The following is a 56,701-nucleotide window of genomic DNA, read 5'->3' on the forward strand; positions in this document are numbered from 1 at the left end:
CGACGCTGGGCGGCGGAAACATCGACATCAGGCATCTCGGTGTTGGATCAACCTTCTATTTGCCGGTCTTTGCCGAAGGCGCCCTGTTCTACGTCGGTGACCCCCACATGGCGATGGGAGACGGTGAGGCAGCGTTGACCGCGATGGAAGGATCGCTGCGCGGCACGTTCCGACTCAGCGTGTGTAAGAAGGATTCCGGTGACGCTCCATCGGTGGCTTTCGGATACCCGTTCGCTGAGACCGAGGAGGCCTGGATTCCGATCGGCCTGTCCGACCCCAACGGTTCGGTCGATGGGCAGAACAGTGACCTCAACGGCGCCATGCGGCGCGCGGTGGTCAACGCGCTCGACTTCCTCGAGCATGATCGCGGAATGGATCGAGCGACGGCCTACGCCTATCTTTCTGCCGCAGCCGATTTCACGGTCTCGCAGGTAGTCGATCGAACCGTGGGCGTCCACGGACAGATCGTCAAATCCCACTTCGAATAGCGGGAAAGGCGATCCGTGTTATCAGGACGGATCGTCGAAGAGGCTCTGTTGCAAGGGATCGGCAAACAAGCCCATCTGCTCAGGTTGCGGCTTTGCCGGCGTCTCGGTCCGAGAATTGGGCAGGACCACCAGTCGCAAAGCCCCGCGCAGACGGTCGACCATGAGTTCCCACCCGCCGACCTGATCCTCGTAGCCCGCCGCCTCTTCGGCGTCCCCGCGACTGTGGGCGTCCACAGCCTGACTACGCAGCTGAATCTGCCATTCGTTGCTGATGTGGAGGAGCTGAAGAATCAGATCGCGATCACGACCGCAGACATCGGCTACCGCGTCGAGATCCTCGGCCACATCCAGATCGAGGTGCAGCAGGGTCTCGAGTTCGGGAGGCAGGTCCTCGGCTGTCAGATCGGGCTGTAGAGAGGAGGAATCACCGCTCTTGTTCGCGAAGAAGAGGTCTCCGCCGACGCGTGCGGCGAACTCGTCGTCCACGGTACGCAGGAACGATGTCAGGGCGGCGCACGTATCGGTGAGTTGCTTGGGAACGAATGGTGAACCCGCCACCTCGAGGAACACCGACAGACGGTCGTCGATCAAGACGAACTTGATGCGCGACCACTTGCGGTTGAGATCGGCGATGACCTCGGCTGCACGGGTGCGGTTGCTGATGTCCTGAACGAGTGGGGAGAACAACTGCACGTCCATGGACTCGGAAAGCGGACCGACGAACATGACAGTCGAACCGACACGAATGGGTATGTCGCCGTCGCTGTCTCGCTCGGGAAGAGTGCCGAGCATGGGAAGCAAAGCGAGAGTGACCAACTCCTTGAGGTGGTCGATGTCGTTGGGCATGTAGGCCGCGGTGGGGTCGAGTGTCGGAAGTTCTGTCGACTCGACGACCGACGGATCGAAATCCGGAGTCTGCTCGTTGCCGGTGAGATCGCTGGATAGAAAAGCCGGGTGGTGCACACCGAACACATCACGGAATGCAGCGACAGTCATCGCTGCGAGCTGATCGGCCCAGTTCTGCGCCTTGTCGACGCAGAAGGCGGGGGAGTTGTTCGGATCCTCGAGATTCTCGGAAGGCGGATTCCAGCCGAGTGCGATCAACTTTTGTTCGTCGGCATCTTCGAGTCGATAGCGCGGATGAAGGAAGTCGTTGGAAGGAACCTCGCAGCGGACTGTGTTCTCGTCCCACACGAGGAACTGAACGCATGGCGCTGCGCCGTCAGCTGGATCGAAGTCGCCGGTGGACGATTCCACGGCAAGAACGTCGCCGTCGACCATGATGGAAATGTGATCGCCGAGGCGACGTTGAAATTCTGCCCACGCCCGGTCGACACTGACATCGAGATCGAAGCCCATTGCGCTCATCAGCCACCTCCTTCCGCAAAAGCTCAGACCTATACGGTATCGCGAGGCTCCGACAATGCTGCTGTCCTTTTCCGGTCGACCGGATTGCAGCGGACCACGAACCGTGACGACGAGGAAGGTAGTTGCAGGTAGATCGGTTATTCGAGAGCGGCGACTGAAGTGTGCCTGTAACCGCCGTCACGCCAGGCGGTGTGCGGGCGAAAGAGCGAGGGTTATCCGGCGAGAACGGGCGAGACCTCGACGACGGGCGGCGTGGATCCGGTCGTGACAACGGGGGTGGTGCTGGTCTTGGTGGTTGTGGCCGTCGCGGTCGGTGACGAGGTCGCGGTAGCCGACGCAGTTGTCGTGGATGAGACGGGTGTTGTCGTACTGGTGGCCGTCGTAGTCGAGGTGGCGGAGCTCGTGCTTGTCGCGGTCACCACAAGCGGCTGATTACGAGGAGCAGTCGTCTCGTCGGCGATTCGCCAGGTCGGCGTCGGCGGGATGACAACCGTGGGGACTGCAACCGAGCTGTAGAACGCGGCCGGTTCGATCCCGGCGACGGACTCCACGGAAACCGACGAGACCAGAGTGGGAGGCTTCACCACAGGGCCGCCGGCACCGAATGCGCCGGCTGCTCCGCCGAAAACGAGGCCTGATGTCAGAGAAAGAGCGGCCACTGCGACAGCGCCGATCATGACTGTTCTGTCTTTCATGCACACCTGTCCTTCGGGAGCAGTACGGAAGTACTGTAGGCGAAAAGATGCCGCAATGGAGTATCAGGGTCTGCTGGGCGGGACGCGAATCTGTGTGGCGTAGAACACAAAAGGCCCTGGGTGCCGACGCGGACGTCGGCACCCAGGGCCAGGTCAAGCAGTGAATCAGGCGGGGATCGTCAGTACCTGACCGGCGTTGATGAGATCCGGGTTCGGGATGCCGTTTGCATCCGCGATGCGCTGGTACTGGTTGCCGTCACCGTAGAAACGCTCTGCGATCGCCCACAGGGTGTCGCCGCTTTCGACGGTGTAGCTCTGCGCTGCCGGAGCGGCGGGGGCAGGCTCGGGCTCGGGTGCCGGAGCGGGCTCCGGGGCAGCCTCGGCGGCCGGCGCTGCGATTGCAGTGTCCGACGACCACAGAGCATTTCCGCCGGCGGACAGAACGACGTTGCGATCGTCTTGAACCGAGAGGGAGGCACCGTCGTTCCCTGCGGTCTGCGATGCCCACACGGCGTCGGAGTCCTTGTAGATGACGAAGTTTCCGTCAGCCTGCACCTCGGCGCGGTTGGCGCCGGATCCGTTGGTGCCTGCGGCCCAAACAGCCTGTCCGCCCTCGGACAGAACCAGGTTGCCGTCGTCCTGCAAGGTGAGGGTGTATGCGCCGTTGTCGGACTTGAGTTCCTGGCCGACTCCGAGGCTCTGACCTGACTGCAGTGTGCTCACGCTGTCCCTTTCCAAATCTGTTGCGATGACTGTGCCTCCACGATTCCGCTTTACCGTCCAGTTACCTTCTGGCCGTTGGTCTCGTAGGCGACCGAGTGTACGTTACCGAAGAGTACAGAGAATTGTGCAGCGTTGACGGATTGCGTGTCGAGCGTTCGGATCTTGCTGATATTAAGGCGTTTTGGGCGAACGCGCCGCGACATCCTACGCGAAGTTGCACCGTTGCGATGCACTTTCTCTTGAACGGCAGGTGAAATCGGCGCGCTCTCAGCGCATTGTCAGTAACCGCTAGGGGTGTAGCGACTTGCGAGTCTCGTCGTGGAGTACGGCAAGCAGCTCACGCTCGACGTCGGCGAACTCGGGTGAGGTGATCATGTCCAGTTCGCGTGGCCTCGGCAAGGGAACGTCGACGACGCACCTGACCGTTGCCGGCCTCGCCGACAGAACGACCACGCGATCGGACAGATAGATCGCTTCACGAATATCGTGGGTGATCATCAGCACGGTCCACCGGTACTGCTGCCACACGTCTTGTAGCCAGGCCTGCATCTCGGTGCGGGTCAACGAGTCCAGTGCGCCGAACGGCTCGTCGAGCAGCAGGACAGGTTTGCCCTGAACAACGGTGCGCAGCATCGCCGCTCGCTGGCGCATGCCGCCGGACAGCTGTGACGGCCGGGCGTCCTCGAATCCGGACAGTCCGAACGCCGGGAACAACTCGCGAGCGCGCTCGCGTGCTTCCTTCTTGCCGACTCCCTGCACTTCCAAACCGAGGGCCGTGTTGTCCAATACCGAACGCCAAGGGAACAGAAGATCTTTCTGCGGCATGTACGCGGTATGCACCTCGGTGGCTGGTTCGGATTCCGTTGCGCGCGTGCCCACACGGACCGAACCCGCGGTCGGGGATTCGAGCCCGGCCAGGACGTTGAAGATCGTGCTCTTGCCGCAGCCGCTCGGCCCGATCACCGACACGAATTCGCCCGCGTCGGCGCCAAAGGACACCGAATCGAGCACGAGACGCGATTCTCCGGCCGTGTCGAACCTCTTGGTCAGGTCCTGGATTTCGACCATTGCATCCTCGACCATCGGGTCAGTCATGTCCGCGACCTTTCGTTCATCGCCCATGGTGCAACGATGCGCTCGATGGCGAACGTCAGCAAGTACAGCGTGACGCTGATCAACGCGGTCACAAGTACGGCCGCCAACACCAGGTCGGTGCGGAAGGAGTTCTTCTGGGTGCTCATGTAGATACCCAAACCGGAAGTAGCGCCGACGTATTCGGAGAACACCGCACCCACGACCGCATACGTGATGCCGATGCGCAGGGCAGTGAAGAATCGCGGAATTGCCGAAGGAAGGCGAACGTATCGGAACTCCTGCCAGCGAGTGCTGCCCATACTGCGCAGGAGAGCGCCCGCTTCCCGGTCGGCTGCGGCAAATCCCTCGATGAGTCCGATGGTCATGGGGAAGAACGTCGCAAGGGCGATCACCAACACCTTCGGCAACAGCCCGAAGCCGAACCAGATGATCATCAGCGGCGCGATGGCGATGATCGGCAGCGTCTGCGAGACGACGAAAAGTGGTACCAGCGCGCGTGACAACCACGGCGAAAAGTCCACGACCACGGCAAGAATCCAGGCCAACACCAATGAAACAGTGAAGCCGACCAACGTGACCTGCAATGTCGACCAGGCGTGGCCGGAGATGATCTCGCGGTTGTCCCACCCCTGGGACAGAACGCGCCCCGGAGACGGAAGTACTTGCGGCCGAATCCCACTGATCTCGACGTAGATCTGCCACGCCGCCACGAGGAGCACCACCACGGCGAGCGCGGGAAGCGCCCGCCGCATGGTCGAGACCAACCGTCCGCTCACGTCAGGACGCGTCGAGATACTCATTGGTGAAGTACTCCGACCAGTCCGGCTTCTGGGTCAACGGCTTCCCGTCGGGTCCGGCGAGCAATCCGTTCTCGAAGAGGAATCCCGAGTAGCCCGACCAGGTTTCGAGATTCTGGGCGCCCACAACGCCGTTGGCGTCTTTCATGTAGTCGGCGGCGAGCATCCGCTGACTCTCACGCACGAGGTCTTCGTCGGTGAATGCTCCGGGGTTCGCGTCGATGAGATCCTGCGCGGCCTGGTCCGGGTTGTCGGCAGCAGTCTGATATCCGCGTTGAACGGCTTTGACGAACTTGCGTGCCTCGTCGGGATGGTCCTTCAACCACTGCTGGTTGCCGTTGATCACGATCGAATATGCATCGGGGAAGCCGTAATCGGTGTACTGGAAGTACCGCATCGGAGTTCCGTTTCGCTCCGCTTCGAGGCCTTCCCAAGCAAAGTAGGAGACGGTGAAGTCTGCCTGGCCCGAGTACACGGCTTCGTACGCGGAAGTTCCGAGCGTGACCGTCGTGAAGTTCCCGGTCCCGCCGTCGTTGCGGATGATCTGCTGCAGCGTTTCGACTTCGCCGGGATCACCGAACCCGGCGTACGTCTTCCCGTCGAGATCACGTGGGCGCGTGATGTCCGCACGATCCGCCTTCACGCCGATGCCGGTGGCGCGGTGCTGAAGTGGCGCGATGACGGACGTCGTGGCGGCGCCGGCTGCACGGGCGAACGTGGCCTGACTCTGTGTGCTGATGCCGAACTCCGCATTGCCGGCATCGACCAGGGTGTCGGGCGAGGTGTTGTTGTACGGCAGGATCGAGACGTCCAGGCCGGCGTCCTCGAAGTAGCCCTCTTGGAGTGCTACGTACAAACCGGTGTGGTTCGTGTTCGGTGTCCAGTCGAGTGCGAACCGAATGGTCCCGTCGGAAGAGCCGGTGTCAGAGGCGCATCCGGTCAGAACTGTGAACGCGGCTGCGATCGCGGCAGACGTGGCAAGCGTGCGGCGCAGCGCCGCAAACGACATCACGACGCCGGCCAAGGCTGCTGGTGGAGTGCGGAATCCCAGAACATCAGCTCATAGCGGCTGGCGATGCGGAATGCTTCACTCATCGCCTCACGCTCTGTCTCGGTGGCAGCTTCGGCCGCAGCATCGACCAGTACGCGGGCCTGCGCCACCGACTCGTGGAATTCGGGTGCGTCGTAGGTCGTGACCCACTGTGCGTACGGATGCGACGGATCGGCGTCGAGTACCTCGCGCGCTGAAGCGGCAAGATCGCGGCCGACCTCGGCGTAGATCCAGAAGCAGGGGAGTACTGCCGCTGCGGAGACCGGGTAAGGCGCAGTTGCTGCAGTCGCCGTCAGATACGAGACGTATCCCAGGCAGGCCTGCGAATGCTCGAGCCTTCCCGATCCCGCTGGAAGAATTCCACCGGTGAGAAGTCCGTCGTGAAGCGCAGATTCCACTGTCGCTGCCGTGGACGCGGAATTCGACCAGAAGCCCGCGGACTGCGGATCCGGGGCATGGGCCGCGACCAGGGACAACGCTTTCGAATACCCCTCGAGATAAAGCTTGTCCTGCTCGATGTACGTGCGGAACGCGTCGAGAGGCAATGTTCCGTCGCCGAGGCGGCGGAGGAACTCCAGTGAGTCGATCGACTCGCGGAGGGCCTTCGTCTCGGCCCAGAGTCGATCTGTGAACCGATCCGTCGACGGCGCTGTGGCCACCGAGTTTTCGGCAGAATTGTATGCAGGCTGCGTAGTAGCCATGACATCCCTTCGTCAGCATTACCTGATCAGGTTCCCGGGTGTGTTCTCAGCCCCGCCCATGCGGAGCACCCCGTGTCAGAACTAGGCGACCTTAACACCGAGGGGTTGCGTACTCGGCGCACACCCGTCCGAGATTGGTAGGTTTGGTCTTGATTGCCACACGCGCGGGTCGGGAGGGGATTCAGACATGGAGACCGACGTTCGACCAAATCTCGGCGAGGACGGAACTCTGGTGATCCGGGCGCGAGGCGGAGAAGCCCGCGGGTATCCGGATGGCGGTGTATTCGCGTGGAAGGGCATGCCCTACGCAGCGGCGCCGGTGGGTGAGCGGAGGTTCCGAGCGCCACAACCCGCACAGCCGTGGGACGGGGTGCGCGACTGTCGTGAGTTCGGGCCGATCGCGCCGCAAGGCCAGAGTCCGGCGGTTCCGATCGATCGGGCCTTCAAAATCGACGAGGACTGCCTGTCGATCAACGTCTGGGCCCCGCGACCCGACGCCACGCCGCGACCGGTGATGGTGTGGATTCACGGCGGCGCCTACTGCCTCGGATCCGCCGCCCAAACGATCTACGATGGCCGTCATCTGGCTGAAACCGGTGACGTCGTTCTCGTCTCCTTCAACTATCGCGTCGGCGCACTCGGGTTCCTGGACTTGTCTGCATTTTCCACCGCGGATACCGTTTTCGAGTCGAACTGTGGTCTGCGAGACCAGATTGCGGCACTCGAATGGGTTCGAGACAACATCGACGCCTTCGGTGGTGACCCGAGTGCGGTGACCGTGTTCGGGGAGTCCTCCGGCGCAGGATCCATCACGACGCTCATGACCTGTCCGAGCGCCGAAGGTCTGTTCCATCGTGCGATTGCCCAGAGTCCGCCCGCGACCTCCGTCTACGGGGCCGAGCGCGCCAAGACCGTGGCGGAGCGGTTTCTCGAACTGCTCTCGATCGACCCCGAAGACGCAGGCGATCTGTTGACCACAGATCTGGAACTGCTCGTCAAGGCAAGCGATGATTTGGTCAACGAAATTCCGACCCGGATTCCGGGAACTTTGGCGATGGCACCCGTTGTCGATCGCGATCTGGTGCCGCACTACCCGGTTGCGGCTTTCCAGAAGGGTTACGCGCACCGAATCCCACTGATCATCGGTTCCAACAAGGACGAGGCGTCGATCTTCAAGTTCATGAAGTCTCCGCTGATGCCGGTGAGTGCGCAGTCCGTCGAGGCAATGCTCCAATTACTGGCCGACGATCACCCCGACATCTCGGCGACTAAACTTGCCGAGATCATGTCGGCTTACCCTGACCATGCGAAACCGAGTGGTGCGCTGGCGCTTTCACGGGACGCGGCGTTTCGCATGCCGACCCTGTGGATCGCCGACGCGCACTGCAGGCATTCCCCTACGTGGGTCTACCGCTTCGATCACGCGACGCCGATGCTCAAGGCGGCGCGGATCGGCGCGGGCCACGCGACCGAATTACCTTATGTATTCGGCAATTTCGGAACCCTGAACGTCGACCCCACGTTCTGGCTCGGCGGACGGAAGGCTGCGATGGAGGTGGCCGGCCGTATCCAACGGCGATGGTTGGCCTTCGCCAGGCATGCCGTGCCGGCGGCCCTCGACGGCTCGAAGCACTGGGCGCCGTACGAGGAAGAGAAGCGGTCGACGCTGTTGATCGACTCCGCCGACACCCTCGTCAGCGACCCCGATCACGGACTGCGCGTCGCCTGGGGCAACGACGTGATGGGGTTCAACTGACGTCGGTCGAGTGCCGCGGACGATCGAGTTCGCGAAGCACCGGTAGGGAGGCACATACTGCGGCGATCAGGATGATCGGAATCGACAGGGCCACAAAGGTCGACGCGATTCCGAGTTGATCGAGCAGCGGGCCGACCGCGAGGTAGCCGAGCGGGCCGGCGGCGTAGGCCGTCGACGTCATGACACCGACGACGCGTCCGCGCATGTGCTCCGGGCTGTGCGTCTGCATGGCGTAGTTGGCGATCGGGCCGACTGGTCCGTAGACGAGGCCCTGCAGTCCGGCAAGTACGAGGATCACCCACAGCGGAGGTAGGAGCGCCATGGCCAGCATCGCTATGCCGAGAACGGCGACGGCAAAAATCATGATCAGCCGCCGGGACATGATCGGCGCCAGTGGGGCGTAGGCGAGAGAGCCGATGATGCCGCCGATCGCCAAGGCCATCAACACCGATCCGAGTTGGGCCGGTTGATCCAACTCTGTGAAGTACACCGGGAACACGACACTCTCCACAGGCATGTAGAGCGCGACGACTGCCATGTCGATCAGCGCCAGGGTGCGCAGCAGTTTGTTGTTCCAGACGAACCGAAGACCGTCGAGTGTGCCGTGCCAGATCGATTTCGGACGGTGTTCGTGTTCGGGCACTCCGGCGCCGGGAAGCCGGATGAAGGCGACCACGACTATCGAGAACACAAAACCTGCCGCCGTGACCCAGAGCGTGTTCACCGCTCCGATCGTTGCGATGAGGACACCGCCGATGCCAGGGCCGATCAGATACGCGACGTTGAAGTTGGCCTCGTACACACTGTTGGTTCGATCGAGCTTCCACTTGGCGGTCCGAGTCGCTGCAGGCAGCATGGACTCCCTCGCCGCCATTCCGGCGGGGTCGAACACGGCGCCGAGTGCGGCCAACGCCGCGATCACCGGGATCGTCAAGCCCGCGGTGGCCGCGATGATCGGAATCGCTGCAACGGACATCGCAGAGAGAGCGTCGGAAATCATCGACGTTCGACGGCGTCCGAACTTGTCGACGAATGTCCCCGAAAACAGGCTCGACACGAGTAGCGGAATGGCTGCTGCGCCGGCAACTATCGCCGCGTCGGTAGCCTTACCGGTTCGTTCGAGAACCAGCCAGGGGAGCACGACGATGGCGATACCGTTGCCGATCGCCGAGAACAGCGTCGCGAGATTGACCAGTACGAGAGGAAGATAGCTGGGGATAACTACGTCCGTGGACGCAGGTGGACGCCGATCTGCTGAGGCGACCACGTTCTTTCCTTCCCCGAGATGGTGCCGCCCAGGATTTCGACGACGGCACCATCGACGCTAGCAGCGGGGTCTGCAGGTTCGCGACTGGTTTTTCGCCGGCCGTTCTCGTTCGGTTATGCCTGGTAGACGGGGTTCTCCGCAACAAACTTCTCGACGTACGAGCACGTCGGAAGGATCTTCAATCCCTCGTTCCGGGTCTGATCGAGCGCTTCACGCACCACGATGGCGGCAAGCCCGCGCCCACGAAACTGCGGATAGGTCACCGTGTGGTGGAAATCACGGACGCCGGAATGGTCCGAGTACTCGGCGAAACCGGCGAGTTCGCCGTCGACTCGGATCTCGAAACGCGTTTCCGCGGGATTGTGCGCCACTGTCTCGGTCATCTTCGGGCTCCGTTTCGAAAGGGCGGCCGGTTGCGCCGCGCCGCGTCTACGTTCTCTGGAGCACGCTACCTGGCAGGCCGTCCGCAATATCGGTTGCCGCGTGGGATCCGTTACTTAGCGCAACTACAACTGGACGACCGTTCAAGGGACCTTCGTCGCCATGGAGAACGAACAAAACTGGTCTGTACGTGCCGATTTGCCCGTACTTTTGTGCCCACAACGGGTGATACATATGCATCACGATCGTAAACATCCCAATATGTGGGACCGGTCACAAAGTTTTTTGTCGTCTGTTCGGATGGATTAAGTGGAGGGCCTGAAACGGGCAAATTGCAGGTCAGCGGCGCGCTGGTTGCGTGTCGATGATGGGTGCGAGCGGCCGGAAACCCCAGGGGTATTGCGTTGGTCATCAGATCGTTTCTCGGACGTGATCCCAAAGACCCGCTCGGGGGGTTAGCGTTTGAATCGTCGGGGATAGAAGAAGCGTTACAACTTCGCCAAAAAAACTTTGGCGTCGCTGCTCAACGGTTCGATTTCGAGTCTTCGTCGGACAACTTCGAGGAAGGAACGCACATGATTTTCGGGCAGCGTGAGTCGAACAGTTACTTTGCCGCAATTTTTTCGTACGACTTCCTTGACGAAGGTCTGGGATACGAGACCATCGCACGGATTCACCGAGGCGAGATCTGCGAATGGATTCGTGATCTCGAGGCTTCCGGGTTGTTCTCGGCTGCGGAAGTCCATGCCGCTGAACTGGCATGGCGCGAAAATCCACGCCTGCTCCTCGACGCCCTTCTCGAGGACGCTGACGAGGTCTCTGTCAAGCGCTGGGAGATCGCGTGGACGAGGCTCGAGCGTCAGTCGCCGGCAGCCGGAACCGCGGTGGCAGAGCACGGCTGATCCGGTCGGGCCGAGTCGACTGCTCAGTCTGCGTCAAGATCAACTGTCTGCGTTACATCAACGGTCGACGAGTATCACCTCGTGATCTGTAAGCACGGTGAATTGCGAGCCCGCCGTGGTCAGGGTCGCAACCGTCCGCGCAGTCACCTGTGGATCTTCGAGTAGCGAATCGCCGCCGTGCGGCACTATCGCGAAGTCGATCAGCGCGAGCCCGGACCAGATCGGGTCGATACCGCACGTTGGCATGACTTCAGCGGGGTCGTCCGACGCGTCCAGCCCGATCAGAGTCGGAGTCGCCAGGCACGCTCCGGCGCTGTATCCCGCATAGGCCACGACGCCTGAACGAACCAGCATCTCGATGACCCTGTCAGCGCCACTTCGAGCTAGCTGAGCTCGCAGGACGAACGTGTTTCCGCCGCGAACCCACAGGCAGTCGAATTCGCGGAGCCGGAGTTCGAGTGCTTCCGATGCACCCAGGAAGTCTCGGACATCCACTTCCTCTGCGGTGAAGCCCGCTGCCCGTAGCGGAGTCAATTCGCTGGTGACTGCTGAACTGCGGGCATTGGCGGGCCACGAATCTGCAGCCGCGGCGATGACCGCGATGCGAGCGCCGCGGCCTACGAGATCGACAAAAGCCTCGCGGTGGTCGCCGAATCGGTAGGACGAGAGAAACAGTTTCACTTCTCAGTACCTTCGCGACCTACCCACCCAGCCCTCAAATCGTGAACGCCAGATTGTCGACGACGCGTGTGCCCACCGTGGTGTCACCGCGAAGCGAGATGTCGGTTCGGTGATCCGACGCGTGGACGCGGCCACCGGCAATTCGGGTGAAGAGCGGTGAGCTCATCGAGATGGTCGTGGTCGCCGGACCGTCCAACTCCGGGACGAGTGTTGCTCGCGCGTCGACCGAGACGTGAAGTGAACGGGCAAGTGGCCCTTCGAGTTCGAAAGTGATCCGTGCTCCCTCTGGCGCCTTTCCTCGTTTTCCGACGACGAATCCGAGCGCGCTGGTGATTTCGCCGAATGCAGTCTCCGCGCGCAATCCGCCTTCCTCACCCCGAATGCCAACTGCATCTCTGATGTCGAGTTCGTGCATCCAACAGTCGAAGGTCCGAATACGCATGAACCGGCCATAGGGCGCAAGACCGACCGGTGTTTGTGTCTCGGCGTCCCAGTCCGCGCTGGTCATCGAGCGCAGCGCTTCGGTTCGTTCGGCGGTGATCTCGCGATATCGGGTCAGCAGGTCCGAGTGCAGTGTCCGCCGCAGGCCTTCGACCCAGCGCTCGTTGAACGCCGCAATCTCGTTGTGGACGTGGGGCAATGCGTGCACGTCCAGATTGATCGACGGCGGATTGATGCCCGAGAGCAGTGATTCCGTACCGATCAGATGGGACACGATGTCGTGAACCGTCCACCCCGGAAGGTTCGACGGTGCCAACCACTGATCGCCGTCGAGTTCGGCCAGCAGTGCGTCGATGACTCTCCATTCCTCGGTCAATGCGTCGACTACTGAGTCCTGGGGCCAACCACTCATGTGGACATCTCCTGTTTCGGACGGTGCGGTTCTCCTCACTGTATGTCCCGGCGGATAAGTGAGCGGGCATTCCCATGCTTCGAGTCGGTGTCACCAAACCTCCGAGGGTGGCAGAGTTCCTGTGGTAGACCAGGATTGTCGACGCCGAAGCAGGCTCACGCGGCGTTGGCGTCACCGACAGAGGAGTCTTCGTGTTTCCAGGAAATTTTGTCCAGTCCACGCCGGACAAGCCCGCCGTCATTCGCCCTGCGACGGGTGAGTCCATCACCTATCGGGAACTCGACGAACGGTCGACGCAGTTGGCGCGATACTTCCGAAGTGTCGGTGCCAAGCCTGGGGACCACGTCGCTCTCATCTCGAACAACGATCTCCGGGCGTTCGAGGTGTACTGGGCAGCGTTGAGATCCGGCCTCTACATCACCGCGGTGAACTGGCATCTCACGGCTTCGGAGGCTGCCTACATCGTCGACGACTGCGAGGCGACAATTCTGGTGGCGTCGGGGCAGGCGTCCGCAGCAGTTCCGTTGGACGAGAAGCTGATTCCACGCGTGCGGCACCGATTGGTGTACGGCGGCGCCCTCGAGGGCTTCGACGACTACGAAGAAGCGGTCGATGCGCAGTCCACTGCTCCACTCGACTCGCAGCCGCGTGGGGCTGACATGCTGTATTCGTCGGGAACCACCGGCAGGCCGAAGGGGATCAAAGGAGATCTCCCGGAGGGTGAGGTGAACACCACCATGGATCCGTACACCGCGGTGTTCGCACCGATGTACGGGTTCGATTCCGACACAGTCTATTTGTGCCCGGCTCCGGTCTATCACGCGGCGCCCCTGCGTTTTTGCGGCGTGATCAATTCGGTCGGCGGAACCGTGATCTTGATGGATGCATTCGAAGCCGAAACCGCGCTGGAGTTGATCGGTAAATACGCTGTGACGCACAGTCAGTGGGTACCGACGATGTTCGTTCGAATGTTGAAACTTCCGAAGGAGACCCGTGATCGTTACGACGTCTCGACGGTGAAGGTCGCCATTCACGCTGCTGCTCCCTGCCCGCCCGAAGTGAAGACGGCAATGATCGACTGGTGGGGGCCGGTGATCTACGAGTACTACGCCTCGACCGAGGGTTCGGGCGCTACCTTCATCAACAGTGAGCAGGCCTTGTCGCATCCGGGTTCCGTCGGGCGTGACGGAGTGATGGGGATCGTGCACATCTGTGACGACGCCGGGCGCGATCTTCCGGTCGGCGAGATCGGTACCGTGTTCTGGGAGCGGGAGACTTTGCCGTTCCGGTACCACAATGATCCCGAGAAAACGGCTGCCGCGCAGCATCCGGATCATCCGACGTGGACGACGAGTGGAGATATCGGCTATATCGACTCCGAGCGTTTCCTTTATCTGACCGACCGCGCCGCGTTCACGATTATCTCCGGTGGTGTGAATATCTACCCACAGGAGTCCGAGAACATCCTTACTTTGCACCCGAAGGTGTTCGACGTGGCGGTCATCGGTGTTCCCGACGAGGAAATGGGTGAGCAGGTCAAGGCGGTTGTCCAACTAGCGGAGGGAATCGAGCCCGGTGCCCATGTCGCCGAGGAATTGCTGGAATACGTTCGCAGTCAGGTCGCACATTTCAAAGCTCCGAGAAGCATTGACTTTGCCGACGAATTGCCTCGGACCGCTACAGGAAAGCTCGTCAAGCACAAGTTGCGGTCTCAATATGTGAGCAATTGATGCTCTAGTGAAATGCTAGGACATCAGAGTAATTCTGCGAGATAGTCGGCAAGGACCTGCGCGTGACCGTACGGCAGGTCCTTGCTTGCTGTCAGTAGAACAACGGGTCGAGCATCCGAGGATGGTGCGAGGCGTACTGCAGGTTTTCGCGTTTGAGGCCGCGTGGCCGGAGTCGGTCTACGCGGAGTCGGACGGCGTTACATTCGGAAGCCGGTTCGTAAACTCGCTCGACGGTGATTATTCGGCGCGTCATTCTGATGCCTTTACGTCTTTCGGCCGTTTCAAATAGTGGAATAGTCCGCCATTCCGGTGTGATCGGCCTCACAGTAGGCTTCTTCAGGTATGTCCAAACATACTGTTCGGACTCGATTCAGATGGAGAAAGTGCGTCGTCGGTTTCCCTACGCCGCGTTAACTCTGGCTACTATCAGTCACCATTCACCCAAAAGCGGGTCATCTTCCGCTCATCACATGCTGGTTGCCGCTCGTCGCAGCAGGCGAACCACCAACCGCAGAAGGTAATGGAAAATGGAAACATCGAAGAGCGCACAAGTGCGTCCGTCGGTCGGCGTCCCTCGAGAATCGAGTGATGGTGAGCGTCGGGTCGCATTGGTGCCGAAAATTGTGTCCGCTTTGATCGGCAAGGGTGTCGACGTGGTCGTCGAGTCCGGGGCCGGTCTCGGGGCGTTGATTCCCGACGAGTTGTACACCGCTGCCGGCGCGAAGATCGGCGATCCGTGGACTGCTGACGTGGTGGTCAAGGTTGCGCCTCCGTCGACAGAAGAGATCGCCCGGATCAGTACCGGCGCGAAGCTCATCGGTTTCCTGAATCCGCGTAATGCGGACAACCGCATCGCCGAGTTGAAGGCCGCCGGCATCGAGGGATACGCCGTGGAGGCGATTCCTCGTATCTCCCGCGCGCAGGTGATGGACGCGTTGTCCTCGCAGGCGAACGTGTCCGGGTACAAGGCTGTTCTGTTGGCAGCATCGGAGTCGACGCGGTTCTTCCCGATGCTCACCACCGCTGCGGGCACGGTGAAGCCTGCGACGGTTCTGGTCCTCGGAGTGGGTGTGGCAGGTCTGCAGGCGCTGGCGACAGCCAAGCGTCTCGGTGGCCGCGCTACCGGGTACGACGTGCGTCCTGAGGTCGCCGACCAGGTGCGTTCGGTGGGTGCACAGTGGCTCGACCTGGGAATCGATGCGGCGGGCGAGGGTGGATACGCCCGCGAGTTGACCGACGACGAGCGAGCGAAGCAGCAGCAGGCACTCGAAGATGCGATCAAGGGCTTCGACGTTGTGATCACCACTGCTCTGGTTCCGGGTCGTCCCGCGCCGCGCCTGGTGACCGCTGCCGCGGTCGAAGGCATGAAGCCGGGCAGTGTGGTGGTCGACCTCGCGGGTGAAACCGGTGGTAACTGCGAGCTGACCGAGCCGGGTCAAACCGTCGTCAAGCACGGCGTGACCATTTGCTCTCCGTTGAATTTGCCGGCGTCCATGCCGGAGCATGCGTCCGAGTTGTACTCGAAGAACATTTCCGCGCTGATCGAACTCATGTTGGTGGAAGGTGCCTTGGCGCCTGATTTCTCCGACGAGGTTCTGGCCGGTGCGTGCGTCACCCGTGAAGAGAAGGGCGCCTGATGTACACATCACTGCTGGCGAACATCGCGATCCTGGTGTTGTCCGGGTTTGTCGGTTTCGCTGTGATCTCCAAAGTTCCGAACACTCTGCACACCCCGTTGATGTCCGGTACGAACGCCATCCACGGCATCGTCGTCCTGGGCGCGTTGGTCGTCCTGGGCAAGGTGCACGATCCCTCGATCGGGCTGCAGATCATCTTGTTCGTAGCGCTCGTCTTCGGAACCGTGAACGTTGTCGGTGGTTTTGTCGTCACGGACCGCATGTTGGCGATGTTCAAGGCCAAGCCGGCCGCCAAGTCTGTGTCGAAGGATGGTGACCAGTAATGGAATACCTGGTCAATGCGCTCTACATTGTCGCGTTCTCGATGTTCATCTACGGCCTCATGGGTCTTACCGGCCCGAAGACCGCAGTCCGCGGTAACCAGATCGCCGCGGTCGGCATGCTCATCGCCGTCGTTGCAACTCTGATCTCCATTCGTGATGCGGAGATGGGGAACTGGATCCTCATCGCTGCCGGCCTTGTCATCGGTGTCGTGCTCGGCATTCCGCCGGCGCTCCGGACGAAGATGACGGCCATGCCGCAGTTGGTGGCACTGTTCAACGGTGTCGGCGGCGGCACGGTCGCGTTGATCGCGTACGCGGAGTTCCTGGACTCGGACGGTTTCACCGCATTCCAGCACGGCGAGTCGCCGACGGTACACATCGTCATCGCGTCGCTCTTTGCCGCGGTGATCGGATCGATCTCCTTCTGGGGCAGCGTGATCGCGTTCCTGAAGCTGCAGGAAACTCTGCCTGGTCGTCCGATCGGAATCGGTAAGCTCCAGCAGCCGCTCAATGCTCTGCTGCTCATTGCCGCCGTCGCGTTCTCGGTGATCATCGGTATCAAGGCGATCTCACCGGAAGGCCCGACCAGCTCACTGTGGATCGTCGGCGTGCTCGTGCTCTCGGGCATCCTCGGACTGATGGTCGTGCTGCCCATCGGCGGCGCGGACATGCCCGTCGTCATCTCGCTGCTCAACGCTCTGACCGGTTTGTCAGCTGCTGCTGCAGGTTTGGCGCTCAACAACCAGGCGATGATCGTCGCCGGCATGATCGTGGGTGCTTCGGGCACCATCTTGACCAACCTCATGGCCAAGGCCATGAACCGGTCCATCCCGGCCATCGTTGCCGGCGGCTTCGGTGGTGGTGGCGGTGAAGCCGCATCCTCCGACGGTGTCGTGCGCACGGCAAAGGCGACCTCGGCCGCCGACGCGGCTATCCAGATGGCCTACGCCAACCAGGTCATCGTCGTACCCGGATACGGACTTGCCGTCGCGCAGGCTCAGCATGCCGTCAAGGACATGGCGAAATTGCTCGAGTCGAAGGGTGTCGAGGTCAAGTACGCCATTCACCCGGTCGCCGGCCGTATGCCTGGTCACATGAACGTTCTTCTCGCAGAGGCGGATGTCTCGTACGACGCGATGAAGGAAATGGACGACATCAACGACGAGTTCTCTCGTACCGATGTCACCTTGGTGATCGGTGCGAACGACGTCACCAACCCGGCGGCGCGCAACGATCCGAGCTCACCGATTCACGGAATGCCGATCCTCAACGTCGACCAGTCGAAGTCGGTCATCGTGCTCAAGCGTTCGATGAACTCCGGTTTCGCCGGTATCGAGAACCCGCTCTTCTTCGCGGAGGGCACTTCGATGCTCTTCGGTGACGCCAAGAAGTCGGTCTCCGAAGTAACCGAGGAGCTCAAGGCGCTCTAGCGCTGGTACTCGGAAGGGGCGTCCACTCGCAGCTGCGAGTGGACGCCTTTTTTCGTGGCCGTGTGTTGCAAAGATGTCGTGTGTTGCAACGACTTCTTGTGCTGAAACGACTTCTTGTGCTGAAACGACAAAGGCGCCTGGTCCGAGACGAAACTCGGAACAGGCGCCTCTGGCGACGTTTTACGGAACCTCGGGGGTTTCGGGGTCGGAAGAGAAGCCGGAAAGTAGTTCGATCAACTTCTGGATCAGTTCGAGCGGGTTCAGATCTTCGAGGCTCACGGTAAAGACTCCTTCGCTGTGGAACTACTTGATTCGGACATTTCAGAACATACGTCATGTCCAACCGTGGCGGGAGAGCTATCGGCGAAAATCTCTGAATCCCAAAGATTTAGGACTAAAGTCGGATGCTCCGGTGCCGGGAGAACGCGATGGCTGCCGTATCTGGGCGCAGCTCTTCACGTTTCGCGGCGATGGGCGATCGTGCCATCAAAATGGCTGCGGCACAGGCCCATACCAGGGTGATCAGAATGCCAGCTATCACTCCGAAAAGGCCGCTCAGCTCGGCGGCGAGCGCGCTGGCACCGATCGCAGCAACTCCGACGAATCCGAGCCCGGCGACCACCGGACGCCACTGCGGGGCGGAGATCAAGATCGCCGAGCAGTACAGCGCGGTCGCCGCTGCGACGTGACCGCTGGGCAATAGGTCCTGGGGAACATCGGGGAGCCAGGAACCGAATGCCGCGTTGGTGAGATTGGCGCCCATTCCGAGGAGCAGGATCGCGCCGATGCCGTATGGCAGTCCGCGGACCATCGAGACGACGGCCAGAGCGGTAGTGGCTGCGAGTACAGCGGTGACGTCGAATCGGCCTACCGTCCACTCGGCAAGTGCGCGCACCTGTTCCGGGACGCTCAAACCGGGCGAGGTGGGTCGCACGAAATACAAGACGCCCAGCGCTACGACGGCGATCGCGGCAAGGACGAGGAAGCGAGTGGTTGTGGAGGGAGCGGGGTGCTGGGTGGAGGTCGAGACGGTCACGAGTACCAGCATCCCTGTTGAGTCTGTGCCGATCGTGAGGATCAGCTGTGAGGTCTGTAGGCGGTCGGAGAATCGCGCCGAACGACACCCGCACAACCCGCTGCGACCAGGACGCATGCAAACGGGATCAACATTGCTGTGGTGAGAGGCACAAGCTTGGTGACCCAGCCGATGGTTGCCGGACCGGCGAGGAATCCGATGTATCCCATGCCGACGACGCGAGACATGTTGGTGCCGGCCGAACCTGAGCCCAGATTTCCGGCCGTGGTGAAGATCTGCGGAATGCATCCCGACAGGCCGGCGCCGAACAGGGCCCAACCGAGCAACGTCAGTGGTAGCCAGCCGGATACCACGACGGTCAGCATTCCGATGGACGAAAGCAACGCACCGTAGCGAACCACTGCCACCGGGCCTACCGCCGCGCTGATCCGATCCGCGGTGAACCGGCCGACGGTCATCATGGCGGAGAATGCGCCGAACGACAGTGCGGCAACGGCATTCGAAACACCGAGATCTTCCTTGACCTGCAGCGCGCTCCAGTCGTTTGCCACTCCCTCGGCCAGCATCAGAACAAAGGCGAGGGTTCCGAGGGCAAGTACGCGAGCCGAGAATCTGCCGTGTGTCTTTCCGGTAGTCGACGCGGTTTCGGCATGCACGTCGACGTGAGGGAGAAGGGGTCGCGAGCACAACCAGACTGCCAGCAAGCCGATTGCCGACGCGATGCTGAGCGTGACATACGGCGGAAGATCCAGTGCGAGAGTGCCGAATCCGATGACAGAGCCCAATACGCCACCGACCGAGAACATGCCGTGAAAGGCCGCCATGATCGGGCGCCGGTACAACTGTTCGGCCTCGACGGCCTGCGAGTTCATCGACACGTCCAACGCGCCGTTCGCAAAGCCGAACACGACAAGTGCAGCGCCCAGTTGCCAGGTGTTCGTGGCAAACCCCGGGCCGAGAGTGGCGAATGCCAGCCCGCTACCCGCCAGGACGACCATGCGTCTGCTGCCGTATCGATCTGCGAGCGGACCGCTCAACTGCATGCCGGCAATGGCTCCGACTGCAAGAAGGAGAAGAAGTGAGCCGAGCGTCGAGTGACTGATTCCCACACGGTGTTCGATGGACGGAATGTGGACGACCCACATCGCGAGCAGAAATCCGTTGATGCCGAAGATGCCGAAGATGCCGGCCCGGGCGCGTACCAGGGCGGAGGTGGGGACTGCTCGGTCGGTGGGGTTGACGCTCACTCGTTCCTTTTTACAGGTGAGACAGCAACAGGTCCGGGTCCGCGAGCATCTGTGCGACAAATGAGAGGAATCTCGCGGCCTGCTCACCATCGAGTACCCGGTGGTCGAACGCCAACGTCAGTGTCGCGACGCTCCGCACTTCGATCTTGCGCTCGATCACCCACGGACGCTCGCTTACCGAGCCCAGGCAGAGGATGACGGCTTCTCCTGGATTGAGAAGCGGAATGCCGCCGTCGACGCCGAAGACTCCGACATTGGTGATCGTGACGGTGCCACCGGTCAGGTGACGGACGTCCGTCTTTCCCTCACGGGCAGCGACGGTCAGTTCGGTCACCGCGCGTGCGAGTTGGACCAGGCTCAGGGTCTGGGCGCTCTTGATGTTGGGCACGGACAGTCCACGTTCGGAGGCGACGGCGATGCCGAGATTCACGTGATCGTCGATGACGGCGTCGCCGCGGGCCTCGTCCCAATGCGCGTTCACCATCGGGTGCGAGGCGATGGCGGCCACCATTGCCTTGGCAGCGAGAGTCAGCGGAGTGAGGGACAGTCCGGTGAACGCCTCCGAGGAACGGAGCCTGCCGAGCAGTTCCATCGAAGGCGTGACATCAGCGGTGAGGAAGACGCTGGCCTGCGGAGCGCGGGTGCTGGCAACCATCGCCGACGCCATCTGTTTTCGTATGCCGGACGGGGCCAGGCGTGTCGCGTTATCCGAAGGCGCCTGCACGGTAAGCGCGTCTGCGACGTCAGCCGCGGTGACGGCACCGTCGAATCCGCTGCCGGTGATTTCGCTCAGATCGATGCCGGCTTCGCGGGCCGCGCGCCGCGCCGCGGGGGTTGCGGGCCGTCGCTCGGTACTCGCCGCGGATTGCGAGTATGGCGTGATCCTGCTCCGTCGTCGGCTCGGTCTCTCGGCCGCGGGTCCGTACCCGACCAGCACACTCGGAGACTGCGAATCACTTGGAGACGGTGAATCTGAAGACTCCTCGATGCGGATGATCGGAGTGCCGACCGGGACGGTAGAGCCAGCTTCGACGAGGAGTGACCTGACAACGCCGACGTAGGGCGACGGCAGTTCGACAAGAGCTTTGGCTGTCTCTACCTGGGCGAGAACTTGATTGAGTGCCACAGTGTCGCCGACGCCGACCGCCCACTCGACCAGATCGGCGGACGTCAGGCCCTCGCCGAGATCCGGTAACCGGAATTCGTGCGCCGTGCTCATGCTGCCAGCGTCCGGTCGAGTGCTGCGAGGATCCGGTCGGCGTCCGGAAGGTGAAATCGCTCGAGCTTGGCGGGCGGGTAGGGGATGTCGAATCCGGTGACCCGCAGGATCGGTGACTCCAGCTGATAGAAGCAGTGTTCCGCGACGTGTGCTGCGATTTCGGCGCCGACGCCGAGAAACTTCTGCGCCTCATGGACGACGACAAGCCGGCCTGTCTTGTTCACCGAAGCCTCGATCGTGTCGAAGTCGATGGGCGAGAGTGAACGCAGATCCACGACCTCCAGATCGTGGCCTTCTTCTTCGGCAATCCTCGCGGCGTCGAGCGCGGTGGCGACCATGGATCCGTACGCAACCACTGTCGCGTCGTTCCCCGAGCGGGCGACGCGAGCACGGTGGAGCGGAAGCTCGGGCGCGGCATCGGTATTCACGTCGGCGGTATCCCAGTAGCGCCGTTTGGGTTCGAGGAATATCACCGGGTCGTCGGCCGCAATGGATTGGCGGATCATGTGAAAACCGTCGATCGGATTGCTCGGGTACACCACCCGCAGTCCCGCGGTGTGAGCGAAGTACGCTTCGGGCGACTCCGAATGATGTTCCACCGCACCGATTCCGCCGCCACTGGGAATCCGAATCGTCAGTGGCGCAGAGGCAGCGCCTCGGGTGCGGTACTGGATCTTGGCCACCTGCGAGACGATCTGATCGAAAGCCGGGTAGACAAACCCGTCGAATTGAATTTCGCAGACAGGCCGATATCCGCGCAAGGCAAGCCCGAAAGCTGTTCCCACGATCCCTGATTCGGCGAGGGGCATGTCGATCACCCGAGTGTCGCCGAAGTCCTTCTGCAGGGCGTCGGTAACCCGGAATACGCCGCCGAGACGGCCGACGTCCTCGCCCATGATGACAACGCGACGATCGTCTTCGAGTGCGCGTCGAAGGCCGGTGTTGAGCGCGGTCACCAGATTCATGACGGTCATGACGAAGCCCCTTCCAGGCTGCCCAGATACGCGCGATGCTCTTCGCGTTCAGCGTCGACCAGTGGGTGTGCCTCGGCGTAGACGTGATCGAAGAGCGCTGACGGGGGCGGATCGGCGAGCGCGATGGTTGCGCGTCGCAGTCCAGCGGCGACGTCGTCGGCGGCTGCCGCGATGGTGCTGAGTTCGTTTTCTCCGAGAAGATCGCGACGGCCGAGGAGCAGACGCATTCGCTCGAGCGGATCGCGGCTTTTCCACTCCGACATATCCGTATCGGTGCGGTACCTGCTCGGATCGTCGGAGGTCGTGTGCGGGCCCATCCGGCAGGTGATCGCCTCGATGAACGTCGGGCCGCTGCCTTCGCGTGCGCGATAGAGCGCCGAGCGCGTCACGGCGAGCACGGCAAGGACGTCGTTACCGTCGACGCGGATCGCCGGAATACCGTAACCGATCGCCCGATGCGAGATGGGTGTACGGGACTGCAGGGATACCGGTTCACTGATTGCCCACTGGTTGTTCTGGCAGAAGAAGACAACGCCGACACGGAAACTGGCGGCAAATCCCATCGCCTCGGCGATGTCACCCTGACTTGTGGCGCCGTCGCCGAAGTACGCGATCGTTGCGATCTCGGCGCCGTCCAGGTGTGCGCCGAGTGCGTATCCGGTGGCGTGCAGCCCTTGGGAGCCGACGACGATCGCCGGATTGGTGACGTTGAATTGTTCTGGATCCCAACCGGAATGGGAGATTCCTCGCCACATGGTGGTCAGCAATTCGGGGGGAACACCCCGGCAGTACGCGACGGCATGTTCGCGGTAGCTGGTGAACGCGAAGTCGTCTGGGGCGAGCGCTCTCGCGGAACCGACCTGGGCGGCTTCTTGGCCTAGCATCGGAGCCCACAAACCGATTTCGCCTTGACGCTGCAGGGCAACAGCTTCGGTGTCGATGCGGCGACTCACGACGAGATCGCGATACAACGACAGCAGTTCGTCAGGCCCGATGTCTGTTATCAGGCGGTCGAATTCGGGACGGCACACCCGTGCGCCGTTCGGTTGGATGAGTTGGACCGGATAATCGAGGTTGTCGATCATCTTCGCTCACCTCGGTTTCTGCTCATTCCCGGCGCGCCTCGTGAGTACGCCGCACAATCCCGATGTGTCGTATGCAGTTGTCGCTCTAACATCAGGATCCCCCTGATTGGGAAATCCGCAAGTATTTTCACTGCCGTATCAAGACCTGAACTGCGAACTGGCGAGTAACAAACGTGTCGGTACGGCCAACCGATCGGACTTCAACCGCTAGCATCGGTGCGGTGACTGCAGTCGGTTTGAACGAAGAAGCTGTTTCCGCGTGGATCGCCGGACTGGGGGTCGGCGCCACGACACCACTGACTTTCGAGAGGATCGGTAACGGGCAATCGAACCTGACCTACTCCGTGACGGATGCGGGCGGAGGACGGTGGGTACTGCGCAGACCTCCACTCGGCACGTTGTTGGCGTCCGCGCACGACGTCGTTCGCGAGCACCGCATCCTGTCCTCGCTCCAGGGAACCAAAGTGCCGGTTCCGAAGATCCTCGGCATCACGGAAGATCCGGAGATCACGGACGCTCCGCTGGTCCTCATGAGCTACATCGACGGCGTTGTGATCGACGGCGTTCCGGTTGCTCAGAAGTTGACCGAGGACGAGCGTCGCGCGGTCGGCTTGGCGATGCCCAAAACCCTCGCCAGCATCCACGGAGTTGACCTGGAAGAGACCGGGCTGGACGACCTGGCCAGCCGCAAGCCCTTTGCCGAGCGTCAGCTCAAGCGGTGGTCGGCGCAGTGGGAGAAGTCGAAGACCCGCGATGTTCCGGATGTCGACCGATTGGCCGAGATTCTGCACCGAAACATTCCGGAACAGAACGAAGTGACGTTGGTTCACGGCGACTTCCACCTCAACAACGTCATCACCGATCCGGCCGAGGGGCGCATCGTTGCCGTCGTCGACTGGGAGCTGTGCACGTTGGGGGAGCCGCTCGCGGACCTCGGTGCGCTACTCGCGTACTGGCCGGAAGCCGGTGACAAGGTTGCCGGTCCGTTCATGGCGTCCACGCTGGAAGGCTTCCCGAACCGTGACGAGCTGGTCGCTGCCTACGTCGAGGCGACTGGCCGCGACGTGTCAGCGGTCGGATACTGGCACGTACTCGCTCTGTGGAAGCTCTCGATCATCGCGGAGGGCGTGCTGCGACGTATCCTCGACGATCCGCGCAACAAGGCCGAGCACGGCGGCCCGACGGTCGCGCTGATCGACGGAATCGTTGCACGCGCCGTCTTGACGGCAGATCAGCTCGGTCTGAGCTAGTTTTCGGTCAAGGTCCCGGCTGCAGATCTGATGGCCGCCGGGATCTCCACCGGCTTACGGGTGTCGGCGTCGACGTAGACGTGGACAAAGCGGCCGGTGGCAGCGGGTTCCCAATTGCCACCGTCGACCTCGTGGAATATCGCCAGGGCGTAGACGATGCTCTTGGTGCCCAGCTTCTCGACGGAGATACCCACCTGCAACTGCTCGGGGAACGACAGTTCGCTCAGGTACCGGCACGACGTCTCGGCGACGACGCCGATGGCAGGCAGGGTGCGGATGTCGGTTCCAGTGGAAGACATCAGCCAGGCGTTGACCGCGGTGTCGAAGTACGAGTAGTAGGTCACGTTGTTGACGTGGCCGTAGTGATCGTTGTCGTCCCACCGCGTCGGGACGGGCCAGAGAACGGGAAACTCGCTGATCGACGGGGGCGTCTGCGCTGTGCTCACGGCTTCGACTGTAGTGAGGACTTTCGCGAGAGTGGGGGCAGGGTGGTGCCCTGTAGGACTGCACGCACGATCAGCCCCACCAACAGTGCCCAGAATGCCGAACCGATTCCCAGGATACTGACCCCGGATGCGGCGATCAGAAACGTGACCACGGCGCCTTCACGTTCACTCGCCTCGCTCAGCGCCGACGTGAGGGCGCCGGCAAGCGTTGCCAGGAGCGCCAGTCCGGCAACAGTTTCCACGACTCCGGCCGGTGCGGCGGCTACCAGAGCGGCCACCGCGGCCGCGCCGGCAGCGAGAACGAGATACGCCCAGCCTGCGGTGAAGGCAGCGATCCATCGACGTTTGGGATCCGGATGTGCGGTGGGGGCGGCGGCCAGGGCTGCGCTGATCGCCGCGAGGTTGATCGCATGGCCACCGGCCGGTGCGCCGACGATGGTGCCGATACCCGTCACGATCATCGACGGTCGCCAGGGAACGGTGTATCCGAACGAATTCATCACGGCCACACCGGGAATGTTCTGCGAAGCCATCGTGACGATGTAGAGGGGAATCGCAATGCCGATCATTGCCTGCCAGGTCCACGACGGCGCGGTGAGATCGATGCGGGGAATCATGGCGCCGGCGTCGAGCACTCGATCCGACGTGACGAGGCTGATCCCGATCACGACCGCTGCGGTGAGGAACGCGAGCGGAACCGCCCATCGCTTGGAGAAGCGCTGCGCGGCAAGCCAAACCAGGATGACGGGCGCGACCGCTGCCGGTGCGTCCCGGACGGCGATGATCGGCGCCAGGCACAACGGCATCAGAACCCCGGCGAGCATCGCCTGCGCGAGGGGCGTCGGGATTGCCGAGATGATCCTTCCGAGCGTCGGCCACAGTCCGGTCAGAACAATCGCGATTCCGACGACGATGAATGCTCCGACCGCCGCCGGCCACCCACCCTCGACGGCTCCGGCGCCGGCGAGCAGAGCGGCACCGGGCGTCGACCAGGCCAGGGTGATCGGCATCCGATACCGGCGTGAGAGCCAGAGCATTCCCAACGCTTGGGTCACACACAGAACCAGCAGTCCGGACGCCGCCTCGGTCGCGTCCGCGCCGACAGCGGCGAGGCCGGTGAGGACCACCGCGAACGAACTGGTGAAGCCGACGAGGGCCGTGACGATGCCTGCGCTCATCGGTTGCGAGTTGCTGCGAACGGCTTCCGGTTCGGTGGTATCTGTGGAGTCCGACATGGTCAGTGATTCTGCCCGACCCGCTCGAGGCCCGATTTACCTGTCCGGTCGGATGGGTGAGGTGACCGCTTTGCCGTAGATGAGGTGCGTTTGGGCGTGCCAGACCTCGGGATGTGCGGCGAGGTGGTCGATCAATACCCGTTGTAGATGAGCGCTGTCACGGACCGCGACGTGGAGGAAGAAGTCCTCGGGCCCCGAGACGTTGAAGAGCGCAAGCGTTTCCGGCAGCGCTAGCGCGTCGGCGGTGAACCGGTCGACGAGGTCGCGGCGGTGTGGTCGCAATTGAACGGCGATGATCGCCTGCATCGACCGGCCAACGGCTGCCGGATCGACAACCGCATGGATGCCGCTGATCGTGCCGTTGGCGCGTAGGCGTCGTACGCGCTCGTGGCACGAGGACGTCGCCAAGCCGACTCGATCGGCCAACACCTTGTTGGTGATCGACGCGTCGTTCTGCAATTCGGCCAAAATCTTCCAGTCCACCGGATCCAGAGGCTCATTCTTCGTCATCTGCCGAACTATATCCGGAGTCGTTTTGAACTTCCCGGATCCAGTTGCACACTCCTGGCATGAACATGTGTCTCGAATCAGCTCGGGTGTGAGGTATTTCGGATGAGTGTCGGTCAATGGCTCGCTTTCGGCTCCCTGCTATCCATCGTCCTGTTCACGCCGGGACCGGATTTTGTCCTGATCCTGCGTCATTCTCTGGCAGATCGTCGGACCGGCGCGGTGGTGGCCGCCGGTGTGATTTCCGGGCTCTTCGTTCACACCGCTGCCGCGTCACTTGGTCTCTCCGCACTTGTGGCGACACGGCCGCAGTTGCTCTCCGCGCTCACCTACGCCGGGGCGGCATATCTGACCTGGCTCGGCATCTCCGCGATTCGAAGTGCTTTCAAGGCCCGAGCCTCGGACGAGGGAATTCCGGCAGCGAAAGAACCGATCGCGGTCACCACGGCATTTCGCTACGGCTTCCTCTCGAACCTGCTGAACCCGAAGGCGCTGTTGTTCTTTCTCGGGCTACTCCCGCAATTCATCGAGCCGGGTGAAGGCGCAGGGCTGCGCACGTTGATGTTGGCGGGCGCGACGGTGGTCGCCGCGGCGCTGTGGTGGGCGATCGTGGTGGTGTTGGCAGCCGGAGCCGGCAAGAAGCTGCGTCGCCCTGGCGTCGGCAAGCGAATCGACGTGGTGACGGGAGTGTTGTTGGTGGGTCTCGGTGCCTTCTTCGGGGTTGCATGAGTGGTCGTGTCAGGATGGGCTCATGACACTTCCCGTGCTGATCGACGTCGAAGAACTGTCCGCTCTCATCGAGGCCGGCGCTGCGCCGCGATTGCTCGATGTCCGATGGGCGCTGGGTGATTCGAACGGCGAGCAGCATTTTCGCGATGGCCATATTCCCGGTGCGGTATTCGTGAACCTCGACGAGGAACTTGCCTCGCCGCCGTCGCCGGACGAGGGGAGGCATCCGCTGCCGAGTCTCGAAGACCTGCAGGCCGCTGCGCGTCGTTGGGGAATCGACGACGGTGATTCGGTGGTGCTCTACGACGCCACCGGCAACACGGCCGCTGCCCGTGGTTGGTGGCTGCTGCGGTGGGCCGGGCTCTCGGATGTCCGACTGCTCGACGGCGGGCTACAGGCCTGGGAGTCCGCGGGACTGCCGTTGGCGGCCGGTATCGGTGAGTCGGTCACTCCGGGCAGCGTGACTTTCACCGGCGAGGTCGAGCCGATGGATCCCGTCGCAGGGCACATCCCCGGTGCGGTGAGCGCGCCGACCGCGGAGAACATCACCGGCGACGGGCGGTTCCTGGATGCGACCCGCCTGCGTGAGCGGTTCGCCGGACTGGGCGCCGGAGACAGTGTCGCGGTGTACTGCGGATCCGGAGTAACTGCAGCGCATGAGATTGCGGCACTCGCGATCGCCGGTTACGACGCGACGCTGTTCCCGGGCTCGTGGTCACAGTGGTCCAACGACAGCACTCGCGCCGTCGACACCGGAGCCTGAGTCAGCTCTTGATGCGATCGATGAATGACGGCACGAGAAACCACAGCGCCGTGAACATGATCGCGGCGCACGCTGCCAAAACCTTTGCGGCAACTCCGCCGACGGCGACCTCGGCGATCAACAGGACCGTGCCGGTCATGGAGGCGGCCAGAAAGGCTATGCCGCACAGGGCGAATCGGTTGGCCACGGGCAATATGTTCTCGCGGTGCCCACGGCGGAAAAGCATGCGATGCCAGACCGCGGGTGCCATCAGGAACCCGAACGAGATGGCAACAAGGATCACTGTCACCAAGTGGATGCCGCGGATGTACGCCGACGCTTCCTCGTAGCGTTCGGTGAATGCCACGGCCAGCAGGAAGGCAAACAGGATCTGCACACCAGAGAGCGCGACGCGCAGTTCTTGCAACAACTCGTTGAAGTTCCGCGCGAGTTGTTGAGGTGGAGTCTCCCCGGTCTCGTTCACGGCGACGTGGTTCCTACGCCCGTGAGTATTCCGACGCTCGCTGGATCTGCTCCGCGCTCGGGCGCACACCGGTGTAGAGAACGAACTGCTCGGCGGCCTGAAGGGCAATGACCGACGCTCCTGTGATCGCCGTTTTGCCGAGTTCGGTCGCCAACGCGATCAGTGGCGTCTTCGAAGGCATCGCGACGACGTCGAAGACGACATCGGCTGCGCGCACTGCGTGCTCGGGGAACGACAGTGCATCTGCTTCTGCGCCGCCGGACATACCGATCGGGGTGGCGTTGATCAGCACACCTGGACGAAGCTCACCGAGTTCGGCCTGCCAGTCGAAGCCGTACTGCTTCGCAAGCGATGACCCCACTTGCTGGTTGCGGGCGATCATGGTGACGTCGGTGAATCCGGTGTCGCGCACCGCGGCGACGACTGCTTTTGCCATGCCACCGCTGCCGGCGACAGCGACGGACAGGCTCGTGTCGACGTTGTTGTCACGCAGTAGATCGGCCACCGCCTGATAGTCGGTGTTGTAGGCGTGCAGCACTCCGGACTCGTTGACGATCGTGTTGACGGAGTCGATGGCGCTGGCCGAATCATGCATGACGTCGATGTGCTCGATGACCTGTTCCTTGAACGGCATCGACACCCCGCAGCCTCGAATCCCGAGTGCTCGGATGCCGCCGATCGCGGCTGGCACGTCTTCGGTGGTGAAGGCTTTGTAGACGAAGTTCAGGCCCAATTCCTCGTAGAGGTAATTGTGAAATCTGGTGCCGATGTTGCTCGGTCGCCCGGAGAGCGACATGCACAGGAGCGTGTCCTTGTTGAGGTCGACGGTCATCGTTCCCACTCTAATCGCGAGTTCGGAGTAGTTCTTGATGGAGGAGTGCACCCATCCGGATGGCCCGCAGCGCCGAATGTCGGGTATCCGATCGAAGCACCACTCGCACCGACAGAGCCGAGACGACATGGTCACACAGAACATCGACGAGCACCCGAGCACCGAATCTCGTCCACCGCGTCGTAGATGGGCTGCTCACGCGATCTCCGGGGTCTTGGCCGCGGCTGTCGTCCTGGGCGTCGGTGAGCTGGTTGCGTTGCCGATCAACCCGGACGCGTCGCCCTTCTACGCGGTAGGTGCGACTACCGTCGACCGAACGCCGGCGTGGGCTCGCGAGTTCGCGATCGACACTTTCGGTACCAATGACAAGCCGGCGCTGTTCATCGGAATGTCGATCTTGATCGTTCTGCTCGGTGCGGTGGCCGGGCTCCTGGAACGGCGACGCCGCCCGATCGGCAGCGTCATTCTCGTTCTTCTGGGCGCGGTTGGTGTGTATGCGGCGATGCAGCGCCCGACTGCCGATGCGATGTACGTGTTCCCGACGCTGGTCGGTGTGGTGGCGGGCGTCGCAACCTTGCGGTTGCTGATCACACAACTCGAAGTGCCGCTCTCGCCGGGCGTCGCCGACTCGTGGTTGCCTCGTCGTCAGTTCCTCCTGCTTGCGGGTGCGGCGTTGGCAGTGGCTGCGGCAGCGGGTGCGGCCGGGAAGTTCGTGGGGCAGAGAATCGCCGGAGCAGTAGCGAATCGTGAAGATTTTGTCGTGCCCACCGCCGCTGACCCGGCGCCGCCGATTCCGGCGGGTGCGGACATCGCGATTGCGGGTGCGTCGACGTACATCACGCCCAACGACGACTTCTACCGAATCGACACTGCACTCCTCGTTCCGCAATTGACGACGGATTCGTGGGAACTGCGGATTCACGGAATGGTGGACCGCGAGATGACGTTGTCGTTCGACGATCTGGTGGCGCGAACGCCCATCGAGCGAGTCATCACGCTGACGTGTGTCTCGAACGAGGTGGGCGGCGTTCTGGCCGGGAACGCGAAGTGGATCGGTTATCCCATGAAGGACCTGCTCGACGAAGTCGGTGTCCATCCCGACGCCGACATGCTCCTCTCGACCAGCGTCGACGGCTTCACAGTCGGCACCCCGGTCGAGATAGTCACCGACGGCCGTGACGCGATTCTCGCCGTGGCGATGAACGGTGAGCCGTTGCCGTTCGAGCACGGCTATCCCGTTCGGCAGGTCGTTCCCGGTCTGTACGGTTTCGTCTCCGCCACCAAGTGGGTGACGGAGTGGGAACTCACGCGTTTCGACAAGGTCGAGGCCTATTGGACCCAGCGCGGTTGGGGTGCGCAGGCACCGATCAAGACGTCCTCGCGTATCGAGGTGCCGGCAGCTCTGGCTCCCATCGAGCCGGGCCAGGTGCTGGTGGCGGGAACGGCCTGGGCGCAGCATCGCGGGATCGAGAAGGTCGAGGTTCGCGTCGACAACGGTGAATGGCAACCGGCGACACTGGCGCAGGAGTACTCGATCGACACCTGGCGTCAATGGTCGTGGATGTGGGATGCAGGCTCGGGTTTGCACACGGTGCAGGTCAGAGCGACGGATCTGGACGGGAACGTTCAGGTGGAAGAGCGCACTCCGCCGATTCCCGGTGGCGCCACGGGATGGCACACCAGGTCGTTCACCGTGAAGTGACGTCGGAATCCGAATGAGGTTCGGTATACAGACGAACAACGCGCTGAGCCATCCATCCGGCGATCAGGGTTCGCAGGCCGAAGTCGAACGTGTCGTCGGTTCGCAGTGGGGTCGTAGCCTCGCGCGTGATCTCGCTCGGGTTGGAGGATTGGGTCCATGCGACATCCGGCGTCGAGAGTTTCACGACTGATCCGAGAACCAGACTGTCCAGCGTGGAGATTGCGTGACGAGTGTCGGCCGAATCGAAACCCCCGTCCGAAAATGCCTGAACCAGTGCAGTATCGATATCAAAAGTTACCTCGGTGCGGACGCTGCGGGTCATGAGTAGCGGGATGAGGCGCCAGTGCTCGACCGCAGCTCGGCGATAGGCCCACCCCCACGCGCTGATCCGTTCGCTCCACCCTGCCGGTGGGTGGGGGACAGAGATCGACGACATCACGCGGATGCGCATGAGTTCGACGATCTCGGATCGACCCGAAATATGTGTGTAGAGCGAAGACGGAGTCACGTTCAATTGCTTGGCGATCCCGGGCATGGTGAAGTCGCCGGTCGCGTCGACAGCATCCAGAGCCGCGTCGGTGATGTTTCGCGTGGACAGTATCGGCTGGGTGGGACGCGGCATCGATTCTCCTGGTGAGGGATTCGTCAGCAATCTCGGACTTCATCGAGTGATGACAACTCCTTGATTTCGGGAGCCGATATGCATCATACTAACCGAACCCTATTCGGTATGTCGGCGGAATCTTCCGGCGATCGGTACACGTCGGAGGAACATTCAATATGTCTGTCGTATGGCTGACCGGTGCAACGATCATCGACGGGACGGGCGCCGACCCGATCGAGAACTGCGCTGTTGCTGTGGAAAACGGGCGCATCAGTGCACTCGGTGGCACGCCACCCACGGGGGCGGAGGTGCTGGACTGCGCTGGGCTGACAATCACGCCCGGCCTCATCGACGCACACGTTCATCTCGGTGGATCGAGCGATCTCGCACCGAGCCTGCGGCGTCAGATCTCGGTAGCCGAGCTCGCTGCAGACATGTTCGCGACCTGCGCATCGACCCTCGACGGGGGATTCACCACTGTTCGTGACTGCGGCGGAATCGACGGTGGACTCGCCGGAGTTGTCGCCTCGGGCAAGATTCCGGGTCCGCGGATCATTCAGTGCGGCCCGATCCAGTGCCAGACCGGTGGACACGGACACCTGGCGGCCGAATGGGAGCCGACTTCGGACTGGTCCGATCATGACATCCCCGGATTACGGTGTATGTCTCTGCTTTCCGACGGTCCGCACGAAATGCGAAAGAACGTTCGCGAGACGTTCCGCAGGGGTGCGGACTTCCTCAAACTGTGTGTCACAGGGGGAGTGGTATCGACTCATGACAAGCTCACCGATACCCAGTTCACGGTCGACGAGATCGAAGTTGCCGTCGAGGAAGCCAATGCGCGCGGTACCTATGTCACGGTGCATGCCCACAACAACGAGGGAATCCGAAACGCTGTCACTGCCGGCGCGAAATGCGTCGAGCACGGCTCAGGTATCGACGACGAGACTGCCAAGTTGATGGCCGAGCACGACGTCGCGTTGGTGCCGACGTTGGCTGTGGTGCAGGCACTCTCGGACAGCGCGGCGTCAGCAGGTCTACCCGAATCGATTTCGGCTCGGATCGGCCAGATGATGCAGGGTCAGATCGACGGGCTTCTTGCTGCTCGAAATGCCGGCGTCAGAGTGGGATTGGGATCGGACCTCATCGGTACCGATCAAACGGGCCGGGGAATGGAGCTAGTCCTGCGCGCCAAGGTCGAAACCCCGATGGACGCATTGGTTTCCGCTACCCGGATCAACGCCGACATTCTCGGTATCGCCGACGAGGTCGGCACCATCGAAGTCGGCAAGTTCGCCGACCTCGTTGCCTTCCGCGGCAATCCGTTGACGGATCCCTCGATCTTTGCCGATCGTGAGCGGATCGCACTCGTCATCCAGAGTGGGCGAGTGGTGAAGGACGGCCGGTAGCTCAACAGCGAGTGGCGAGGTCCGTCAGGGCCGAATGATCAGCTCGGCTGACTGGTAAGCCATAGGAAATCGCGACGGTCAAGTACTTGCCGGCGTAAAAGCATCGGTACGCAGGATCGGGCGGCAACCACTCACTGGGCGTGCTGTCGCCTTTCGACTGGTTGTCGGGGCCGTTGACGGCCAACAGGTTCAGAGACATGTCGTTCGCGAACCTCATCCGAAGCGCGGGCGTCCAGGAGTTCGCGCCGAAGTCCCAGGCGGCGGCGAGTGGGAAGACGTGGTCGATCTGGACGGACTTGGCCTGGCTGCGTTCGAATTCGATGCGATCACCGGAGTACGGGTCGGTCATCGCGCCCGACAGTACGACGCAGTCACGTGTTCCCGGTTTGAACACCACGTCCGAGAGATCTTGGGCCAGAACGTTGTTGCGGGTATCGCACCCGTCGTGGCCACCTGGAGCGTCCTGGTCGTCGGACCAAGCGGGGCCGAAGACGCAAGCTTCTCTGAACAAGAATTCAAGCTTGGTAATCATGTGGAAGTCCTTCCCGAGATCGATCCGAATCCAGGCATTCCGAGGTCAGTTGTTGCCGATCCTCGTTTCATCGTGGCATCGACCTGTGCGATCTTGTCCCTGACTCCGGTGTAGCTGACCTGCAGTCCTTCGACTTCACCCAGCCAGCCTTCCTGTTTGGCTTCGATGATGCGGGCTTCGAGGTTGTCTCGGATTTCTTCGAGCCTGCCTCGCTGCGTTGGATCCGGCCGCAGGAGTGAGCATCTGACGCAAGCATGCTCATGGATGCAGGGTGTGCCGAACGACCGTGCGCAGGTCCCGACCGATACTTTCCGCTTCTCGAAATGAGACAAGAACGCATCCCATTCCTCGTCGGTCGGTGTCCGGTATTCCTCACTGGGTCTCATCGAACGACGACGCGCGATGAACGCTCGATGCGCTTCGATCGTTTCCGAGGGGTAGACGGCCTTGTAGCCCATCGTCGTGTCAATTGTCTTGTGCCCGCAAATAACCTGTGCGATATGGGGTGGCAGGCCGTTCATGATCGCGTCGGTGACGAATATTCGCCGGAAGTCGTGGGGCTGAAACATCAACGGATCGCCACTGGCATCGGTGAGAGCTGCCACGGTGAGCGCATTGATGAGGAGCTTGCGGACGAAACTCGGTGGGATCGCTCGGCGTTCGTTTCCGATTCCCCGCTGAAAGAGCAGCGGCATCGGCGGATTCCACAGCTTCTCCTGCGTATCGTAGGCAGCCACGAGCGGTATCGATCCGTTGGGTTGCCGCGAACGCTGAACTACCGCACTGAGGACTTCCGCAAGCTCGGGACTGACCAAGATCAGCCGCTCGGTATCGGTCTTCGATGGAGCTATCTGCAGCAGCGGAACCAGTTCACCGGTACTAGGTAGTCGATATTCGGTGATGCTGTGGTGACTGAGCTCGAGGAGCTCTTCATGACGGATACCGCTGAGCCGCAACACTTCGATAGTGGCGAATGCCCAGAATGCTTCCTCGTCCTCGTAGGTGAGATCGCGGCGAACACCGGTAACAGTATTGTCGGCCCATACGACGCGGCCAGTTCCCCGACGGATCAAGGATCGTCGCAGTTCTCCGTCGGTTCCCGCGATCACCTCACCTGGTTCGGTGTTCTGCGCCGCAACAAGTAGAGCCGCTGCGGCCGCGCGGCGGTCAGCTGCGGACCGAACCAACTGCGACAGGACAGGCAATCGCTCGCGAGTGCGCTGATCCATCCGCGCTTTACGGTGTTTGAGTTCCTTGCCTCTTTTGACCTCGGCGTCGCTGATCGGGCAGGGCGCCACCCACTGCGCCCAGCGTGCCGGATCTTCGACGGCCCAGTGCGCGAGGTCGAGATAGAACGCACGCACTTGCAACAGATTGTCTTTGTAATTCTTTCGGGGCGAAGTTGTTTCGTGCTTTCGTCCCGCCGCGTCGACGGCGGTGCGTGTGATCGATCTCAGGTCGTCCTTCCATGCTCGGGCAACGTCAGGCGGCAGCGCCAGGGTGTCGATACCGGGGGCGAGTGTCTCGACGCGGCTCCAGAACAGCCCGGCGAGTCCTCGGGCACGAGAGTTGAGACTGGTGTAGTCCAGCGCGGGTTGACGCTCGCGCAGATAGTCGATGAGCAGAGCTCGGATCGGTTGGTTCTCGATCGGGTAGCGGTCGACGAGTTGTTCGATCGTCAACTGTCCGACCGGAGCGCCGAACGCACGGATGCTGTGTGGTGCATCCTCGGGAAAGATGCCCATCGCACGTAGTCGCAGGTAGAAATCGATCTTCTTCTGACCGCGGCGGGAGTGCACCTGCGCCATCGTTTCGATCAGCTCCACGCAATCGCCGACAGTGATCTCCGCGACCGTCCCGCCTTTGGATACCAGCAGGGTCGCGATTCTGGTCGCTGCGATTCGTGCATCGTCTCGCGAGGTATCCGGCTGAGTGGCAGCAAGCTCGTCCAACCGCGCGAATCCGTCCGGATCTCGCAGCTTTGCCATCATCGGCGCGAGAAACGGGTGCGCCCGGGAGAGCATCCACGGCAACTGCGGCCGGATCACGTCCAGGCACAGCAACATCAGCAGTCCTGCAGCCAGGTCGTTGCGATCATGTCTGACAGGGCGCCCGTGTCCGGCAATCCATTCCACCGGGAGATCGGCCCAGGAGGTTGTCGCGCCGTAACGAGACCCGCGGATGTTCTCGGCGCCGCTGGCGAGCCACCGGGCTTGCCAGGTATCGCCTGGCACCGAAGCCAACCAGGTCAGTATCTTGATCACGCCCCGGTGCCGTCCGGCTCGGGTGGTGACCGCAGCCTCAGCAAGCACCGAGCAGTTCAGTCGGGCCTCGACCTCCTCAGCAGAGGCAGCGGTGTGCGGCCACCAGAGTTCACCTTCGCGTGGTGGAAACTGTTTGTGCAGTTGGCGAATCCTCGAATGCGGCACCGGTGTGACCTCGAAGCGTTCCGGGCGGGTCATGTGCTTGACGGCAGTGCTCACAACGGCCTCCCGAACAGCACGCTCAACGCTGCCGGATCGTATCCAGGAGCAGGAGGCGGCGACGGAGCCCGCGGATGTTCCCGCTGATCAGCAGTACGAGCGTGGTGGGCCAGGACGCTGGCGATCACCTCGTCCTTATCGGGTGTCAGATAAATTTCGGTCGTCGACAAATGGGCGTGCCCCAACACCTCTTTGACCTCCACCAAGGACAAGTGCGGGTCGTTGGCCATCCGCCTCGCTGCACTGTGACGTAAGTCGTGCAGAGTCCAATCCGAACCGAGGGTAGCATTCGCACGCTCGAACATCCGATGCGCCGCATGGTAATTCAACGGGCGGCGAGGCCTTCGCAGTGTCCACCACAACGGTTGCATCCGTCCGAGTGGCACCTCGCCCCGCAACTGCTCCTGATACAACCGCAACCAGACGAACGCGTCCGCCGACGCGGGTACCTGCTCCACCGCACGTGTTCCCTTGCGCACCACAGTAATCAACTGCTGCCCCGGGTCGACATCGCACTCGCGGACTCCCAACAGCTCCGACGCTCGCACCCCCGATGAAATCCAGAACGCCACCAACGCCCGGTCCCGATCCGACGACAACGCCGCGAACAACTTATCGAACAGATCCTCGGGAATCGCTCGGGGAATCCGCTGCGAGACCCGAGGCCGGTAGCGCCCCACACGCTCAGGTGCCCAATGATCCATCGGATTGTGGTGCGCATGAGCCCGTCTCGACCGGCGAGAGAGATCGAGAGGGAACGGATTCAGAAGCGGGCCAGTCCCCGCGTCCCGATGAAAATCGTAGAAACTTCGCAGCACCGTCTCACTGTGCGCCACTGTCGCCGGCGAGTACCCGGCCCCCAGAGCCGGTTTGCCGGTGACAGGATTCGGCGATGCCGCAGCAGTAGCAGCCGCCTCGGCGCTGGCCGGCACCACTGATCCTTGTCGTGCCTTCGCCGTCAACTGGATCCAACAACTGAAATCGCGGGCATCGACCCGATCGGCACGATCCCACGCCACGTCCACAGCGTGAAGGAACCGCCACCATCTGAGCAGATCCATACCGTACGAACGCACCGTCGCCACCGACCTCCCGGAAGCGATCAGCTCCCGGAAGAACACCTCGACGGACTCCACTCGTTCACCGTCGCTGCCCTGCAAGACGTAAGGCTCCGCCGCCTGACCTGTCGCTATCAACCGACCCACTCGGGCCACCACAAGCCCCGACAGATCTCTCGAACTTTCCCCTTCGCTCATGTCCGCAAGCTACCGACCCACATCGACCCCACCCCTTCAGACCTGCACCATTCGGCATTTAGTTCAGTCAACGGGGCCTCGCCGTTACCGCAGCCGCGCTCGTATCCACCCGGATGTGGGCGGTTGTCGACAATCGCGGTCCGGGACAGCAGCGATTCGAGCTCCGATCGTGTCGGGCTGCCCGGGGCCGACTCGAGACGCTCGTCCCCGAACCGTCCGCAGGACGCGACGAGACATACGAGCACGAGCGTCGACAGGATCGCAGATAACCGTGCAACCACCTGTGCCCCCGTCCGTCGTAGACGGTGATTCAACGCCGCCCGTCGTAGACGGTGATTCAACGCCGTCCGTCGTAGACGGTGATTGAACCATCGGGGGCCGACAGGAATCAGCCGAACTCGATCACCACTTTGCCGGCGGCATGGCCGTCTTCGACTGCAGCGAGCGCTTCCCCAGCGCGGGAGAATGGGTACCGCCCGGACACGGACGGGTCGAGGATCCCGTCGGCCACGAGCGCCGCGATCTCCGTGAATACTGCTGTAGTTCTTCGGCGTTCGACACCACCGCCGCCGAGTCGGCTCGCCGCCAGAGGATCGGCGATGCTCAGGATCGGTGCGTCCGGTCGGGCGAGCTCAGCGCCGCGAGTGAGAGTGTCCCCGCCGACCAGGTCGAAAACCGCGTCCACTCCGACTGGGGACAACGCGGACACGTCGTCTGCGAAGCCGTCCACCGACGCAACCCAACGTGCTCCCGCTTCCTCGATCGCGGTTCTCTTGGACTCGCTCGCGACACCGATCACGTTGATACTCCGCGCCAGTGCAAGCGCGATCGTGCTGCGACCAACGCCGCCGCCGGCGCCGAGCAGCAGGAGTGTCGCCCCGGGTTTCAGACCGAGATCGTGGAGTGCGTCGTAGGCCGTTCCTGCCGCAACCGTCAGCACTGCGGCATCGGCCCAGGACACGGTATGCGGCTTGTGTGCTGTCGAGGAGACGTTGAGCAATGTCGACGCGGCGTAGCCGCCGAAGCCGGTCGCGGTAGCGCCGAACACTTCGTCGCCGACCTCGAACTCGGTGACCCGCGGACCTACTCCGATGACAACACCGGACACTTCGCGGCCCAGAACCGCAGGCAGCGTCACCGGGACAGTATCTTTTCGAGTACCCGCGCGAACTTTCCAGTCAGCGGGGTTGACGCCCGCCGCTCGGACCGACACCAGCAGTTGGCCGGCACCGGGCGGGGGCAAGGTGACGTCGAAGTAGGACTGTGTGTCGGGTCCGCCGTACTCGGTGAAGCCGTATGCCGTCGTCATGCCTGCCAGCCTATTGCCCGGTAGGCGGGAAGTGGTGTCGGTGGCACCTGATTGGATGGTCGGATGCTGCATGGACTCTGGTCACCGGGATCGGGGCTCAAACTGTGGGTCGACGGGCACGACGGTGCCGGGACCGACGATCCCCGTGATCCGGTCAGTGCTGTCCTGCATCGCAAGTTCCGTCATCGTGTGAATGTCGCTATGCCGCCCGTACCTGGCGGGCCTTTGCAGAGTGAGTACGCAGCTGTTGCGTTGGCGCCGCCGGACGCAGTCGATCTCCTGCTGCGGTTCAAGGCCGACGATCAGCGAATTGCGGGAGACCTGCACTTTCTCGTACATGTGGCGCGAGGAATAGACCGGTGGGTGCGCGCCGGACGGGTGGTCCCCGCACTGACGCGGGCTGAAGGAAGTTGGTGGCCACGCTGGCAGTTGTCGGTGGGGGAACGCCAGCGCGCCTGGATCGGCGAACTGGTCGTGGCGATGCCGCCGGTGCAGCGGGCGGTCGGTTCGCCGAGGGCGACGATCGAAGACATCACGAACGAACTCACGGACCCGATCGTTCGTCGTGCTCTCGGGGACTCACATCCGGTGGTGCAGACCCCGCTGTGGCAGGCCGTGTTGTCCGGGGACGCTTTCGACGACGTGTCGGTACGAGCGGCCGAGGGACTCGCCGAATGGGGGTCGACGTTCACCGCCGGAGAGCCGGACTTGGTTCTGCGGCTGATCGAGCCTGAACTCGACGACAATTCCGATCCCGACGACGATGCGCTGTGGCGTCTGCAAGTGTGTTTGCGTCCTGAAGGTGAAGCGCCCGAACGTGTTCGACTGCACCGGGCAGATCCCAAACGTATCCAGCTCGGCAGCCGCAAGCTCGAAGACGCAATCAAGGCTTACCCACGTTTTCGCGACGTGCCGCGTGACGAGGACAGCCTCGACCTGTTGCTGCCCACACCTGTCGTGATGGACCTGGTCGGACACGGCGCGATTGTCCTGCGAGAGCGAGGGATCACGCTGCTGCTTCCTCGCGCATGGAACGTGGTGTCTCCATCCCTGCGTGTGCGTGTGACCTCGGCGGCATCTCCGATCGTTGCGGAGAATCGTACGGTCGGTATGGACCAATTGCTGGAATACGATTGGGAATTGGCGCTCGGAGACAAGGTACTCACCGCCGAGGAAATGACCCGACTCGTCGATGCGAAGTCCGATCTGGTCCAGTTGCGCGGCGAGTGGGTTCAGGCGGACAAAGACGTCCTGGCCCGCGCGGCTCGTTTTGTCAGTCAGCGGCACTCGAGCGGGGACCGAGCGATCGTCGATCTGATCAAGGACTTGATCGCCGACGACCTCAAAGACCTGCCGGTCGAGGAAGTGAAAGCAACCGGATGGGCCTCTGCACTGCTCGACCAGTCGGTGGCTCCGCGGCAGGTCGCGGTACCGTCGACGGTCAACGCGACTTTGCGTCCGTATCAACGACGCGGTCTCGACTGGTTGGCGTACATGAGTGCCCTCGGGCTCGGCGCCGTTCTGGCCGACGACATGGGTCTGGGTAAGACGCTGCAACTGTTGGCGTTACTTGCGCACGAGAAGTCCAAGACGGCAACACTTTTGGTGTGCCCGATGTCGGTCGTGGGAAACTGGCAGCGTGAAGCGGCGCGATTTGTACCGAGCTTGCGCGTCTACGTTCATCACGGTTCGGATCGCGCTACCGGGGCGGAGTTGGAACAGGCAGTTCGTGAGAGTGATCTGGTGATCACCACCTACGCGCTCATGACCCGCGACGTCGCGGCGCTCAAGGATCTCGACTGGCGGCGCGTAGTGCTCGACGAAGCTCAACACATCAAGAACGCCAAGACATCTCAGGCCCGCGCTGCTCGCAGCATCCCCGCGGATCATCGCGTTGCTCTGACCGGAACGCCGGTGGAGAACCGACTGGACGAGCTGCGGTCAATCCTCGATTTTGCCAATCGCGGTGTACTCGGCTCGGAGCAGATGTTCCGCAAAAGGTTTGTCGTACCGATCGAGCGGGAAAAAGATCAGCTTGCCGTCTCGCGACTGCGAGCCGTCACGTCCCCCTTTGTGCTGCGGCGCGTGAAGACCGATCCCGCCGTGATCGCGGATCTCCCGGAGAAGTTGGAGATGACGGTTCGAGCGAATCTCAGCGAAGAGCAGGCCGCGTTGTACCGCGCCGTGGTGGACGAGATGATGGCGCAGATCAAGGGGACGGAAGGGATGAAGCGCAAGGGCGCCGTCCTGTCTGCGCTGACCAAACTCAAACAGGTGTGCAATCATCCCGCGCACTTCCTGCGCGACGGTTCGCCGGTGATGCGCCGCGGGCAACACCGTTCGGGAAAGCTCGGACTGGTCGAGGACATCGTCGAGTCGGTCATCGGCGACGACGAGAAGGTTCTGTTGTTCACACAGTTTCGTGAGTTCGGCGAATTGGTGGTGCCGTACCTGGCCGACCGGTTCACCACCGAAGTTCCGTTTCTCCACGGCGGAGTGTCGAAAGCCGGGCGCGACGCCATGGTCGAGGCATTCCAAGGTGAAGGCGGCCCGCCCATCATGGTGCTCTCGCTCAAGGCCGGCGGCACGGGTCTGAATCTCACGGCGGCCAACCATGTGGTTCACCTCGACAGATGGTGGAACCCGGCGGTAGAGAACCAGGCGACGGACCGTGTCTTCCGCATCGGTCAGAGAAAGAACGTTCAGGTACGCAAGATGGTGTGCGTCGGAACCTTGGAAGAGCGAATCGACACGATGATCGCGAGTAAAAGTGAACTCGCCGAACTTGCAGTCGGGACCGGTGAGAACTGGGTGACGGAGATGAGCGTCGAGCAATTGGACGAGTTGTTGCGACTCGGCGACGACGCGGTGGGCGAATGAGTCCGCGCGGCAAGGGCCCCGATTTCAGCGAGTACACCGGCTCCCGACGGCGAGCACCCGCGCCGGTCAAGCCTCGTCCAGCGTTCGGGAGAACGTTCTGGGGCAAGGCTTTTGTCCGCGTCGTCGAAGAGATCGGCGACAAACCTCGTGTCACGCGTGGGCGAACGTATGCGCGTTCGGGTCAGGTTTTGGCGCTCGACATCGAACCGGGAGTGGTGACGGCCGAGGTTCAGGGCAGCCAACTTCAACCTTTCGTTTCCACGCTGTCGATCGACACTCTTGATCAATCGGATATCGACGACATCATCACCAAGATCCGCCGAGTGCCGGGAAGCCTTGCCGCGCTGGTGTCCGGCACTGTCCCGGACATGCTTGCTGCCCAACTGATACCGGACGGCCCGTCGGCTTTCCGATTCGACTGCACCTGCCCCGATGTCGGCTGGCCGTGCAAACACGCTGCGGCCGTGGCGTTCTTGACCGCGGAGCGAATCGACACCGATCCGCTCAGGTTGCTGAGACTTCGCGGGGTCGACCTGGAGCAGTTGATCGGGGGAGTAGAAGACGAGTTGACTGTTTCGGTGGACGTCGAGAATTGGTTCGGAATCGCGGCTGCCCTCCCTGCGCTACCGAAGGTGCCTTTTCGCGCGGCGATCGACGATCTGGATATCAGGCGGTTGCGCGAGGCGGTTGCGGCATTGGGATTGGACATGGCTCAGCAGAACGTCGCCTTGGACGAAATACGGTCCATCTACCGACGGTTGGACGGTTGAAATCGGACAACTCCGGACTGGTGCTAGTTTCCTGTCGTAAATTCCAGTATCGTTAATTGGACCGGTCCGGTCGGGACCTGCCTGCGATTTCAGGTCGTTGTCGTCGGCGAATAGACGACTATTCATTTCTCGGAGGGACAGTCGCTGTGATGCCCGTTCATTTGCGCGACAGCGCAATACCCAAACACGAACAGTTGCGCACCATTCTCCTGCGCAAGTGCACCCAAGAACTCCAGCCTGGCGACTTGATGACCAGCGAGCGAAACCTGATGCAGGACTACGGCGTCAGTCGGATCACCGTTCGCGAGGCAATCGGGCAACTGGTCAATGACGGACACCTCGTCCGCGTGCGTGGCAAGGGAACCTTCGTTGCGCACCGTGCTGTCCAATCCAAGCTGCACCTTGCATCCTTCACCGAGGAAATGCGCGCCCAGGGGCATCACCCCACGACAGTGGTCCTGGTCAGCGAACAGGGGCCGGTCCCCGAAAACACTGCTGCCGCACTGAATATGCGACCGGGTTCCGACGGTTACCACGTCAAGCGCTTGCGCCTTGCCGACGGCGAGCCGGTGAGCGTGGACGACGGCTGGTTCAATCCCGAACTGTTGCCGGGTTTACTCGACATGGACTTGACGGGTTCGATCTATCGGGCAACCGCCGACAAGTACGACAAGCCGATCGATCGGGCAGAGCAGACAGTCAGTGCCGATGGTGCCAGTACGGAGATCGCGACTCTCCTGGGCACTCGTAAGGGCGCTCCGGTTCTGTACTTCGATCGAGTGTCGTTCAGCGAGATCGCACCGGTCGAGCACACTCGCAGTTGGTACCGATCCGACCGCTACCAGTTGCAGATGGAAGTCCAGGGCCAAGCGCGGCCCAAAACGCGCGGCGACCAATAGTCATCGTTCGAAGCGAAAGGGCGAGCACACCTTCCGGTGTGCTCGCCCTTTGCGTTACGCCGACCAGTCGAACAGAGTGTCGCCAGTGGCGACGTCCCCACCGACGGAAGGGGATTCGACGGTGTCCGGTTTGGAATCCATCACGACTACCGGGCAGATCGCCGAGTAACCGGTCGTGTCGATGTGCGCTGGATCGAAGCTGACGACGGGATCACCGGCATTGACGGTGTCACCCTCGGCGGCGATGAGGGTGAATCCGTCGCCTTCGAGCTTGACCGTGTCGATGCCGATATGGACCAGCACGCCGGTGGCTTTCTCGCCGAAGATCACGAACGCGTGGGGGTGAAGTTTCAGGATCTTTCCGCTGATCGGCGCCACGACCGTGAGCGGGCCCTGACCGCGAGCGGGTTCGATCGCGACGCCCGAGCCGACCATCTGCTGAGCGAACACCGGGTCCGGGACGTCCGCGAGTGCGACGACCCGGCCGGGCAGCGGGGCGAGGACGACCGTCACAGGATGTCCTCGATGTCCTCGGCAAGGGTGTCGGCCTCGGGCCCGACGATGACCTGGACAACCGTTCCGGCTTTGAGCACGCCGTGTGCGCCGGCAGCCTTGAGAGCGGACTCGTTCACCTTCGCTCCGTCCTTGACCTCGGTACGCAGGCGGGTGATGCAAGCCTCGATCTCGACGATGTTCTCTGCGCCGCCGAGGCCCTTGATGATTGCTTCCGCTTTCGACATTTGCTGCTCCTGATTGTCGGGTTGGTCGTGATCGTTGAACGGTCGTACAGGTGGGCTGACTAGTTGCTGGTCAAGGCTATCCCGGTTACGTATGTCACATTTGGGTGTTGACAACTCGCCTCCACCAGGTAAAACTACAACTGGTTATGACCGGACAGTACCCGTTGGAAGTCCGGCTCCACAACAGTTTCGACAAAACGGTTTCGGCCTCACTTCCGAGCAAGAACCGTGACCTGCATTTTCACGAAACCTGCACGTGTACGACACCCGAATTTCCAGAACCAGCGGCCGATCGCGACGCGGCCCGGCGAACGAAGAAGGTCCTTGATGACTCTCGAAGACACCCCGAAGAAGGAATCGAAAGTGTTCGCCGGGGTTCAACGCCTCGGCCGAAGCTTGATGCTTCCGATCGCCGTTCTGCCGGCTGCGGGAATCTTGCTCCGCCTCGGCCAGGACGACCTGCTCGGGCGATTCAGTTCGATGCACAGTGCTGCTGCAGTGATCTCTGCGGCAGGACAAGCAGTCTTCACGTGGCTGCCGCTGATCTTCGCCGTCGGTATCGCGATCGGCTGGGCCAAGAAGGCCGACGGATCGACTGCCTTGGCAGCCGTCGTCGGCTACATGGTGATCGACGGCGTGTTCAAGGCGATGTCGCCGATCGTCCTCGAAGGGAAGACGGACCCGAACGGGGATCAATCCCTGATCAACTACGGTGTGCTCGCCGGTATCGTGATGGGCTTGCTGTCGGCGATCTTGTGGCAGCGGTTCTATCGAACGAAGCTTCCCGATTATCTCGGGTTCTTCAACGGGCGCAGGCTCGTTCCCATCCTGACAGCGATCACCGGTCTTGTGGTCGGTGTCCTGATGGCATTCGTGTACCCCTTGTTCAACTCCGGCCTCAACTGGGTCGGTGAAGCAGTTGCTTCCAATACCGTTGTGGGCGGCGGCATTTACGGCGCAGCGAACCGCCTCCTGATCCCCACGGGCCTGCACCACATCTTGAACTCCGCCGTGTGGTTTCTGATCGGCGACTACCAGGACGCGAGCGGTCAGATCGTTCGCGGTGACCTCAACCGGTTCTTCGCCGGCGACCCCTCCGCCGGTACGTTCATGACCGGCTTCTTCCCGATCATGATGTTCGCCCTCCCCGCTGCAGCCTTCGCAATCTGGCGCAACGCCAAGCCTTCTCAGAAGAAGCTCGTCGGCGGCATCATGCTCTCCACCGGCCTGACCGCATTCCTCACCGGTATCACCGAGCCGCTCGAATTCTCCTTCATGTTCGTCGCGTGGCCCCTGTACGTCATCCACTCGCTCCTGACCGGAACGTCGATGGCCTTGGTCAATGCGCTCGGGATTCACGACGGATTCACGTTCTCCGCAGGCTTCTTCGACTACGTGTTGAACTTCGGCAAGGCAACCAACGCATGGATGTTGATCCCGATCGGACTCGGCTACGCCGTGATCTACTACTTCCTTTTCAGCTTCGTCATCAAGAAGTGGAATCTGCGCACGCCAGGACGAGAAGAAGAGGTCGAGGTGGCCGCAGGTGAGCCCGACCCAGCGCTGCTCGAGGCCGAACTGGCACTGGCTGCCGAAGGTGACAGCCGCACCGACGCCCCGCTCGTCGCCGAACTGGAAAACAAGCTCGACAAGGAACTGGAAGGACGCTGAACATGGCGATCGCAACCACGACAATCGGATCCCGCGTCGGACTCCACGCACGACCCGCAGCGCTCTTCGCGCGCGCCGCAGCCGATCTACCGGTAGACGTCACCATCGCGCTCGGCGACGGCGAACCCGTCGATGCCTCCAGCATGTTGTCTGTCATGACTCTCGGTGCAGCATTCGGGGATTCGGTGACCTTGCGTGCTGACGGTGACGGCGCCGACGCTGCGGTCGGTTCGCTCGCAGAGCTTCTCGCATCCGAACTGGACGAAGCCTGATGACGGCGAGTGTGGACAACCGCATCGCGGGTATCGGAGTGAGCGCGGGTTCGGTCTGCGCGCCGTGGTTGCGATTCTCCACGCCTGAGCCGACCTCGGCGGCGGACCCGATCACGGGCAGTCCCGAGGCGGAGCTGATCAGGATCCGTGAGGCACTGGACGTCGTCGCGGAGGAACTGCTCTCGCGTGCAAAGACAGTCGAGGGCGTCTCCGCGGAGATCCTGACGACGTCGGCTGCGATGGCGCGCGACGCGGGCATCGTGAAGGCGGCCAAGGCGAACCTGGAATCGGGGCTGCCGACCGCACACGCCGTCGCAGTTGCCTTCGACGCCTTCTGTGAAAAGCTCACGGCGCTCGGCGGGTACATGGCCGAACGGGCAACCGATCTGCGCGATCTCGGGCAGCGAGCCGTGGCCGTTCTTCGAGGGGAGCCCATGCCCGGAATCCCCACTCCCGGTTACCCGTACATACTGGTGGCGCGCGACCTCGCTCCGGCGGATACAGCGACGCTGGGCACCAGTGACGTGGTCGGATTGTTGACTGCCGAAGGAGGTCCGACCAGCCATACGGCTATCTTGGCGAAGTCGCTCGGAATCCCGGCCGTGGTCAACTGTTCGGGAACCGATCTGCTGGCGGAGGGGAAACTTCTCATCCTCGACGGCACCACCGGGACGGTCACCATCGATCCCTCGGCAGAAACGCGCGAGCGCGCTGTCCTCGAAGCATCGTTCGTGGCAGAGCAGTCGGCTTCGGCACAGGGTCCAGGACGCACGCGTGACGGGTTCGCGGTGAGGTTGTCGGCCAACATCGGAACCCTCGAGGACGCCGCGCGGGCCGGAGCGGCGGATTGCGAGGGCGTCGGACTGTTCCGTACCGAATTCTCGTATCTCGGGCGTCACGACGCACCGTCGGTGGAGGAGCAAGCACAGACGTACGCGTCGGTGCTCGGGCACTTCGCCGGACAGAAGGTGGTGGTCCGCACTCTCGATTCGGGTTCGGACAAGCCGTTGCCGTTTCTCGATCTCGGGGTCGAGGAGAATCCGGCCCTTGGTATCCGCGGGCTCCGTGTCGGCACGGTTTATCCCGACACACTCATCAGCCAGCTCGACGCCCTCGCGGCGGCAGGCAATGCGACGGGCGCCGATCTGTGGGTCATGGCGCCGATGGTAGCTACGGCCGACGAGGCGAAAGACTTTGCAGAACTTGCGCGTTCGCGGGGGATCGGCAAGGTCGGAGCAATGATCGAGGTTCCAGCTGCAGCGTTGCGGGCGAAGGATATCCTCGAGCACCTCGATTTTGTCAGTATCGGTACCAATGATCTGAGCCAGTACACCTGCGCCGTGGATCGTATGGCCGGAGGCCTGGCGCAACTGCTCGATCCGTGGCAGCCGGCGGTCCTCGATCTGATCGCGATGGTCGGTCAGGCGGGCGCCGATGCCGGAAAACCTGTTGGTGTGTGCGGAGAATCCGCGTCTGACCCGCTGTTGGCTCCGGTTCTGGTCGGTTTGGGCGTGACGAGTCTGTCGATGTCGGTCCCGGCATTGGGCGCAGTTCGCGCGCAACTGGCCTCTCTCGATCTGGCGGTGTGCAAGGACATGGCCGCGGCGGCGCGGGGCGCGCGAAACCCGATCGAGGGTAGAGCGGCCGTCGCGCGGATTCGCGAGTCGGCATGAGTACATCAGGCTCGGCTGCTGTCGGCGATCCGATCGTATTGCGGGGAACTGTGATCGGATCTCCGGCCGGGAAGATTCACGACGGAGTCGTCGTCGTGGACGGCGAAAAGATCAGTTGGGTCGGCTCGGCTGCGGACTATGTGGCGTCCACACCCGTCGTCGTCATTCCGGAACGCACCGACGCGGTGATCATGCCCGGCTTGATCGATGTCCACAGCCACGGCGCCGCGGGTGCTGGTTTCCCGAACACCGACGCCGATGGAGCGAGCCGCGCGGCGGCGCACCATTGCGAGCACGGCACGACCGGAATGCTGGCCAGCCTGGTCTCCGCACCGCGCGCAGATCTGGTGCGACAAGCAACGATGCTCGCCGATCTGGTCGAACGCGGAGAACTTCTGGGTATCCACCTCGAGGGGCCGTTCATCAACGGCGTCCGCTGCGGTGCCCAGGATCCGGCGGCGATCATTCCCGGTGATCCGGATCTGCTCGAAGCCGTGTGTGACGCCGCGCGTGGGACCGTGCGGTCCATGACCTTGGCGCCCGAGACCGAGAATTTCGAAGAGTTGCTCGCGATCATGCGTCATCGCAACATCGTGCCGAGTTTCGGTCACACCGATGCCGACGCGGCAACGACGTCGGCGCGCATCGATGCTGCGGTGCACGGGGATTGGGCCGGACAGATCAGCGCGACCCACCTCTTCAACGGGATGCCGCCCCTGCACCATCGATCTCCGGGTCCCGTCGCGGCGTGCCTGGCGGCTGCCGCGAGAGGCGAGATGGTGGTGGAACTGATCGCAGACGGTGTGCATCTTGCGCCCGAGACCGTGTCGATGGTCTTCGACGCTGTCGGACCGGACCAGATCGCCTTGGTCAGTGATTCGATGGCCGCGGCGGGAATGGACGACGGCGACTACCAACTCGGTGCGCTCGACGTCACGGTTGCCGACGGTGTAGCAAGACTCGCGACCACCGACGGCAGTTCCGGTGCCATCGCCGGAGGGACTGCAAGATTGCTCGACGTGCTTCGCAGCACTGTCTTTGACGGCGGTGTCGCGCTGGAAGATGCTGTCGCAGCGGCAACTCGGAGCCCAGCGCGTCTGCTGGGACTTGGCGACCTGATCGGATCGCTGGCCGTGGGCTGCCGGGCCGACATCGTGGTCACCGATCGTCAATTGCGCCTGGGGCGTGTACTACTCGGCGGAAAAGCCGCCGGAGAGGAAAAATCATGGAAATCGTAATTCAGCCGACACCCGCGGAGGTCGACTCGACCGTCGCGGACATCGTCGAAGGCTACGTCAGAGCCGGGGCGACGACGCTCGGTCTCGCAACGGGGTCGTCGCCGATCGGAACCTATCGTGAACTGGCAGCGAGGCATCGCGACGCCGAACTCGACTTCTCGCTGGCTCGGGCATTCCTGCTCGACGAGTACCTGGGATTGCCGAAACGCCATCCGCAGTCGTACTACTCGGTGATTCGGTCGGAGTTCGTCGATCACGTCAACCTGGATCCCGCGATGGTGTCCAGTCCCAACGGTGAAGCGCCGTGCCCGGAGCAGGAGATCGCCCGGTACGACCAGAGCATCGCGGCGGCCGGGGGAGTGGACGTGCAGTTGCTCGGCATCGGTACCGACGGCCACATCGGCTTCAACGAGCCCGGATCGTCGTTGACCTCGAGAACTCGCGTGAAGACGCTGACCGAGCAGACCCGGATCGACAACGCACGCTTCTTCGACGGTGTGGACGACGTCCCACATCACGTGCTCACCCAGGGGCTCGGAACCATCAGCGATGCAAGGCATCTGGTGATGATCGCGACCGGAGAAGGCAAGGCTGATGCGATCGCCGCTGCCGTCGAAGGTCCGTTGTCTGCTTTCTGCCCGGCTTCGGTGATGCAATTGCATCGCCATGTCACCGTCGTCATCGACGAAGCTGCGGCCAGTTCACTCAAACTTGCCGACTACTACCGGTATGCGCTCGAACACAAGCCGTCGTGGCAGTCCTTCTGACATGACGGTTCTGGAGCTGGCTGTACAGGACGTGCGGGGGGGCGAGGATCGCGCGTTCGGTGGGAGCGACTCGAGTCGAGTTGTGTGCGGCACTCGGCCCGACGGGGGGATTGACGCCCAGCATCGGAGTGATCGAGGCTGCGACGGAGGTGGGGATCGCGGTTCACCCGCTGATCCGTCCGCGCGCCGGAGGTTTTGTGTTCTCACCCGACGAAGTGTGGGTGATGGAGCACGACGTACATGCTGCTGTGGCCGGTGGAGCTTCCGGCATCGTGATCGGCGCGCTGACAGAAGACAATTCGATCGACACCGTCGTGCTGCGCCGCATCATCGGATGCGTGGACCGGGCGAGAGTCGAGGTGACAGTACATCGTGCGATGGACGTGGTGACCGACCGTCTGACCGCGCTGGACGAACTGATCGACCTGGGCGTGACCCGCGTGCTGACGTCCGGGGGTGCGGACACTTGCAACGAGGGACTCGACGAGATCGGTCGAATGGTCGAACATGCCGCGGGCCGGATCCAGATCATGGCCGGTGGCGGAATAACCGTCGACGACATCCCGGCAATCGCTGCCGTCGGCGTCGATGCGGTGCATCTCTCGGCGCGCAAGGTTGTCGCAGTTTCCGGCGGACCTGGTGGGGGATCGGACGGATACGACGTCACCGATGCAGTAGTCGCGCAGGAAGCCACAGCCCTTGGGCTCTAGACATACATGGACATCCAACTATAGGATGGTAGACATATTCACTGCTGCCTCCTGGGCGGTCCATACGAGCAAGGAACGGGTTAGCACAATGGTTGAAAATGCGACGGTTCACGAGTTGACGCACTTCGTCGGTGGCAAGCGTGTTCCCGGGACATCTGATCGATTTGCGGACGTGTTCGATCCCAACACCGGCAAGGTGCAGGCCCGCGTTCCCCTTGCGAGCAAGGCCGAGACCGAAGCCATCATCGCCAATGCCGAAGAGGCGCAGCAGGTGTGGGCAGCGTTCAACCCGCAGAAGCGTGCCCGCGTGCTGATGAAGTTCCTGCAGCTCGCTCAGGCCGAGATGGATTCTCTGGCCCGCCTCCTCTCGTCCGAGCACGGCAAGACCGTCGCCGACGCCAAGGGCGACATCCAGCGTGGCCTCGAGGTCATCGAGTTCGCCGTCGGCGCTCCGCACCTGCTCAAGGGTGAATTCACCGAGAGTGCCGGCACCGGCATCGACGTGTACTCCATGCGTCAGCCGCTCGGCGTCGTTGCCGGCATCACGCCCTTCAACTTCCCCGCGATGATCCCGCTGTGGAAGGCCGGCCCCGCCCTCGCCGCCGGTAACGCCTTCATCCTCAAGCCCTCCGAGCGTGACCCCTCCGTGCCGCTGCGCCTGGCCGAGCTTTTCCTCGAAGCAGGACTGCCCGCGGGTGTGTTCAACGTCGTCAACGGTGACAAGGAAGTTGTCGACGTTCTGCTCACCGACGATCGCATCAAGGCCGTCGGCTTCGTCGGCTCCACGCCGATCGCTCAGTACATCTACGAGACGGCTGCAGCTCACGGCAAGCGCGCACAGTGCTTCGGTGGCGCCAAGAACCACGCGATCGTCATGCCGGACGCGGACCTCGACGAGGTTGCCGACGCCCTGATCGGTGCGGGCTACGGCAGCGCCGGCGAGCGTTGCATGGCCATCTCGGTTGCCGTTCCCGTCGGCGAGGAGACCGCGGACGCTCTTGTCGCGAAGCTGAAGGAGCGCGTCGCGAAGCTCAAGATCGGTCGCAGTGACGACGAAGGCGTCGATTTCGGACCGCTCGTTTGCCAGGATGCCCTCGACCGCGTCAACAACTACGTGCAGATCGGCATCGACGAGGGCGCAACGGCAGTCGTCGACGGCCGCGGCTTCACCCTCGAAGGCCACGAAGGTGGATTCTTCGCCGGCGCAACCCTGTTCGACAACGTCACCTCGGACATGCGCATCTACAAGGAAGAGATCTTCGGACCCGTCCTTCAGGTGGTCCGCGCTGCCGATTACGAAGAGGCACTGCGTCTTCCGACCGAACACGAGTACGGCAACGGCGTCTCCATCTTCACCCGCGACGGCGACACCGCGCGTGACTTCACCGCTCGCGTCAACGTCGGCATGGTCGGCGTGAACGTGCCGATCCCGGTCCCGATCGCGTACCACACCTTCGGTGGCTGGAAGCGCTCCGGATTCGGTGACCTGAACCAGCACGGTCCCGACTCCTTCCGCTTCTACACCAAGACCAAGACCGTGACGCAGCGCTGGCCTTCCGGCAAGAAGGAAGAGACCAACCACTTCGTCATCCCCACGATGAACTGATCGGAACACTTTCCATGTTTACTCTGACCGATGACGAGCGGGCGATTCGTGACACTGCCCGCGACTTCGCGGCCGAGCATCTGGCGCCCAACGCAGTGGAGTGGGATCAGACCAAGCATTTCCCGGTGGACGTCCTCCGTAAGGCGGCGTCCCTGGGAATGGGCGGTATCTACATTCGTGAAGACGTGGGTGGCAGTGAGCTGAGCCGCGTCGACGCTGCCCGGATCTTCGAAGAGCTGGCCAAGGGCGATCCGTCGATCGCCGCGTACATCTCCATCCACAACATGGTCACGTGGATGATCGACCAGTTCGGCAACGACGAACAGCGCCACAAGTGGGTTCCCGGACTCTGCTCGATGGATCAACTGGGCAGCTACTGCCTCACCGAACCCGGCGCTGGCTCCGATGCTGCGGGCCTGAGCACCAAGGCCGTTCGTGACGGCGACGACTACATCCTCAACGGCGTCAAGCAGTTCATTTCCGGCGCAGGCACTTCCGACGTGTACGTCGTGATGGCACGCACCGGATCTGCCGGTGCCAAGGGGATCTCGGCGTTCATCGTGCCCAAGGATTCGCCCGGACTGTCGTTCGGTGCCAACGAGATCAAGATGGGCTGGAACGCGCAGCCCACCCGTCAGGTGATCTTCGAAGACGTGCGAGTTCCTGCCGCCAACATGCTCGGTGAAGAGGGCAGCGGATTCCGCATCGCCATGAAAGGTCTCAACGGCGGCCGGCTGAACATCGCCGCCTGTTCGGTCGGTGGGGCCCAGGCAGCGCTGGAGAAGGCAGTCGCATATCTGGTGGACCGCAAAGCTTTCGGTTCGGCACTGATCGAGTCGCAGGCCCTGCAGTTCCAGCTCGCCGACATGCGTACCGAACTCGAAGCGGCCAGGACGTTGCTGTGGCGCGCCGCTGCCGCACTCGAAGACGGAGCGTCCGACGTCGTGGAGTTGTGTGCGATGGCCAAGCGCTTTGCCACCGACACCGGATTCGACGTAGCCAACAAGGCCCTCCAGCTTCACGGCGGGTACGGCTATCTTGCTGAGTACGGGATCGAGAAGATCGTCCGCGATCTTCGGGTTCATCAGATCCTCGAAGGCAGCAACGAGATCATGAGGGTGGTCATCGCCCGCAGCGTGGTCGCATCAGGTCAGGGAAAGCAGGGAGCAGCATGAGCGACGAGCTCGAGGTATTGATCGAAAAGCGTGACGGGCTGGGGCTCATCACTCTCAACCGTCCCAAGGCGATCAATGCCCTCAACCACTCGATGGTCAAGGCGATGGCCAAGGCCCTCGAGGAATGGAAGTCCGACGACGACGTCAAGGCAGTCGTACTCACGGGCGCCGGCGAGCGTGGTCTGTGCGCCGGCGGCGACATCGTCTCGATCTACCATGACGCCAAGGACGGCAAGACCGGTTCGCTCGACTTCTGGCGTGAGGAGTACATCCTCAACTCCGAGATCGCGAACTACCCGAAGCCGTACGTCGCGATCATGGACGGGATCGTCATGGGCGGTGGCGTCGGAGTGTCCGCACACGGCGACATTCGCATCGTGACCGAGCGCTCGATGATCGGAATGCCCGAGACCGGAATCGGTTTCATTCCAGACGTGGGCGGAACTTACCTGCTCTCGCGTGCTCCCGGTGAACTCGGGACGCACATCGCGCTCACCACGGCGCGACTGAGCGCCGGCGATGCCATCGCAGCAGGTTTCGCTGACCACTTCATCCCGTCGGAGAACATCGAGACGTTCATCGCCGCACTCGCGTCGTCTTCGGTTGCCGACGCCGTGGCGCAGTACGCGGAGCCGGCTCCGGTGTCGGAACTGTTGGCCCAGCAGAGCTGGATCGACGCCGCGTACTCCGCCGACGACGTATCCACCATCGTCGAGCGTCTTCGCGCAAGTGGAATCCCCGAAGCGGAGAAGGCAGCGGAGCAGATTCTCGGCAAGTCCCCGATTGCACTGTCGGTGACCCTGCGATCTCTGCGGCATGCCAAGGAAGCAGCAAGCTTGGAAGAAGTCCTCAACGAGGAGTTCCGGGTCTCGACCGCTGCGCTCGCCTCACACGATCTGGTCGAGGGCATTCGCGCCCAGGTCGTGGAGAAGGACCGAAACCCGAAGTGGTTGCCGGCAACTCTCGACGACGTCACGGCAGAATCCGTCGACGCCTACTTCGCCCCGCTGGGCGACAACGAGCTCGGACTCGCCCCTCAACCGCAAGGCAACTGATCACCGCCGAAGGAGCATCACTAATGAGCACCATTGGATTTATCGGACTCGGTCACATGGGTGGCCCGATGGCGGCCAATCTCGTCAAGGCCGGACACAAGGTCGTCGGTTTCGACCTGGCACCTGCGGCGCTGGAGCAGGCAGTCAAAGACGGTGCATCGGTGGCGGATTCGGCGGTCGACGCCGTTCGCGGTGCCGACGTCGTGATCACGATGCTGCCGAGCGGTAAGCACGTTCTGGGTCTGTACGAAGAGCTGCTGCCGGTGGCAACACCGGGCACGCTGTTCATCGACTGTTCCACAATCGACGTTGCCGACGCCCGCGAGGCGCACGACAAGGCCGAAGCAGCCGGTCACCGCAGCGTCGACGCACCGGTCTCCGGTGGAGTCGTCGGAGCTACCGCAGGCACGCTGGCATTCATGGTCGGCGGTTCCGAGGCTGACTTCCAAGCCGCGTCACCGTTGCTGGACGTGATGGGCCGCAAGGTCGTTCACTGCGGCGACGCCGGTGTCGGCCAGGCAGCCAAGATCTGCAACAACATGATCCTCGGCATTTCGATGATCGCGATCAGCGAGGCGTTCGTGTTGGGCGAAAAGCTCGGCCTGAGCAACCAGGCGCTCTTCGACGTGGCGTCCAACGCCTCGGGACAGTGCTGGGCACTGACCACCAACTGCCCGGTTCCGGGACCTGTGCCCACCAGCCCGGCCAACAACGACTACCAGCCCGGCTTTGCTGTTGCACTGATGGACAAGGACCTGGGTCTGGCAGCAAATGCGCTGCGCAACAACGGCGTCGATGCAGAGATCGGACTCAAGGCCGCCGAACTCTACAGTCGCTTCCATGCCGCGGGCGGTGGCGGTCAGGACTTCTCTGCCATCATCAACGACATCCGTGACCGTTCGACCGAAGGACAGTAGTGACCGACTTCAACACCATCATCCTCGAGCGTAAGGGTCGCGTCGGCGTCATCACGCTCAACCGCCCGAAGGCTCTCAACGCGCTGAACTCCGAGCTGATGAACGAGGTCGTCGCCGCGGTTGCCGACCTCGAAGCGGACAACGGCATCGGAGCCATCCTGATCACCGGTTCCGAGCGCGCCTTCGCCGCCGGTGCCGACATCAAGGAAATGCAGTCCAAGACGTACATGGACGCATACGTCGAGGATTTCTTCACCCCGTGGGATCGCGTCGCAGCAGCTCGTAAGCCGCTGATCGCCGCCGTCTCCGGATACGCGCTCGGTGGTGGCTGCGAGCTTGCGATGCTCTGCGATTTCATCATCGCTTCGGATACCGCGAAGTTCGGCCAGCCCGAGATCAAGCTCGGTGTCATTCCGGGTATCGGTGGCTCGCAGCGCCTTACGCGCGCCGTGGGCAAGGCCAAGGCCATGGAGCTGTGCCTCACCGGCCGCAACATGGACGCAGAAGAAGCCGAACGTGCAGGCCTGGTTGCCCGGATCGTTCCGGCCGCCGATCTGCTCGACGATGCCTTGAAGACCGCAACCACCATCGCCGAGATGTCGCTGCCGATTGCGATGATGGCCAAGGAAGCAGTCAACCGCTCCTTCGAGACCACCCTCGCCGAGGGCGTCCGCTTCGAGCGTCGGGTGTTCCACTCGACCTTCGCGACGGAGGATCAGAAGGAAGGCATGACCGCGTTCGTGGAGAAGCGGTCGGCAGAATTCAAGCACCGCTGAATTTCAACAGCGCTGAAACTGCCCTCACACTCGTCGAGAGTGTGAGGGCAGTTTGTTTGTGTGTACGGGTGGTCGGTTCACCACTTGGTCGGTGCGCCGCCGGTGTCGAAGTCACCCGCAGTCTTGCGAAGTTCAGTGAGGATCGTCACCAATTGCTCGAGCTTGTCCTGCTGGAGTCCGGGGTGAGCGAACACCTTGCTGTTGAGCATTTCGGTCGCTTCGAGGGCCAGCGCGCGACCCGCGTCGGAGATCTCGATGAGCGTCGCACGGCGATCGCTGGGATGCGGGACCCGCCTGACCAACTCCGCTTTCTCCAAACGGTCGACGGCATTGGTGACGCTGGTGGGGTGAACCTGGAGTCGGGCACTTGCCTTGGCCATCGGGAGTGCGCCCGACCTGGTGAAGGTGAGAAGCGTCAGGAGTTCGTAGCGGGCGAAGGTCAGCCCGAGAGGCTTGAGTACCTCTTCGACCCGCGCCATCATGATCTGCTGCGCACGCATCACCGACGTGACCGCAGCCATACCGTCGGCGACATCGCTCCAACCGTGCTTCGTCCACTGACGATGCGCCTCTTCGATGGGGTCGAGGGGGAG

General features: G+C 62.5%; 53 protein-coding genes, 2 pseudogenes and 1 riboswitch (2 of these 56 running past the window's edge). Of the genes and pseudogenes, 26 read left to right on the forward strand and 29 right to left on the reverse strand.

Annotation, left to right across the window (positions count from 1 at the left end; translation table 11 throughout):
• On the forward strand, window positions 1-488 hold the final stretch of the coding sequence (locus YH3_RS22070; RefSeq protein ID WP_064444062.1) for an acetamidase/formamidase family protein. It extends 880 nt beyond the left edge of the window; 488 of the gene's 1,368 nt are visible here — the last part of the coding sequence; its start codon lies beyond the left edge, outside the window; its stop codon occupies window positions 486-488.
• 21 nt (window positions 489-509) lie between these two features.
• Here the strand turns inward: YH3_RS22070 and YH3_RS22075 are convergent, their stop codons facing one another.
• The 7 genes from YH3_RS22075 to YH3_RS22105 form a co-directional block, all read right to left on the reverse strand.
• Window positions 510-1,856: a hypothetical protein gene (locus YH3_RS22075; RefSeq protein WP_003941353.1), complete on the reverse strand. Its 1,347-nt coding sequence runs from the start codon at window positions 1,854-1,856 to the stop codon at window positions 510-512.
• A 212-nt stretch (window positions 1,857-2,068) separates the two neighbouring features.
• A complete protein-coding gene (locus YH3_RS22080; protein ID WP_003941346.1) occupies window positions 2,069-2,551 on the reverse strand; it encodes a hypothetical protein in 483 nt (160 codons plus the stop codon).
• 165 nt (window positions 2,552-2,716) lie between these two features.
• The gene (locus YH3_RS22085) at window positions 2,717-3,274 is read right to left on the reverse strand and encodes a LysM peptidoglycan-binding domain-containing protein (protein WP_003941373.1); all 558 of its coding nucleotides are present in this window, start codon (window positions 3,272-3,274) and stop codon (window positions 2,717-2,719) included.
• A gap of 288 nt (window positions 3,275-3,562) precedes the next feature.
• Window positions 3,563-4,357 carry an ABC transporter ATP-binding protein gene (locus tag YH3_RS22090; protein WP_030536826.1) on the reverse strand — a complete coding sequence of 265 codons (795 nt, stop codon included), beginning with the start codon at window positions 4,355-4,357 and terminating at the stop codon, window positions 3,563-3,565.
• 8 nt (window positions 4,358-4,365) lie between these two features.
• Window positions 4,366-5,169, reverse strand: a complete 804-nt coding sequence (locus YH3_RS22095; protein WP_003941393.1) for an ABC transporter permease — start codon at window positions 5,167-5,169, stop codon at window positions 4,366-4,368.
• Window positions 5,147-6,175: an ABC transporter substrate-binding protein gene (locus YH3_RS22100; protein ID WP_030536827.1), complete on the reverse strand. Its 1,029-nt coding sequence runs from the start codon at window positions 6,173-6,175 to the stop codon at window positions 5,147-5,149. The genes YH3_RS22095 and YH3_RS22100 overlap by 23 nt, the downstream gene beginning before the upstream one ends.
• Window positions 6,175-6,918: a TenA family protein gene (locus tag YH3_RS22105; protein WP_007726090.1), complete on the reverse strand. Its 744-nt coding sequence runs from the start codon at window positions 6,916-6,918 to the stop codon at window positions 6,175-6,177. The genes YH3_RS22100 and YH3_RS22105 overlap by 1 nt, the downstream gene beginning before the upstream one ends.
• A riboswitch (TPP riboswitch) is annotated at window positions 6,906-7,001 on the reverse strand. Its footprint overlaps the gene before it by 13 nt.
• Before the next feature lie 104 nt (window positions 7,002-7,105).
• Between YH3_RS22105 and YH3_RS22110 the strand changes: the two genes are divergently transcribed.
• Entirely contained in the window at window positions 7,106-8,674 is a 1,569-nt protein-coding gene (locus YH3_RS22110) for a carboxylesterase/lipase family protein (protein WP_030536828.1), read from the forward strand.
• On the opposite strand, the gene YH3_RS22115 is transcribed toward YH3_RS22110, so the two are convergent.
• Window positions 8,667-9,893, reverse strand: a complete 1,227-nt coding sequence (locus YH3_RS22115; RefSeq protein WP_039972654.1) for an MFS transporter — start codon at window positions 9,891-9,893, stop codon at window positions 8,667-8,669. The two genes, YH3_RS22110 and YH3_RS22115, sit on opposite strands and share 8 nt — an antisense overlap.
• Window positions 9,894-10,054: 161 nt before the next feature.
• Window positions 10,055-10,324, reverse strand: coding sequence for a GNAT family N-acetyltransferase (locus YH3_RS22120; RefSeq protein ID WP_007726096.1), 270 nt, complete (start codon window positions 10,322-10,324; stop codon window positions 10,055-10,057).
• Between the two features lie 573 nt (window positions 10,325-10,897).
• Here YH3_RS22120 and YH3_RS22125 point away from each other — a divergent pair.
• Entirely contained in the window at window positions 10,898-11,224 is a 327-nt protein-coding gene (locus tag YH3_RS22125) for a hypothetical protein (RefSeq protein WP_003941297.1), read from the forward strand.
• Window positions 11,225-11,281: 57 nt separating this feature from the next.
• On the opposite strand, the gene YH3_RS22130 is transcribed toward YH3_RS22125, so the two are convergent.
• Together YH3_RS22130 and YH3_RS22135 are read right to left on the reverse strand one after the other, a co-directional pair.
• Window positions 11,282-11,905: a Type 1 glutamine amidotransferase-like domain-containing protein gene (locus YH3_RS22130; protein ID WP_064444063.1), complete on the reverse strand. Its 624-nt coding sequence runs from the start codon at window positions 11,903-11,905 to the stop codon at window positions 11,282-11,284.
• A 34-nt stretch (window positions 11,906-11,939) separates the two neighbouring features.
• Window positions 11,940-12,758 (reverse strand): maleylpyruvate isomerase family mycothiol-dependent enzyme, encoded by an 819-nt coding sequence (locus YH3_RS22135; protein WP_064444064.1) that lies wholly within the window; start codon window positions 12,756-12,758, stop codon window positions 11,940-11,942.
• Between the two features lie 191 nt (window positions 12,759-12,949).
• Here YH3_RS22135 and YH3_RS22140 point away from each other — a divergent pair, with 191 nt between their 5' ends.
• The 4 genes from YH3_RS22140 (at window position 12,950) to YH3_RS22155 (ending at window position 17,878) form a co-directional block, all read left to right on the forward strand.
• Window positions 12,950-14,488, forward strand: coding sequence for an AMP-binding protein (locus YH3_RS22140; protein WP_003941397.1), 1,539 nt, complete (start codon window positions 12,950-12,952; stop codon window positions 14,486-14,488).
• Between the two features lie 527 nt (window positions 14,489-15,015).
• The gene (locus YH3_RS22145) at window positions 15,016-16,125 is read left to right on the forward strand and encodes a Re/Si-specific NAD(P)(+) transhydrogenase subunit alpha (protein WP_003941381.1); all 1,110 of its coding nucleotides are present in this window, start codon (window positions 15,016-15,018) and stop codon (window positions 16,123-16,125) included.
• The gene (locus tag YH3_RS22150) at window positions 16,125-16,448 is read left to right on the forward strand and encodes an NAD(P) transhydrogenase subunit alpha (RefSeq protein WP_003941319.1); all 324 of its coding nucleotides are present in this window, start codon (window positions 16,125-16,127) and stop codon (window positions 16,446-16,448) included. Before YH3_RS22145 ends, YH3_RS22150 begins: the two co-directional genes overlap by 1 nt.
• On the forward strand, window positions 16,448-17,878 hold the full coding sequence (locus YH3_RS22155) for an NAD(P)(+) transhydrogenase (Re/Si-specific) subunit beta (RefSeq protein WP_064444065.1): 1,431 nt from the start codon (window positions 16,448-16,450) through the stop codon (window positions 17,876-17,878). Before YH3_RS22150 ends, YH3_RS22155 begins: the two co-directional genes overlap by 1 nt.
• A gap of 394 nt (window positions 17,879-18,272) precedes the next feature.
• Here YH3_RS22155 and YH3_RS22160 read toward each other — a convergent pair whose 3' ends face one another.
• The 5 genes from YH3_RS22160 to pdhA are packed head-to-tail and all read right to left on the reverse strand — an operon-like array spanning window position 18,273 to window position 23,439.
• Window positions 18,273-18,926 (reverse strand): hypothetical protein, encoded by a 654-nt coding sequence (locus tag YH3_RS22160; protein WP_007726101.1) that lies wholly within the window; start codon window positions 18,924-18,926, stop codon window positions 18,273-18,275.
• Between the two features lie 29 nt (window positions 18,927-18,955).
• On the reverse strand, window positions 18,956-20,161 hold the full coding sequence (locus YH3_RS22165; RefSeq protein WP_042447902.1) for an MFS transporter: 1,206 nt from the start codon (window positions 20,159-20,161) through the stop codon (window positions 18,956-18,958).
• Between the two features lie 10 nt (window positions 20,162-20,171).
• Window positions 20,172-21,380, reverse strand: a complete 1,209-nt coding sequence (locus YH3_RS22170) for a dihydrolipoamide acetyltransferase family protein (protein WP_064444066.1) — start codon at window positions 21,378-21,380, stop codon at window positions 20,172-20,174.
• Complete coding sequence (locus YH3_RS22175; protein WP_007726108.1) at window positions 21,377-22,354, reverse strand: alpha-ketoacid dehydrogenase subunit beta; 978 nt, start codon at window positions 22,352-22,354, stop codon at window positions 21,377-21,379. Before YH3_RS22175 ends, YH3_RS22170 begins: the two co-directional genes overlap by 4 nt.
• Window positions 22,351-23,439 carry a pyruvate dehydrogenase (acetyl-transferring) E1 component subunit alpha gene (pdhA, locus tag YH3_RS22180; RefSeq protein ID WP_047270247.1) on the reverse strand — a complete coding sequence of 363 codons (1,089 nt, stop codon included), beginning with the start codon at window positions 23,437-23,439 and terminating at the stop codon, window positions 22,351-22,353. Before pdhA ends, YH3_RS22175 begins: the two co-directional genes overlap by 4 nt.
• A 221-nt stretch (window positions 23,440-23,660) precedes the next feature.
• Here pdhA and YH3_RS22185 point away from each other — a divergent pair, with 221 nt between their 5' ends.
• Window positions 23,661-24,689 carry a phosphotransferase family protein gene (locus tag YH3_RS22185; RefSeq protein ID WP_047270248.1) on the forward strand — a complete coding sequence of 343 codons (1,029 nt, stop codon included), beginning with the start codon at window positions 23,661-23,663 and terminating at the stop codon, window positions 24,687-24,689.
• Here YH3_RS22185 and YH3_RS22190 read toward each other — a convergent pair.
• The 3 genes from YH3_RS22190 to YH3_RS22200 are packed head-to-tail and all read right to left on the reverse strand — an operon-like array spanning window position 24,686 to window position 26,880.
• A complete protein-coding gene (locus YH3_RS22190; protein WP_042447890.1) occupies window positions 24,686-25,135 on the reverse strand; it encodes a thioesterase family protein in 450 nt (149 codons plus the stop codon). The two genes, YH3_RS22185 and YH3_RS22190, sit on opposite strands and share 4 nt — an antisense overlap.
• A complete protein-coding gene (locus YH3_RS22195) occupies window positions 25,132-26,370 on the reverse strand; it encodes a benzoate/H(+) symporter BenE family transporter (protein WP_064112973.1) in 1,239 nt (412 codons plus the stop codon). The genes YH3_RS22190 and YH3_RS22195 overlap by 4 nt, the downstream gene beginning before the upstream one ends.
• A 36-nt stretch (window positions 26,371-26,406) precedes the next feature.
• The gene (locus YH3_RS22200) at window positions 26,407-26,880 is read right to left on the reverse strand and encodes an Lrp/AsnC family transcriptional regulator (RefSeq protein ID WP_003941284.1); all 474 of its coding nucleotides are present in this window, start codon (window positions 26,878-26,880) and stop codon (window positions 26,407-26,409) included.
• Between the two features lie 102 nt (window positions 26,881-26,982).
• On the opposite strand from YH3_RS22200, the gene YH3_RS22205 reads away from it, so the two are divergent.
• The gene (locus YH3_RS22205) at window positions 26,983-27,606 is read left to right on the forward strand and encodes a LysE family translocator (RefSeq protein WP_003941342.1); all 624 of its coding nucleotides are present in this window, start codon (window positions 26,983-26,985) and stop codon (window positions 27,604-27,606) included.
• A 22-nt stretch (window positions 27,607-27,628) separates the two neighbouring features.
• Window positions 27,629-28,369, forward strand: a complete 741-nt coding sequence (locus tag YH3_RS22210) for a sulfurtransferase (RefSeq protein WP_064444067.1) — start codon at window positions 27,629-27,631, stop codon at window positions 28,367-28,369.
• Window position 28,370: 1 nt separating this feature from the next.
• Here the strand turns inward: YH3_RS22210 and YH3_RS22215 are convergent, their stop codons facing one another.
• Window positions 28,371-28,832, reverse strand: coding sequence for a DUF6328 family protein (locus YH3_RS22215; protein ID WP_042447880.1), 462 nt, complete (start codon window positions 28,830-28,832; stop codon window positions 28,371-28,373).
• Between the two features lie 13 nt (window positions 28,833-28,845).
• On the reverse strand, window positions 28,846-29,664 hold the full coding sequence (locus YH3_RS22220) for a shikimate 5-dehydrogenase (protein ID WP_064444258.1): 819 nt from the start codon (window positions 29,662-29,664) through the stop codon (window positions 28,846-28,848).
• A 127-nt stretch (window positions 29,665-29,791) separates the two neighbouring features.
• Here YH3_RS22220 and YH3_RS22225 point away from each other — a divergent pair, with 127 nt between their 5' ends.
• Window positions 29,792-31,366, forward strand: coding sequence for a molybdopterin-dependent oxidoreductase (locus tag YH3_RS22225; RefSeq protein WP_020908339.1), 1,575 nt, complete (start codon window positions 29,792-29,794; stop codon window positions 31,364-31,366).
• Here YH3_RS22225 and YH3_RS22230 read toward each other — a convergent pair.
• A complete protein-coding gene (locus tag YH3_RS22230; protein WP_007726121.1) occupies window positions 31,353-31,988 on the reverse strand; it encodes a TetR/AcrR family transcriptional regulator C-terminal domain-containing protein in 636 nt (211 codons plus the stop codon). The genes YH3_RS22225 and YH3_RS22230 overlap by 14 nt on opposite strands.
• Window positions 31,989-32,146: 158 nt before the next feature.
• On the opposite strand from YH3_RS22230, the gene YH3_RS22235 reads away from it, so the two are divergent.
• Window positions 32,147-33,379 (forward strand): amidohydrolase family protein, encoded by a 1,233-nt coding sequence (locus YH3_RS22235; RefSeq protein WP_007726122.1) that lies wholly within the window; start codon window positions 32,147-32,149, stop codon window positions 33,377-33,379.
• A gap of 1 nt (window position 33,380) precedes the next feature.
• Here the strand turns inward: YH3_RS22235 and YH3_RS22240 are convergent.
• The 4 genes and pseudogenes from YH3_RS22240 to YH3_RS22255 form a co-directional block, all read right to left on the reverse strand.
• Window positions 33,381-33,881, reverse strand: a pseudogene (locus YH3_RS22240) (HNH endonuclease family protein); the annotation flags it as partial.
• Window positions 33,882-33,907: 26 nt separating this feature from the next.
• The gene (locus tag YH3_RS22245; RefSeq protein ID WP_011133408.1) at window positions 33,908-36,394 is read right to left on the reverse strand and encodes a site-specific integrase; all 2,487 of its coding nucleotides are present in this window, start codon (window positions 36,392-36,394) and stop codon (window positions 33,908-33,910) included.
• Entirely contained in the window at window positions 36,391-37,650 is a 1,260-nt protein-coding gene (locus YH3_RS22250) for a site-specific integrase (protein ID WP_011133407.1), read from the reverse strand. The genes YH3_RS22245 and YH3_RS22250 overlap by 4 nt, the downstream gene beginning before the upstream one ends.
• Before the next feature lie 388 nt (window positions 37,651-38,038).
• On the reverse strand, window positions 38,039-38,959 hold the full coding sequence (locus YH3_RS22255) for an NADP-dependent oxidoreductase (RefSeq protein ID WP_064444068.1): 921 nt from the start codon (window positions 38,957-38,959) through the stop codon (window positions 38,039-38,041).
• Between the two features lie 63 nt (window positions 38,960-39,022).
• Here YH3_RS22255 and YH3_RS22260 point away from each other — a divergent pair, with 63 nt between their 5' ends.
• From YH3_RS22260 to YH3_RS22270, 3 genes are all read left to right on the forward strand, one after another.
• On the forward strand, window positions 39,023-41,839 hold the full coding sequence (locus tag YH3_RS22260) for a DEAD/DEAH box helicase (protein ID WP_064444069.1): 2,817 nt from the start codon (window positions 39,023-39,025) through the stop codon (window positions 41,837-41,839).
• Window positions 41,836-42,609: an SWIM zinc finger family protein gene (locus YH3_RS22265; protein WP_042445325.1), complete on the forward strand. Its 774-nt coding sequence runs from the start codon at window positions 41,836-41,838 to the stop codon at window positions 42,607-42,609. Before YH3_RS22260 ends, YH3_RS22265 begins: the two co-directional genes overlap by 4 nt.
• A 149-nt stretch (window positions 42,610-42,758) precedes the next feature.
• Entirely contained in the window at window positions 42,759-43,508 is a 750-nt protein-coding gene (locus tag YH3_RS22270; RefSeq protein ID WP_007726130.1) for a GntR family transcriptional regulator, read from the forward strand.
• A gap of 54 nt (window positions 43,509-43,562) precedes the next feature.
• On the opposite strand, the gene YH3_RS22275 is transcribed toward YH3_RS22270, so the two are convergent.
• Together YH3_RS22275 and YH3_RS22280 are read right to left on the reverse strand one after the other, a co-directional pair.
• Entirely contained in the window at window positions 43,563-44,021 is a 459-nt protein-coding gene (locus YH3_RS22275; RefSeq protein WP_003941386.1) for a glucose PTS transporter subunit IIA, read from the reverse strand.
• Window positions 44,018-44,248 (reverse strand): glucose PTS transporter subunit EIIB, encoded by a 231-nt coding sequence (locus tag YH3_RS22280; protein WP_003941324.1) that lies wholly within the window; start codon window positions 44,246-44,248, stop codon window positions 44,018-44,020. The genes YH3_RS22275 and YH3_RS22280 overlap by 4 nt, the downstream gene beginning before the upstream one ends.
• A 327-nt stretch (window positions 44,249-44,575) precedes the next feature.
• On the opposite strand from YH3_RS22280, the gene YH3_RS22285 reads away from it, so the two are divergent.
• The 11 genes and pseudogenes from YH3_RS22285 (at window position 44,576) to YH3_RS22335 (ending at window position 56,108) form a co-directional block, all read left to right on the forward strand.
• Complete coding sequence (locus tag YH3_RS22285; RefSeq protein WP_003941307.1) at window positions 44,576-45,919, forward strand: PTS transporter subunit EIIC; 1,344 nt, start codon at window positions 44,576-44,578, stop codon at window positions 45,917-45,919.
• 2 nt (window positions 45,920-45,921) lie between these two features.
• On the forward strand, window positions 45,922-46,191 hold the full coding sequence (locus tag YH3_RS22290; RefSeq protein ID WP_003941322.1) for an HPr family phosphocarrier protein: 270 nt from the start codon (window positions 45,922-45,924) through the stop codon (window positions 46,189-46,191).
• On the forward strand, window positions 46,191-47,864 hold the full coding sequence (gene ptsP / locus YH3_RS22295) for a phosphoenolpyruvate--protein phosphotransferase (protein ID WP_064444070.1): 1,674 nt from the start codon (window positions 46,191-46,193) through the stop codon (window positions 47,862-47,864). The genes YH3_RS22290 and ptsP overlap by 1 nt, the downstream gene beginning before the upstream one ends.
• Window positions 47,861-49,102 (forward strand): N-acetylglucosamine-6-phosphate deacetylase, encoded by a 1,242-nt coding sequence (locus tag YH3_RS22300; RefSeq protein ID WP_064444071.1) that lies wholly within the window; start codon window positions 47,861-47,863, stop codon window positions 49,100-49,102. Before ptsP ends, YH3_RS22300 begins: the two co-directional genes overlap by 4 nt.
• Window positions 49,090-49,869 carry a glucosamine-6-phosphate deaminase gene (gene nagB / locus YH3_RS22305; protein ID WP_007726140.1) on the forward strand — a complete coding sequence of 260 codons (780 nt, stop codon included), beginning with the start codon at window positions 49,090-49,092 and terminating at the stop codon, window positions 49,867-49,869. Before YH3_RS22300 ends, nagB begins: the two co-directional genes overlap by 13 nt.
• A gap of 1 nt (window position 49,870) precedes the next feature.
• Window positions 49,871-50,579 (forward strand): annotated as a pseudogene (locus YH3_RS22310) (copper homeostasis protein CutC).
• Window positions 50,580-50,667: 88 nt separating this feature from the next.
• On the forward strand, window positions 50,668-52,185 hold the full coding sequence (locus YH3_RS22315; RefSeq protein WP_003941275.1) for a CoA-acylating methylmalonate-semialdehyde dehydrogenase: 1,518 nt from the start codon (window positions 50,668-50,670) through the stop codon (window positions 52,183-52,185).
• A 14-nt stretch (window positions 52,186-52,199) separates the two neighbouring features.
• On the forward strand, window positions 52,200-53,360 hold the full coding sequence (locus YH3_RS22320) for an isobutyryl-CoA dehydrogenase (protein WP_064075262.1): 1,161 nt from the start codon (window positions 52,200-52,202) through the stop codon (window positions 53,358-53,360).
• Window positions 53,357-54,415, forward strand: coding sequence for an enoyl-CoA hydratase/isomerase family protein (locus tag YH3_RS22325; RefSeq protein WP_042923165.1), 1,059 nt, complete (start codon window positions 53,357-53,359; stop codon window positions 54,413-54,415). Before YH3_RS22320 ends, YH3_RS22325 begins: the two co-directional genes overlap by 4 nt.
• Before the next feature lie 23 nt (window positions 54,416-54,438).
• Complete coding sequence (mmsB, locus tag YH3_RS22330; RefSeq protein WP_003941308.1) at window positions 54,439-55,332, forward strand: 3-hydroxyisobutyrate dehydrogenase; 894 nt, start codon at window positions 54,439-54,441, stop codon at window positions 55,330-55,332.
• Entirely contained in the window at window positions 55,332-56,108 is a 777-nt protein-coding gene (locus YH3_RS22335; RefSeq protein WP_003941374.1) for an enoyl-CoA hydratase, read from the forward strand. The genes mmsB and YH3_RS22335 overlap by 1 nt, the downstream gene beginning before the upstream one ends.
• A gap of 77 nt (window positions 56,109-56,185) precedes the next feature.
• Here the strand turns inward: YH3_RS22335 and YH3_RS22340 are convergent, their stop codons facing one another.
• Window positions 56,186-56,701: the 3' portion of a MarR family winged helix-turn-helix transcriptional regulator gene (locus YH3_RS22340; protein ID WP_020970065.1), read on the reverse strand. Its footprint extends 18 nt past the window's final position; the window shows 516 of its 534 coding nt (coding positions 19-534); its start codon lies off the right edge, out of view; its stop codon occupies window positions 56,186-56,188.

Origin of the sequence: Rhodococcus sp. YH3-3 (genome assembly GCF_001653035.1) — a bacterium.
Taxonomy (GTDB): domain Bacteria; phylum Actinomycetota; class Actinomycetes; order Mycobacteriales; family Mycobacteriaceae; genus Rhodococcus_F; species Rhodococcus_F qingshengii.

Bases quoted from the DNA above. Each gene is read 5' to 3' on its own strand.
- YH3_RS22225 (WP_020908339.1), top strand. From the start codon at position 29,792: ATGGTCACACAGAACATCGACGAGCACCCGAGCACCGAATCTCGTCCA.
- ptsP (WP_064444070.1), top strand. From the start codon at position 46,191: ATGACGGCGAGTGTGGACAACCGCATCGCGGGTATCGGAGTGAGCGCG.
- YH3_RS22205 (WP_003941342.1), top strand. From the start codon at position 26,983: ATGAGTGTCGGTCAATGGCTCGCTTTCGGCTCCCTGCTATCCATCGTC.
- YH3_RS22075 (WP_003941353.1), bottom strand. From the start codon at position 1,856: ATGAGCGCAATGGGCTTCGATCTCGATGTCAGTGTCGACCGGGCGTGG.
- YH3_RS22320 (WP_064075262.1), top strand. From the start codon at position 52,200: ATGTTTACTCTGACCGATGACGAGCGGGCGATTCGTGACACTGCCCGC.
- YH3_RS22250 (WP_011133407.1), bottom strand. From the start codon at position 37,650: ATGAGCGAAGGGGAAAGTTCGAGAGATCTGTCGGGGCTTGTGGTGGCC.
- YH3_RS22270 (WP_007726130.1), top strand. From the start codon at position 42,759: ATGCCCGTTCATTTGCGCGACAGCGCAATACCCAAACACGAACAGTTG.
- YH3_RS22210 (WP_064444067.1), top strand. From the start codon at position 27,629: ATGACACTTCCCGTGCTGATCGACGTCGAAGAACTGTCCGCTCTCATC.
- YH3_RS22175 (WP_007726108.1), bottom strand. From the start codon at position 22,354: ATGACCGTCATGAATCTGGTGACCGCGCTCAACACCGGCCTTCGACGC.
- YH3_RS22265 (WP_042445325.1), top strand. From the start codon at position 41,836: ATGAGTCCGCGCGGCAAGGGCCCCGATTTCAGCGAGTACACCGGCTCC.
- YH3_RS22315 (WP_003941275.1), top strand. From the start codon at position 50,668: ATGGTTGAAAATGCGACGGTTCACGAGTTGACGCACTTCGTCGGTGGC.
- YH3_RS22155 (WP_064444065.1), top strand. From the start codon at position 16,448: ATGGAATACCTGGTCAATGCGCTCTACATTGTCGCGTTCTCGATGTTC.
- YH3_RS22285 (WP_003941307.1), top strand. From the start codon at position 44,576: ATGACTCTCGAAGACACCCCGAAGAAGGAATCGAAAGTGTTCGCCGGG.
- YH3_RS22135 (WP_064444064.1), bottom strand. From the start codon at position 12,758: ATGAGTGGTTGGCCCCAGGACTCAGTAGTCGACGCATTGACCGAGGAA.
- YH3_RS22325 (WP_042923165.1), top strand. From the start codon at position 53,357: ATGAGCGACGAGCTCGAGGTATTGATCGAAAAGCGTGACGGGCTGGGG.
- YH3_RS22150 (WP_003941319.1), top strand. From the start codon at position 16,125: ATGTACACATCACTGCTGGCGAACATCGCGATCCTGGTGTTGTCCGGG.
- YH3_RS22120 (WP_007726096.1), bottom strand. From the start codon at position 10,324: ATGACCGAGACAGTGGCGCACAATCCCGCGGAAACGCGTTTCGAGATC.
- YH3_RS22090 (WP_030536826.1), bottom strand. From the start codon at position 4,357: ATGGTCGAGGATGCAATGGTCGAAATCCAGGACCTGACCAAGAGGTTC.
- YH3_RS22290 (WP_003941322.1), top strand. From the start codon at position 45,922: ATGGCGATCGCAACCACGACAATCGGATCCCGCGTCGGACTCCACGCA.
- YH3_RS22095 (WP_003941393.1), bottom strand. From the start codon at position 5,169: ATGAGTATCTCGACGCGTCCTGACGTGAGCGGACGGTTGGTCTCGACC.
- YH3_RS22260 (WP_064444069.1), top strand. From the start codon at position 39,023: ATGCTGCATGGACTCTGGTCACCGGGATCGGGGCTCAAACTGTGGGTC.
- YH3_RS22160 (WP_007726101.1), bottom strand. From the start codon at position 18,926: ATGCTGGTACTCGTGACCGTCTCGACCTCCACCCAGCACCCCGCTCCC.
- YH3_RS22105 (WP_007726090.1), bottom strand. From the start codon at position 6,918: ATGGCTACTACGCAGCCTGCATACAATTCTGCCGAAAACTCGGTGGCC.
- nagB (WP_007726140.1), top strand. From the start codon at position 49,090: ATGGAAATCGTAATTCAGCCGACACCCGCGGAGGTCGACTCGACCGTC.
- YH3_RS22145 (WP_003941381.1), top strand. From the start codon at position 15,016: ATGGAAACATCGAAGAGCGCACAAGTGCGTCCGTCGGTCGGCGTCCCT.
- YH3_RS22200 (WP_003941284.1), bottom strand. From the start codon at position 26,880: ATGACGAAGAATGAGCCTCTGGATCCGGTGGACTGGAAGATTTTGGCC.
- YH3_RS22235 (WP_007726122.1), top strand. From the start codon at position 32,147: ATGTCTGTCGTATGGCTGACCGGTGCAACGATCATCGACGGGACGGGC.
- YH3_RS22220 (WP_064444258.1), bottom strand. From the start codon at position 29,664: ATGACCGTCGACCTCAACAAGGACACGCTCCTGTGCATGTCGCTCTCC.
- YH3_RS22230 (WP_007726121.1), bottom strand. From the start codon at position 31,988: ATGCCGCGTCCCACCCAGCCGATACTGTCCACGCGAAACATCACCGAC.
- YH3_RS22110 (WP_030536828.1), top strand. From the start codon at position 7,106: ATGGAGACCGACGTTCGACCAAATCTCGGCGAGGACGGAACTCTGGTG.
- pdhA (WP_047270247.1), bottom strand. From the start codon at position 23,439: ATGATCGACAACCTCGATTATCCGGTCCAACTCATCCAACCGAACGGC.
- YH3_RS22195 (WP_064112973.1), bottom strand. From the start codon at position 26,370: ATGTCGGACTCCACAGATACCACCGAACCGGAAGCCGTTCGCAGCAAC.
- YH3_RS22080 (WP_003941346.1), bottom strand. From the start codon at position 2,551: ATGAAAGACAGAACAGTCATGATCGGCGCTGTCGCAGTGGCCGCTCTT.
- YH3_RS22170 (WP_064444066.1), bottom strand. From the start codon at position 21,380: ATGAGCACGGCGCACGAATTCCGGTTACCGGATCTCGGCGAGGGCCTG.
- YH3_RS22280 (WP_003941324.1), bottom strand. From the start codon at position 44,248: ATGTCGAAAGCGGAAGCAATCATCAAGGGCCTCGGCGGCGCAGAGAAC.
- mmsB (WP_003941308.1), top strand. From the start codon at position 54,439: ATGAGCACCATTGGATTTATCGGACTCGGTCACATGGGTGGCCCGATG.
- YH3_RS22300 (WP_064444071.1), top strand. From the start codon at position 47,861: ATGAGTACATCAGGCTCGGCTGCTGTCGGCGATCCGATCGTATTGCGG.
- YH3_RS22100 (WP_030536827.1), bottom strand. From the start codon at position 6,175: ATGTCGTTTGCGGCGCTGCGCCGCACGCTTGCCACGTCTGCCGCGATC.
- YH3_RS22125 (WP_003941297.1), top strand. From the start codon at position 10,898: ATGATTTTCGGGCAGCGTGAGTCGAACAGTTACTTTGCCGCAATTTTT.
- YH3_RS22255 (WP_064444068.1), bottom strand. From the start codon at position 38,959: ATGACGACGGCATACGGCTTCACCGAGTACGGCGGACCCGACACACAG.